Origin of the sequence: Pseudomonas marvdashtae, assembly GCF_014268655.2 — a bacterium.
GTDB classification, from domain to species: Bacteria; Pseudomonadota; Gammaproteobacteria; order Pseudomonadales; family Pseudomonadaceae; genus Aquipseudomonas; species Aquipseudomonas marvdashtae.
On the sequence record NZ_JABWQX020000001.1, the window covers coordinates 2,192,522 to 2,250,192 of the forward strand.

Below are 57,671 nucleotides of genomic sequence, written 5' to 3' on the forward strand. Positions count from 1 at the left end.
GGGCCTGGCTGATGTGTTCGGCCAGACTGGCCAGGCAGGCAATACGCGTTTCGTTGAACCGTTCTTCACGTCCCGGATACTGCACGGCCAGCAAGTCGATATCACCCGGCAGGTGCGCCAGCCACGGACGAAAGAAACTCGCGCTGCCTCCGGCGTGCGGCAGGCACACCAGGCGGGCCCGGGGTTGGTCGCCCTCACGCAGCACGCGCAACCATGCGGACATTTCGCTGTTCATAAGGCCTGCACCTGTTCCGCCAGGGCCTTGCGGTTGACTTTGCCCAGGCGCGTCAGCGGGAACTCACGCAGCACCTGCAAGCGATCCGGCAACTTGTAGGCGGCCAGTCCACGCTCGCGCAGCCAGGCGTTGATCGTGCCCAGTTCGAGCTGTTCCGCGTGGGCCAGCACACAAGCGCAACTGCGCTCGCCCAGCAGCTCATCGGCCAATGCCACCAGCGCCACATCGCGAATCAACGGATGGCCCAGCAGCAGGTTCTCGATCTCTTCCACCGGGATTTTCTCGCCGCCGCGGTTGATCACATCCTTGGTTCGTCCTTCGACGATCAAATGGCCTTCGGGCAAGCGTCGCACCAGGTCGCCGCTGCGGTAGAAACCATCGGCGGTGAAGGCGCGCAGATTCTGTTCGCCGGCGTTGTAGTACCCGCGAATGGTGTAGGGACCGCGCACCAGCAGTTCGCCCACGGCGCCTGGGGCGACCGGCACGTCATCGGCGTCGACGATGCGGATCTCGTCATCGACGGTGAGCGGCAGGCCCTGGGTTTCGAAGATGCGCGCTTGCGGGTCATCCAGCGGGGTGAAGCACAGCAACCCTTCGGCCATGCCGTAGACCTGTTGCAGGCCACAGCCCAGTGCCGGGCCTATACGCGCGGCGATCTCGGCCTTGAGCCGCGCGCCACCGACCTGCAACCATTGCAGGCTGCTCAGGTCATGGTCGGACCATTGCGCCATTTCCAGCCACAGCAGCACCAGCGGCGGGATCAGCGCGGTATGGGTGATGCGTTCGCGCTCGATCAGTTCGAAGGTGGTGTCCGGACTGGGCTCGGGTGCCAGCACGAGGGTAGCGCCGACACTGAACACCCCGAGCGCGCCGGGTGAGGCCAAGGGGAAGTTATGGGCCACGGGCAACGCCGCCAGGTAGCGGGTGTGGCTCTCGAAGCCGCATGCGCGGGCCGCCAGGCGCGCATTGCAGGCGTAATCGTCATGGGTGCGCGGGATGAGTTTTGGCAGGCCGGTGGTGCCGCCGGACAGCAGCAGCACGGCGACTTCCCGTGAGTCTGGCGCGGGCAGCGGACGAGGGGCAGCAACGCAGTCGCCCAGGTCGACGAACTCCTCGGCCGCACCGATCACAAAGACCTGTTGCAGGCTCGGCGCCTGTTCACGCAGGACGCGCGCCAGCGGCCGATAATCGAAGCCCAGGTGTCGATCCACAATCACGTAGGCCACGGCCTGGCTCAGTTGGGCCAGGTGGCGCAGCTCATGTTCGCGATGGGCCGGCAGGGCGAACACCGGAATCACACCCAGGCGCAGCAGGGCGAAGGTCAGGCTGAAAAACTCGGCGATGTTCGGCAGTTGCACCAGCACCCGCTGGCCGGCGCGCAGGCCCCGGTCGGCAAGGCCGGCGGCCAGGCGGTCGGCCTGCAGGTCGAGTTCGGCGTAACTCCAACGCCGCTGACCGTCCACCAGCGCCTCTTTGTGCGGCGTGCGCTGCGCCTGCTCGCGCAACAGTTGGCCCAACGGCACGCCTTGCCAATAGCCGTGTTCGCGATAGCGGCGGATAAAGTCCTCGGGCCAGTCGGTGCATCCATCAAGCATGGCAATCTCCTTGAGCAGTCGGGCAACCCAGCAAACGGGCGCCGTGCAGAATCAGCGGGTGCGCCAGGCCGGCGATTCGCACTGCCTGTACGCCGGTGTATTCGGCCGGCTGGATACGCAGCAACGGGTCGTCGCCGGTCAGCAGGCTGAGGGCGGTGTGATCGGCGGGGTGCACGCCCAGGTGGATCGCCGCCAGGCCCGTTGCGCCGTTGGGGTGAATCATTCGGAGCGGATGCTGGGCCGGCTCATAGGGCGTGACGAGGAAGGGCAGGCGGTCGTGGCGCGGGTAGACGAAACGAAAGCGCGTCTGGCTGCCATCCGCGCAGGTACGCCGCCAGTTCACCGTGCGGCCCATGGCCACGCCGCAGCCCGTAAGCCCCTTGAGGCGCGGCGCCAGCGCCGGGGTCTCGCACAGCAGCGCGAGGTCGCAGAAACCTTCGCCCTGGGCGGCCCAGCGCAACATCCGGCGCCCGGCGCCACGGCCGGCCAGGCAGTCGATGGGCCACTTGAAGAGCCAGGCGTGACGCGGTGTGGTGAGCAACTCGATGATCGGCCCCTGGCTGAACCAGATGTGCGCGTGTTGCGCGCGGGCCTCGGCGGTGGCGTAGGTCACTTCGAAACCGGCGGCGCGGAAATTCGCCACGGCCTGGCGCAAGTCGCGCACCCACAGCAACACATGGCTGCAGGTGGAGGAGGATCGGGCAGTGTTCAAAACGGCAGCGCTCCGAGCAGTTGGGCGGTGTCGTCACCGCGAGGGGGTTGCACGGCGTCGGCAAGGGCCTGGAGATCGGCCAGCGGTAGCGCGCGGGGCACGGGCGGCTCAATCAAGGCGGGCATGCCGATCAGGTTGTTCATTTCGCGCCAGGCCATGGCCACTTCGGTGGCCCAGACGCCACTGCGCAGGCGTCGCGACGGTTCATCGATGTCGCGGCATAACGCGTCCAGGGCGACGCTGACCGCGTCGGGCCAGACCTGGTTGAACACCTGCCGGTAGCTCTTGGGCACCTGCGGATCGAGCAGCACCATCGTCGGCCCGGCCAGCCGTTCGCTGCCGGGGCCGGCCATGATCAGGCGGTCGGTGCTGTCCCTTGAGGCATGCAGGCGCGGGTTCCACAGCACCGGGCCGTGGGTGTCGGCCAGGTTCAGCACCCCGGCTTCACAGCCGACTTCGAGGCGATGCAGCAAGAACGAGTGGTTGTCCGGGTCCTTGGGGTGCACCTGGTTCTGCACTCGCAAGCCGATGGGTACGCCATTGAAACGGGCATCAAGCCGCGTGAAGGGTTGCCCCTCGAACGCAGGAGCGGGTGTCGCGAACGTCCAGGGCCGCAGACCACCGGCCAGGCGTCCGAGAATATCCAGCAGGGGGTAGGCCACTTGACTGTTGCAGGCGGCCTCGATGTACGCCAACCCCTGGTGATCGCGCAGGTAAGCGGCCACGGCGAGAAAGCGCCGGATCGCCAGGATATTCGGGTACAGCGTATTCACCGCATAGGCGGCCTGGCCCTGGCGTGCGGCCTGCATGCACGCGGCGATTTCGCGGTGATGCACCGGGTGCTCCTGCAAGACATGGATGCCACGGCGCAGAAACTGTTGGGCCAGGTCACCGCCGACGCCCCCGGTTGCGCCGGAGCGCACCACCACGCAGGCAATATCGACATCATCCGGCACCTGTTCGACGGTCTCGTACAGCGGCACACCATAGTGGTCGGCGCAGGCTTTTGAGTAGGCGTTGCCGCGAGACAGGATGCCCACCAGTTGGTAGCGATCATGGGCGCGGGCCAGGGCTTGCAGGTAGATGCGACCGAATGCGGTGCCGGCCACGATCACGCGTTTACGCGCAGGGGCGCTGTTCATGGACAAGTCTCCGGGAGGCGAGCCCACTGGGCCAGCGTGTGGTCATCGGGCAATTGGTCGAGTAGCTCAAGATCCAAGGCGGCCTCTTCGAGGTGCGCGGCCAGTGCCGCGCGGCTCAGGCGCTGGGCGGGTACCTGGGCGACGAAGACGCGATGGCCCAGGCGCGCCAGTGGGTGCCCGGCGGCGGGCAGGCTGCGGTTGCCCTGGAACCCGGTCCTGGACAGCGCGGTTTGCCACTGCGCGAGGTTGAGGAAGGTGGCGCTGCTGAGTTGACGTTCATCATCGGCCTGGTTGAGCATGAAGGCCTGGGAGGCCATCACCCAGAACTCCTCCTGCGTGGGTTCGCTGAACACCAGCCAGCCGCCCGGCTTGAGCAAGGCGAGCAGGGTCGCCAGGGAGCGCTCGGTGTCGCGCGCGGCATTGAGCACGCCACCGGCGATGATCAGGTCCCAGTCCTGGCTGCGATAACCCTGGGCCAGGGCCGGGCGGTCGATATCGAACACGCCGTGGCGAACCCACGGCCAGTCTTGCAGGCGCTCGGCAGCCTGGTCGCTGAAATAGCGCGACACGTCGGTGCACAAGTAATCCACCGAAGCGTCGGCCAAGGCCGGCAACACCGCTTGGGTGGTCGACCCAGTGCCGGACCCGACTTCGAGCACGCGCAAAGTTGCATCAGCTGGCTGGCGCGCAGCCCAGGCGCCGACCCAGTGGGCGACGGCGCGATGCTGGTACTGCGCCGCCAGGCTTTCGCGGTACAACGCCGCCGCGCGTTCGGTGCGTCCTTCGGGAAACAACAGGTGCACGGCCGCACAGTCGCCGCGCATCAGCGCCGGCAATTGACGTGCATTCTCCCGAGCATATTCGAGGGTGCCGCTGCCACCGGTGTTGCGCGCCCAGTCCAGGGTCAGTTGCGTCCAGATGTCCTCCAGAGCGGCGTCACTCCAGTCACGGGCGGCAAGGGTGGGATGCAGTTGGGTGCCTGCGCGGCGCAACAGGCCTTGCCCTTGCAACACATCCAGCCAGCGTGCGATCAGCGCTCGGTGACCCGGCGCGATGCCGCCATGTTCCAGTGCTTGGGCGACATCGTTCAGCGGTGCGGGCAGCAGGCCGCAATGCTCCAGGCCGTTGAGCATCGACAACAACGCGGCGTGGCCCAACCGATCGTTGAGTCGTACCGCTTCGACGAGCCGTTCGGTGGAAAACTGTTGGTCGAGGGCGGCTTCAGTTTCATCCAGGTAATCCTCGACCCATGCGGCCTCGCAAGGGTGAGGCACGGCGAACAAGGTCTGGCCGTGCAGCGCGACGCTGCTCACGTCGGGATGCCCAAGGGCACGTTCGCGCCAGCGTTGATGTTCGAGCTTGACGCTGGCCAGGTCACACCATTCACCGAGGGCATCCGTAAACCCCAGGACCCTGCAATCGAGCTGCGCCGCCGCCCGCTCGGCGAGTTGCCAGTCGCCCGGTTGCGCCGTGACGAATAGCACCTGTTCCAGATAGCTAAGGTCGGTCAACGGCAGGGCGGGGAAGTCCAACAGCCGTTCCAGTTGCTCGGCGTTCATCACCACCACGGCGGGGCGCTGGCGTTCGATGACCGCCAACAGACGTGCCGGGGAGCGTTGATGAGTGCCCAGGTCAGTCAGGGCGGGCAAATGCCATGGAAACGCGCCCACCGGCAGATCAGTCAGCAGGATGTCTACGTGCAGCGTCATCAAGAAACTCCTACGGCGTGAAACAAACGTTGCCCGGCGGCCGCCAGCGGGTCGGTGGCCGCGGGCCAAACTTCGAGCAACTGGAAACCCTGGGCCTGCAAGGCTTGGCGCCATGCATCGGGCGCGATGAAGACTTCATCAGTCTCACGCAGCGGCGCACCGGCGGGCGGTGACAGCAGCAGGTGCATGAAGGTCAACATGGCCGGGTTGTCGGCGATGGATTCGCTGAACAAAAGGCTTGCGCCGTCTCGCAGGCAGGCACGAATCTGCCCGAGGCTGCGGGACAGATCGCGGGCGTTGTGCAGCACATTGCCGGCGATCACCAGGTCCTGGCTGCGGGCCTCGATGCCTTGCTCGGCGAAGTCCCGGTCCAGGTCGAGCAAACCGACGTGCATGCCCGGTTCCAGGCGAAACTCACGCTGGGCCGCCCCGGTGAAAAGCGAACTGATGTCGGTAAAGCGATAGTCCTTTTCGCGTGCTTGCAACGCTGCCAGCACGGCGCGAGTGGTGCAGGCGGCACCACCGCCCAACTCCAACACCCGCAGCACATCGCCGAGGGCACGGACTTCGCTTGCCCGTGCGGCGAGGGCTTGATTCATCGCTGCGGTGAAGTGGTTGCGCTGGTAGGCCCCGAGCACCGCGACGGGGTCGCCCGATTGCACCAGCAACGGCGCCAGGGCGAGTTGATCGCGCAACAGGTCAGGCAAGCATTCGATGACCTGGCGGTGCAAGGTGGCCATGCTGCCCGGGAAGCCCAGTTCGGCGTACAGCCCGGGCAGGTTTTCCACGGCGGCCTTGGGTGGCGTGCCCTGCCAGGCGAGGCGTCCGGCGTCTTCGCGCAGCGCACCGGCGCGGGTCAGCGCCGCCAGCCAGCGCCGCACGATCCAGGCATGGCGGGGGGCCGTGCCCAAGGCCTGGCTGATTTGCCCGGCGCTGCGCCAGGCCTGCAATGGCAAGGCCTGGGTGTGCAGCAACACCTGGGCCATCACGCCCTGGCTCACGTGTTCAAGTTCATTCAGGGCATTGTTCATAGGCAACCTTCTTCGACGCTGTGCAGGTGATCGAGCGGGCCATGCAGCAGGTTCAGCGCCCGGATCGCCGAGGTGCGTTGCAGGCGTTCAAGGCTGGCGGCGGGTGGCAACGCCTGGGCGGCGTAATGACAGCCGGCGGCGATTTCCCCGTTCGCCACGCTGACCACCGTGGCCGCGGCCATTGCCCCGGTCAGCGCCGCATTGCCCGCGCCGCTGAGCACCAGGCTGCGGATGCGCGCCTGGCCCTCCCACAGCCCGTCGAGTTGCAGCAGCAACGTGACAAAGGGGGCCTGGCCGCTGAGGTCCAGCCGGCTGGCCTCGCACAACCGCCGCACCGCTTCGGCGCGCGGCAGGCTGTGGGCCAGGTCCAGCGCCTTGAGCACATGGCCGTCGGTGATCACGTTGAACCATTGGCCGACCTCCAGGCGCAGGTCCCAGGCCAGGCTTTCACCTTCCTGGTTCAAATAGGGCAGCAGGTGAACCTGGCCGGGGAAACACGGCAGCAGCACGTCTTGGCTGCGGCGTAGCGCTCGGCTGCACCGGCCGTTGCGCCAGGCCGCCAAGGGTTCGTTGGTGCCATTCACCGCGCCTTGCAGGAAGTCATCGGCGGCCACGGCCGTGAAGTGGTCACGCAGGCCGAAATAGCTGGTCAGTCCGAGGACCTGGGTGAAGGCCTGCTCGGCCAGCCAACGGGGCAGCAAGCCGGTAAGCCCCGGTTGCAGGCCGGCACCGAGGACGGCGCAACGGTTGCGCCACTGGTGTGGCTCAAGTGTCATCTCGCCGGCCGCATCCACGTAATGCGCATCGGTTTGCAGCGCCGCCCGTGCAGCACGGTCGGCCAATCGCCAGGAGGGTCCGGCGCAGTTGAGCAGCACCTCGCAGCCATGGGCGAACCCGGCCAGGGCAGCGGCATCATTGAAGTCCACTACGCTCATTTGCAGGCGCGCGTCGGGCCATTGCTGCTGGAGCGATGCCAGGCAGCGGGCACCGTTGCGTGGGTCACGCCCGCCCAGGCGCAGCGCGTTCACGCCCAGGCTCAACAGCGCCCGAGCGCTGGCCAGACCGACATCGCCACTGGCACCCAGCACCCCGATCAGCATGGCTGGGCCTGCGCATTCAGGCGCCAGCCACCGGCGCGCTGGCGATCACGCCAGAACCCGGCGTAACGTCCGTCGAGGGCCAGCAGTTGCGGGTGAGTGCCGGCTTCCACGAGGCGGCCCTGGTCCAGCACCAGAATCTGGTCGGCGGCCATGATGGTCGGCAGGCGATGGGCAATGACCAGCACCGTCGAACTTTGCTTCAAGCTACGAATCGCCGCTTGTACAAAGGCTTCGTTGTGCGGATCCAGTGCGGCAGTGGCTTCATCCAACAGCACGATCGGCGCGCGTTTGAGCAACGCCCGAGCCAGGGACACCCGCTGGCGTTCGCCACCGGACAGCGCCGCGCCGCCTTCGCCCACCGGAGTGAGCCAGCCCTGGGGCAGGCGCGCGACAATTTCATCGACGCCGGCGAGGCTCGCGGCCTCAGCCACCTGCTGCGCACTGGCGTCCGGCTTGCCGACGCGGATATTGGCTTCGAGGCTGTCGTCGAACAGGTAGACGTCCTGCATCACCAGCGACAGTTGCGCCATCAAGGCCTCGTTGGACAGTTCGCGCACATCGACGCCGCCGACCTTGACGCTGCCTTCGGTCACATCGAAAAACCGCATGAGCAGGCGCGTGACGGTGGTCTTTCCCGAGCCCGAGGCGCCGACAATTGCCGTCATCGAATGAGCCGGTGCGTGGAATGTCAGGTCGCGCAGCACCGTCGGGCCACTGGCGTAGGCGAAGTTGACGTGTTCGAAGGCAAAGCTGCCGGGGTCGCTCAACGGCTGACTGGCTTGGGGCTGCGGCAATGGCGGCTCGCGCAGGATGCCGACCAGTTGGTCCAGGTCGTTGCCGGCCATGCGCAACAGCCCGCTGCGTGCCGCCGCCTCGGCCAATGGCCCGACAAACCGTGCCGCCAAGGCGAGCAGGGCGACCAGTTGAATCGCGTCGATGTCGCCTCGGGTCGCCAGGGCGATGCCCACGCCCACCAGCAGGGCGAAGGCCAATTGCACGGTCAGGCCGCCGGCCAGCAATTTCGGAAAAGTCTGGGACACCATCGAGCCGCCGGCCTGTTTCTGCGCCAGATTGGCCGCCTGCAACGGCGCGTATCCCTCTTGGGTGCGGCCAAAGGCCCGCAGCACTTGCTGGTAGCGGGCGAACTCCACCACGCGATTACCGGCGAGGGTTGCGGCGGCTTCGACCCGGGCATCGTTGTGGCCGATGGCATCGGCTGACCATCGATGGCTGAAATAGATCAGCGGTGCGCACAGCATGGCGGTCAGGCCCAGGCGCCAGTCGAAGATGAACAAGGTCAGCGCGACCGTGGCCGGCACCACCACCCCGGACACCACCGGTCCCAGGTAATGCGCAAACAAGCCGGTAACCATCAGCGTGCCGCTGGTGGCGCTGCGCGACAGGCGCCCGACTTTCTCCGAGTTGAACCAGCCCAGGGGCAGGCTGGCCAGATGTTGCCCGAGGCGATCATGCAAGGTGGTCAGCACCACCAGCGCGAGTGCAAAGCCCTTCATCGCCTGCTGGTAATGGGCGATGCAGGCCAGCGCGGCCATCGCCGCGAGGCCGGCCAGCCACGCCATCGCCGTGGACAGATCACCGGCAAACAACGCGTGAAGGATCGGCACCAGCAGCGCGACGGCCAGGCCTTGCAACACGGCGCTGGTCACCAGCCACGCGAGGTATCGGTAGAGGCGTGCGGCATGCGCCGGCCCCAGTAACGTGACAAGACTGCGGATCACAGGGACATCTCCAACTCGGGGACGGAGTGCTTGGCGCCGGCGCGCCACAGCTGGGCATAGGCGCCGTTGGCCTGCAGCAGGGATTGGTGACGACCGCTTTCAAGCACGCGGCCTTGATCGAGGACGACGATCTGGTCCACGCCGCTGATACTCGCCAGGCGGTGCGCGATCACCAGCACTGTGCGACCCCGGGCCAGGGCCGACAGGGCGTCCTGGATCAGCGCTTCGGATTCGGGGTCGGCGTGGGAGGTGGCCTCGTCGAGGATCAGCACCGGCGTGTCGGCCAACAGCGTGCGGGCGATGGACAGGCGTTGCGCTTCACCGCCGGAGAACATCGCATCCTCGCCGATCACCGACTGATAACCCCGGGGCAGGGCCTGGATGCGCGGGTGAATCTGCGCCGAGCGGGCTGCCATTTCCATCTCTGCGTCGCTGGCCTCGGGGCGGCCCAGGCGCAGGTTATCGGCCACGGTCCCATGCACCAGTTGCGCGTCCTGCAAGACGAAACCGACCTGCCGGTACAGCTCGCGTGGATCGATCTCCCGCACATCGACGCCACCGATCCGCACGCATCCTGCGTTGACGTCGTGAAAGCGTGGTACCAGTTTGGCCAGGGTCGATTTGCCCGCGCCGGAGGCTCCGACCAGGGCGGTCACGCTGCCGGCCGGGCAGTGCAGATCGACGCCGTTGAGGATCGGGTGCTCGGGGTCGTAGCCGAACTGCACCTGTTCAAAGGTGATGTCGCTGCCCTGGGGCTGCTTGGCGACTTTCGGCGCGGGCAGCTCTTCGACCTTGAGCAGCGCTTCGATGCGGTCGGCCGCCGCCAGGGCGGTGCGTTGCGCGGTCAGGCTCTGATTGATCACCAACAGCGACTGGGGAATCACCACTGCCACCAAGGTCTCGGCGAACAATTGCAGCGGCGTGATCCAGCCCTCGGCCAGCAACAGGCTGCCCACTCCCAGGCTCACCAGCAGAATCACCGGGACACTCAAGGCCATCGAGGAAAACGCCTCCAGGCGCAGCAGCGGTTTGACCCAGCCGGCGTATTGCTCGCTGAACTGACTGACCGCCTGTTGATAGCTGCGATGGGCCTGGCCCACCTGGCCGAACGCCTTGACCACGGCGATGCCGTGGACAAACTCGACAATGGCGGCGCTGACCCGGCTCATGCTCCTGTCCAGCAACTGCATCTTGGCGCCGAAGCCGCGCATCATCAGGGCATAGGCCAGCGCATACACCGGCAAGGTCAGCACCGCCAGCAGCGCCAGGCGCCAGTTCAGCGTGGCCAGCCACACCAGCCCCGCCAGGGGCGTGACGATGGCCGCGGTGAGTTCCACCGCATGGTGGGCGACCAGGTGATGCAGGTCTTCCAGATCGTCCTGCACCACTTTGCGCACCGCCCCCGAAGTGGTGTCGGTGTACCAGCCCAAAGGCACGCGCCCCAACTTGCGCACCATGGCTTCGCGCAGGCTGGCCTGCAGGCGATGGTCCGCCAGGTGGGTCAACCACAGGGCCACGCCGTTCGCCATCCAACCCAGGCTCAACGCGATCACCACCAGCGCCGCCCAGCGCCACAAGGTTTGAGGGTCGACGCTGCCAGCCAGCAGCAACCGGCCCAGCTCGGTCAGGCCGATGAAGGGCACCAGATTGACCAGTGCGCCGACCGCGGCAAACGCCACGCCGATGCGAATCAGCCGGTTGACCGGACGTTTCAGGGTATCCAAAGCGCTCGTCATGAGTTTTTCCGTAGCGCGTCCAGCAGATGCGCGGTGACGGTGTGGACATGAGGCGGTTCGATCACGCTGAAGTGATTGCCGGGCACGTCGATCAACTCGAAGCGTCCCAGGCACGCGTCCTCCCAGAACGGTGCCGCCAGGTGGCCGACGCCGCCGGTGATGCCGAACGATTGCTGCTCCAGGCAGCGCAGGTAGGTCATGTTGCCGAGGAACGGCGGCGGGTCGAACCGTGCCGCGCGCATGCTGTGGCGGCACACGCGAAACAGCGTCGGCACCAGTTCCGGGCCGATGGGCACCCCGGCCTGGCCCGATGCCAGGCGCGCGTACTCGGCCAGGCGTTCTTCCTGGCTGCGCGCCGATTGTTGCTGTACCGCCAGCGCCAGGGCTTCCAGGCCCGGGTCGCCGCTCAACGCAGCCATGGCCCCGGCCGGCACGCGGCGATTGTCGCGGGCCATCAGCAGATCGATGGCGCGGTACACGTCATAGTCTTCGATGTGCGCGCCGAACACGGTCTTCACCGGATCCAGGTTCAGGTTGGGCACGAAGATCGCCTCGTAGGCCAGCTCCTCGTCGGTGTCGATGAACATCGGAATGCTGTCGATCAGACTCAAGTCCACCACATCCATGCCGCGTTCGAGCAGGCGCCGGGCGACCTCGGTGGCGAGCAGCCCGCCGAGGCAGTAACCGATCAACTGGAAGCGCTGGTGACCGTCGGCAATCAAGCGTTCGGCGTAGTCCTGGGCCACGCTTTCGATCAGGCGCTTGGGTTCCAGCGCCAGGTAGCGCTCAGTGTCGGCCACGGCAAAGCCGATCACCGGCCCGGCTTGTTGTTCGGCCAGGGCGCGACCCAGGTGTTGGAAGTAATCCAGCGTGCCAAGGGCGGCATGGAACATCACCCGTACCGGTCCGGCTTCGCCACCGCCAAACGGCACCACCAACGCATTGCTGCTGGATGAACGCTGGGCTTCGCCGCCAGCAGCAGTGGCGGCTGGCGCGCTTTCGCCGTGGTTGAGCAGGCGCGCCAGGGCGGCGACATTCGGCTCGTTGAGCATCTGCCGCAGCAGTGTGTCGTAACTCAAGCCTTGGGCCTGGGGCAGCTGTTCACGCAGTTGACCGGCGACCCGGGCGAGGATCAGTGAGTCCGCGCCTTTTTCATAGAAACTGTCGTTGACGCCAATCTGCGTCAAGCCCAAGGCCTCGGCCCACAGCCGGCAAAGCTCGGCGGTAAGCGGATCGCTCGGTGTCGCCTGGTCATTGGACACCTGGGCATCAACGGCGGGACGCAGGCCGGCCAGGGTCTTGCGGTCGATCTTGCCGTTGGCGGTCAATGGCATGTGATCAAGCACTTGCAGGTGCGCCGGCAGCATGTAATCGGGCAAGCGCTGGGCCAGGGCGCGGCGCAGGCTGTCGACATCCAGGCGCCGGTAGCCGGCCTTGAAACGGGCGGCGAACACCTGCATGCCGAGGGCGGCCAGCGGGTGTCCGGCCTGGGGCAGGGTGGGCAGGCATTCTCCACCGAACGCCTGGATCCGCGCCTGCCAAGTCTGCGCGTCGTGCAAACCGCTACGGCCCAGGTCGTGGTCGCCGTTGACCGGGGTCATCATGAAGCCCTGGGTCAGCAGGATCGGCGGCCATTCGCCGGTGGGTTCGCTGAACACCAACCAGCCACCGGGGCTGAGCAATTCAGTGATCCGGGCGAGCGCTTGGTCGACGTCCTTGACGCTGTTGAGCATGCCCGCGCAGAGCACGACATCGGCGCTGTTGCTGGCGAGCCCTTGGGGTCGGATATCCTGGTCGATGTCGAGCACGCCGTAACGCACCCAGGCGTGCTCGGCAAAACGTTGCTTGGCCGCCGGCAAGAAAAAAGCGGTCATGTCGGTGAACAGGTAATCAACGTCCAGGCCATCGAGCAGGCCGATCACGGGCGCGCTGGTGGCCCCGGTGCCGGCGCCGACTTCCAGGATGCGCAGCGGCCCGTCGCCGTCATGGTGCGTGGCGAGGCGATTGATCAGGGCCGCGATGCTGTGATTGTTGTAGCGCGAGACGGCGTCCCCGCCGTACAGCTGCAACGCCAGGTCCTGTTGGCCTTGGGGAAACAGCAGGTCGAAGGGGTTGACCTCACCCTTGAGCAGTTGCGGCAATTGCCAGACATGGTTGAGCTGGTAGTCGAACAGCGCCTGGCTGCACAGCCCCGAGGCGACCGCCTGTTCTACCCGGCCCCAGGCCAGCGCCGGCTCGGGTGCCGGTTTCGCCAGTCGATAGCGCGATTGTTCCAGTTGTAGCAGGCCCGCCTCGCACAGCGAGCCCAGCCAGCGCCGCACCAGCCAGTGATGGCGTGGCTGTGCCTGCAAGGCGTTGAGAATCGCCGGGGCATCGGGTTCGGCCAGCTCGCCGCTGAACAATCCGGCCTTGAGCATGACTTCCAGCATCGAGCTCAGCGCCGCAACCTTGAGGTCTGTCTGATAATCGCGAACGTATCGTGCGTCGAAGGTGCCGACCTGGTTGTCGGCATAACGATTGATCGTCGTCAGCAACGACGCGTCTGGCAGCGGTTCCGGTGCAGTCTGCGCAGCGGTGACGAAAGCCATCAGGCTCCGCTCGCCGGATGCGTCACCGGTGACCAGACTGATGGCGCTGTCCACGCCAGGGGTGGCGAGTAATGCCGCGTCGATCTCGCCCAGTTCAACGCGGTGCCCGCGGATTTTCACTTGACCGTCTTCACGACCGAGGAACTCCAGCTCGCCGCCCGGCAGGTAGCGTCCACGGTCGCCGGTGCGATACAGGCGCTGGCCGTCAACGGGATGGGCGAAGAACCGCGCCTCGCTCAGCGCCCGGTCGCCGAGGTAACCCTGGGCCAGGCCGACACCGGTGATGTACAGGTCGCCAGGCACCCAGGTCGGCGCGTCGCGCCATTGCCTGTCGAGCACGCGAAAGCCCTGGTTGGCCAAGGGCAGGCCATAGGGAATGCTTCGCCATGTCGGGTCAATCGCGCCGATCGGGTGCAGGTTGGACCAGATCGAGGCTTCGGTCGCGCCACCGAGGCCCACCAGGGCCAGTTCGGGCAGGAGCTGCTTGAGCTGCGGCGGCAGGTTCAGCGGGATCCAGTCACCGGACAACAACGCCAGGCGCAGGCTGTCCAGCGGCCGCGGTTCGGCATGCAAGTAATGAGCGAGCATGTGCAGTTGCGCAGGCACCGAGTTCCACAGCGTCACTTGGTGACGCTGTATCAGTTCGGCCCAGTGCGACGGGTCGGCGCCACGGGCCGGGTCGGTCAGCACCAGTGCGCCACCCACGGCGAGGGGACCGAAGAGGTCGTATACCGACAGGTCGAAACTCAGTTGTGCCAAGCCGAGCACGCGGTCCTTTGCATTGACCCGAAATCGCCGGTTGATGTCTTGCACGGTATTGAGGGCGGCGCGATGGCTGATCATTACGCCTTTGGGATCGCCCGTGGAGCCGGAGGTGAAGATCACGTAGGCGAGGTCATCGGCGCTGCCGTCGACCGCTGTGAAGTCGGCTGGAGCCGGTGCCAGTTGATCCACCGCGTGCCAGCGCAGACCATCGGCCAGCGGCGCATTGGGCAAGGCGTGAGACTGGCCGAGCACATGGCGCACCTGGGCGCTGCGCAGCACGCGGTCGCGGCGGGCGGCCGGGGCATTGCTGTCGAGTGGCAGGTAGGCGGCCCCGGCAAGCAATACACCGTAGGCCGCCACGACCTGGTCGAGGCCTTTGGGCATGAGGATCGCCACCGGTTCCTCGACGGTGCAACCGGCCTGGCACAGGGTGGCGGCGACGGCCAGGGCGCGTTCGACGAGTGCGGCGTAGGTCAGGCTGCCGTTGGCGTCGATCACCGCCAGAGCCTGCGGATGTGCAGCGACCATGGCCAGCAGGCCATCGTGCAAACGGCCGGTGGGTACGGGTGCGGCAGTGGCATTCGCCGCCAGGCGCTCACGCTGTTGCCAGGCCGGCAGGGCCACGTGCATCGGTTGCTCCCAGGCGGCCGGGTCCAAGGCCAATCGCTGCAGTTGGGCCAGGAACGCCTGCTGCATGTCATCGATCAACCCGTCGGGGAACACGCCTTGGCGCACGTCCCAATGGATGTGCAAACCATGGCGGTCATCCATTACCTGGCAATCGAGCGTGACTTGCGGGGTCTGGGTAATGCCGTGGCCTACCCGACGCTGACTCGCCGCCGGTGGTTCGATTGCCAAGCCGATGGCGCTGGTGAACACCACCGGCATGGCCGCGGCTTCACGGCCACGACGGCGGCCGATTTCACGCATCACTTCGATGCCGGAAAACAGCCGGTGCTCCAGGTCGGCAAACAGCTGGCTGCCCAATTGCCGGGCCTGCTGGGTGAAGTCCTGGTCTTGAGGATCGTTGACCTGGAGCAGGCTGACGGAGGTGAAGTCCCCCACCAATCGATCCACCTGCGGGTGCAGCGGCAAGCGGTTGAGCAGCGTCAGATTGAGGCTGAAAACGGGTTGCTGGCTCCAGCGTTGCAGGGTGCCGACATAGCTGGCGAGCACCGCAATGGACGGGGTCAGGCCGCGTTCGCTGGCGGCTTTTTTCAAGGCGTTCCAGTGTGGCTGGTCGAGCTGCGCGGAATGTCGCTGGAAGCGCGCAACGGCCGTGTCTTCACCACTCAGGGGAGCGGGCAGTTGCGGTGCGGCGGGCAAGTCGTCGACGCGCGCCAGCCAATATTCGCGGTCGCGTTGATGGCGGCTGCCTTCGAGCAGGCCACGCTCGGCCAGCAGGTAGTCGCGGAAGGTGATCTCCAGGGGCGGCAGGGCGGCTTGGGGATCGTCCAGCAGCTGTTCCAACTCGTTGAACAGCAACTGTGCGCTGGCCCAGTCGGCAATCAGCGAGTCCATGGAAAAATGCAGGGTATCGCCATTGTCGCTGCGGCTCATGCGCAGTTCGAACAGCGGCCATTGATCAGTGGGGTAGAGCTTCTGCTCCATGGCTTGGCGGATCTGCTGCACGCTGTGCTGACGCTGTTCGACCGTGGCGTCGCGCAGGTCTGTGACGGCCACGGAATAAGGGCTTACTTCGCCGAGGACACGTTGCGAGCCCTCGCTGGCAATCACCGCGCGCAACATGTCGTGGCGCTCGATCAGACGGTTCCAGGCGTGTTCTACCTGCTGCGGATCGAGCGCCGGCCAGCTCAGTTCCAGGTAACCGTGGCAGGCCACGTTGCCGTAGCCAAACGAAGATTGGCGGCCCAAGAGGTAGGCGTTCTGCACATCGGTGAGCGGGAAGGGTGCGTGGTGGTTCACCGGGTCAGCCTGGACCAATGGCCGTTCCTGTACTTCGAGCAGGTGCAGGATCTGTTCTTTGTGCTCGCGCAGTTGTGCCAGGCGCTCGGCATTGAGCAGGCCTTGGGGCGCGCGGAATTTCAATTGTCCGTCCTGGGGCCAGAGTTCGACGCCCAGGGACTTGAGTTCACTTAGCAGTTTGGCGGCGGGCATGGGTACAGCTCCTGGAGAAAAGAGGGGTTGTGCGGGCATCAGATGACGCCCTCTTCAACGGTGGCCGAGTTGGGCTGGCGCTCAAGGATCTGCGCCACCTCCGTCAAGGTGGCGGCGCCGAACAACTGGCCCATGGGCAGTTCAACGCCCAGGCGGGTACGCAGCATTTCGAGAAAACGCGTGGCCAGGAGGCTGTCGCCACCGAGTCGGAAAAAGTTGTCGTGGCGCGACACGCTCGGCACGTTGAGCAATTGCTGCCAGAGTTCGGCGATCACCTGTTCGTCCGGGCGCAGCGGTTGCTCGTCGACCACCGGGCGCGTTTGGGCGGCGTCGGCCAGGGAGGCCAGCAGCGCCCGGCGGTCGACCTTGCCGTTGTTGCTCAGAGGCAAGCGTTCCAGCACCAGGATCTGCTCCGGGCGCATGTACCCCGGCAGGCATTGCTCCAAGTGTCGCGCCAAGGCCTGCGCGTCGGTGCTGGCGGTGACGGCGGCCATCAGCCGGTTATCCGCGACCAGTGCCACCGCTGTGCTTACGCAGGGGTGGCGGGCGAGGGCGGCTTCGATTTCGCCCAGCTCGATGCGATGGCCGCCAATCTTCACCTGGCTGTCAGCGCGGCCGAGAAACTCCAACAAGCCGTCGGGGTGGTAGCGACCCAGGTCGCCGGTGCGGTACCAGCCATCGACGAAGCGCTCGGCGTTCAACTGTGGCGCGTGACGATAGCCGCGGGCGACGCCGGCCCCACCAATCCACAGCTCTCCGGTGACCCAATCCGGACAGTCGCGGCCCAGGGCATCGACCACCCGGTAGGCCTGGTTCGCCAGCGGCACGCCGTAGGGGATCGAGCGCCAACCCGGCAAGGGTTGTTGCACTTGGAAATGGTTCGACCAGATCGCCGCTTCGGTGGCGCCGCCCAGGGCGATAAAGCGGCAGCCGGGGGCCTGTTGCCGCAGGCGTTGCGGCAGGTCGAGGCCAATCCAGTCACCCGACAGCAGCGCCACTTTCAGGCCCAGTGGCTGGTGGTCGTGGGCGTTGGCTTCGAGCAGCATGTCGAGCAGGGCCGGCACGCTGTTCCACAGGGTCACGCCATGCCGTTGCAACGCCTTGAGCCAGGCCCGCGCATCGCGGCGCTGATCCTCTTCGATCAACACCAGCGCACCGCCCACCGACAGCAGGCCGAACAAGTCGTATACCGAAAGATCGAAGTCCAGCGCTGACAGCGCCAGTGTGCGGTCGCTGGCCTCGATGCCATGGCAGCGGTTGATCTCGGCCACGGTGTTCATTGCCGCGCGGTGGGTGATCTCCACGCCCTTGGGCTGGCCAGTGGAACCGGAGGTGTAGATCACGTAGGCCAGTTCTGCGGCCGGGACGGCGAGCGGCGCCGACAGCGGCTCAGCTTCCAGCGCGTGAAGCGGATCGAGGTGTTTGACGCTCGACAGCTGCGGGTCGTGCCCGGCAAGCATCAGGCTCACGCCGGCCTGTTGCAGGATGCGTTGGCGGCGCTGCAACGGTTGGTCGACACCCACCGGCAGGTACGCGGCACCCGCGGCCAGAATGCCCAGCACGCTGGCGATCTGTTGGGGGCCCTTGGCCAGGGACACGGCCACCAAGTCGCCCGGCACCACGCCTGCGTCCACCAGGCTGCGCGCAATGCGCAGCGCCCGGTCGGCGAGTTCGCCATAGCTCAGCGTGCCGTGCTCGCCCCACAACAGCGCCGGGCGTTGTGGCGCTTGGCGTGCCTGTTCGAAGAAGCCCTCATGCAAGGTCGGATCACCCGGCACGCTCGGGCCTGGGGCATTGAGCTGGGCGCGCAACTGCGCCTGGGATTGGGGCAGCAGGTCGGGCGGTGGGTTGTCCCAGGTGTACTCGGCCAGCCAGTTCAAGCTGTACAAATAGGCGTCGAACATCGCTTCGACAAGACCTTCGGGAAACAGGCCGACCACGTAGTCCCAGTTCAAGGCTATACCGCCGTTGGCTTCGACCACCTGATGGTCGAGCCAGACCTGTGGCGTTTGGGTCAGGCCGAAGACTTGCCGGGCAAACGGCCCGTCCTCCGGCGCGGCGGTGCCGTTCGGTACCCCGAGGGCGCTGGTGAACACCACGGGCATGCTCACCTGCTGCTCGCCATTGCCCCGAGCCAATTGCCGCAGCAGGCTGACCGAGCCGAGGCAACGGTGTTCCAGCGCCTCGCCCAGGGTTCGCTGGGTACGCCGGGCGCGGTCGACCCAGCGCTCGCCAGGCACCGGTACATAGCCCAACAGCGTCAGGGAGGTGAAGTCGCCCATGACCTCATCGATCTGGCGATGCAGCGCACGACGATCGAACAGTGTGAGGTTGAGGCTGAGGTCGGGGCGGGCACTCCAGCGGCCGAGGGTTTCGGCAAACGCGCAGAGCAGTACCGCCGACGCGGTGAGGCCGTGTTGTTGGGCCTTGGCCAGGATCGACCCCCAGGCTTGAGCGTCGATTTGCCCTTGCAGGCGCTCGAAGCGCGGTTGACCCAGACTGGCGGGGGTCACCGCCAGCGGCAGTTGCGGATGGGGTGGCAACTCGGGCAGGCGCTCCTGCCAGAAGTGTTGCGCGGCTTGCAGTTCGGCCGCGTCCACCGCGGATTGCAGTTGATAATCGCGAAACGACAGTTCCAGTGGCTGCAGCGTCAATCCGGGCTCCCGGTACAGGGCATCCAATTCTGCGTAGAAGCGCAGGATGCTCAGGGCATCGAGGATCAGGTTATCCAGGCTGATGGCCAACCGGGTGTGCCGACCATGAGTCACTGCCTGCACATCGAACAGCGGCCATTGGCCCGGATCGAACACGCGATGGGCACAGTGTTCGCGCAAGTCGTCGAGGCTGGCGTAACCCTGGCCGATCTTGAATGAGGGCAGCTGTTGCACGGGCAGGATGCGGGCCTGGCCGCATTGATCGAACACGGCGCGGAGCATTTCGTGGCGCTCGATCAAGCGCTCCAGCGCGTTCTGCAGGCGCGGCAGGTCGAGATCCTCGACGTCGTATTCGCGATAGAAGTGGCAGCTCACGCCGCCCAGTGCCAGGCTCGGATCGCGGCCCAGCCAATAGGCTTGCTGGACCTCGGTCATGGGGAAAGGCGCGTGGCGTTGCGGCAGGTCGGGCACAATCGTGCGCTGCGCTTGAGCCTGGGTCTTTCGATGCAAATCGGCACAAAAGTGTGCGAGCACCGGTTTGACAAACACCTGGGCGATGCGCGCGCCCCCCAGCCCCTGTTCGGTGAGCAGGCGCACCAGGCGGGTGGCGCTCAGGGAGTCACCGCCCAGGGCGAAAAAATTATCTTCACGGCAGACTTCACCACAGCCCAGCAACTGCTGCCAGGCACGCGCCACCTGCGTTTCGATCGCGCCGCAGGGGGGCGACAGGTTGGCCGGTACGCGGGTGTTGTTCTCGGCCAGCCAGGCGCTCAACGCTTGACGATCCACCTTGCCGTTGCCGGTCAAGGGCAACTGCGCGCAGCCCAGGATCGTGCCGGGAATCATGTAGCCCGGAAGGCGCTCGGCGAGATGCCGGGAGAGGCCCGGCGGGTCAAACCGGGTGGGCGCTTCGGGGCCGTCCGTCAGACGCACCACCGCCGCCAGTTGCTGGCCGGCCAGCAGCGCCATCGCCTGCTCGATGCCGGGCCAGGCGAGCAGGGCGATTTCGACTTCCCCGGCTTCGATGCGGTAGCCGTGCAGCTTGAGTTGGAAATCGCTGCGCCCGAGGAATTCGACGTTGCCGTCGGGGTGATAGCGCGCATTGTCGCCGGTGCGGTACCAGCGCAGGCCTTGATAGTCGACAAAGCGTTCAGCAGTGCGCACCCGGTCGCCGCGATAACCCTCGGCCACACCGGCGCCGCCGATCCACAATTCACCGGCGACCCAGTCCGGGCAGTCGTGGCCGTGCGGGTCGACGATGCGCAGGCGGACGTTATCCAATGGCGTGCCATAGGGCAGGCAGTGCCAGGGCAGCGGCTGGCCGGGCAGCACTTCGAACAGGGTCGAGTGAATGGCGGTTTCGGTGGCGCCGCCCAAGGCCATGAAGCGGCAGCCGGGGGCTTGGGCCCACAGCCGTGGCGCCAGGTCCGGAGCGACTTTGTCGCCGCCCAGCAACACCGCGCGCAGGGGCAGGCTGGCGCCGGCGGGGGCGCAACCGAGCAGCATGTCGAGCAACGCCGGCACGCAGTTGAGCACGCTGGCGCGATGCTGCAGGGCCAGTTCACGCCAGCGTCCGGCATCACGTTGCGCCTCGGGCTCGATACCGATCACCGCCGCCCCCGTCGACAGCGCGGCAAACAGGTCGAACACTGACAGGTCGAACTCCAGCGCCGACAGCGCGAGGATTCGGTCGTCGCTGTTCAGGTGCAAGCGCCGTTGCAGGTCTTGCAGGGTATTGGCGGCGGCCTGATGGCTGATTTCCACGCCCTTGGGCTCACCTGTGGAGCCGGAGGTATAGAGGATATACGCCAGGTCGCTGATCGCGCCGGGCCGCGGAGCGTCCAGCGTTGTGCGGGTGGCGGGCAGTTCGGTGAGCAATAAGCGAGCACCCGACGACTCACGGATTTTCTGGCAACGCGCCGTGGGCTGATCGACGTTGATGGGCAGGTACGTGGCGCTGGACGCCAGGATGCCCAGCACCGCGATCACCTGCTCGGGCCCCTTGGGCAGTTGCAAGGCCACCACATCGCCGCGCCGGACGCCTTGGCCTTCCAGGTAGGCCGCCACCCGCAGGGCGCGCTCGGCCAGCTCGCCGTAGTGGATGACGAGGTGATTGCCATGCAACAACGCGGGCAGTTCGGGCGTCAGGCGCGCCTGGGCAAAAAACGCTTCGTGCAGGCGCTGTACCGGCAGGGGCGTGGCCTGGCCTTGAACGCGGTTGCGGACCTCAATTTGGCTGGCGGGGATCAGCGCTGGCGGCGGCAGGTCCCAAGCCGGAGATTCAAAGCACAGGCGCTGCAACAGGCCGGTATAGGCTTCGAACAAACCGTCCAGCACCCCTTCGGCGAACAGCCCTTCACGGGCGTCGAGATTGACCAGGATGCCGCCATCCAGCTCGGTGACCTGGGCGTCGAGCCACACCTGCGGGCCCTGGGAAATGATCCAGGCCGGTTCGCCGAAACACGCCTGCACGCCTTCGGCGAACAATTCCCCCAGCCCCAGGGCGCTGGTGTACACCACCGGCGCCAGCACTTGCTCACCCCGTTGCCGGGACAGCTCGCGCAGCACCTCCAGGCCGGAAAACGCGCTGTGCGCCGCATCGCCGTGGAAGCGTCGTTGCAGGGCCGTGGCGCGAGCGGCAAAAGTGCCAGCGACGTGACCGTCCCAAGCCAGCAGGATCGATGAGGTGAAATCGCCGACCAGGCGGTCGACATCGGCATGCAGTGGCGTGCGGTTGAACAGCGGCAAATTGATCAGCAGTTCGGGCGTCTCGCACCAGGCACCGAGGGTTTCGCAGAACACCGCCGCCAGGGCCATCGCCGGCGTGAGCCCATGTTCCCGGGCGTGGCGCTCGAAGGCCTGGCGCTGGGATGGCGGCAGCCAATGGTGACGGCGCCGCACCTGGCGATCGTCGCCCTGGGTCTTGACGGGCAGGCGCGGGGCACCGGGCAACCGGTCCAGACGCTGCAACCAGTAGTCGCGGGCCTGTTGATGAAGGGTACGTTGCTCGAGGCTGGCCTGTTCACGGCGCAGGTCAGCCAGGTAACGGGCGAAGCTGTAGTGCAGCGCGGCCAGGGGCTGTTGGTGATACAGCTGCACCAGGTCGCCGAGCAGGATGCGCAGGCTCAAGGCATCGGCGGCGAGCATGTCCAGATTTAAGTGCAGGCGCGTCCCGTCGGGCAGCAGCGACAACTGGATATCCAGTACCTGACCGTGTTCAACGGCCAATTGGCGGTGGGATAGCTCCGCGCGCAACGCCTCCAGTTGTTGTTGCTGTTGATCGACGCTGGCCTGGCGCAAGTCATGCACTTTCAATCCTGGCCAAGGGCTCTGCGCGAGAACCCGCTGGCGGCCGTCGTCGAGAAACTGCGCGCGCAACATCGGGTGCCGCACCAGCAGCGCCCGAACGGCGGCTTCCAAGCGGACCGGGTCAACGTCGCGGCCATCGAATTCGTTATAGAAGTGCGCGGCCACACCGCCCAACTGCTGGCCGGGGGCGCGCCCGATCCAATAAGCGTGTTGCATCGGCGCCAGTTCGAAAGGCTGCCCTTCGTCCATCTGCACAGTGGGCGCGGCGGGGGCGGTGGTCGCCACATCGAGCAGTGCCAGCCAGGCTGACAGGCGCGGGTCGGCGATCAGCTCGGCGAAGCGCGCGGCCAGGCCTTGGCGGCGCCATTGGCCGGCGAGGCGAATCAGAGTGACGGAGTCCAGCCCCCATTCGATCAGGTTCGCCTCCAGGGGAATCTGCTCGGCGGGCAGCTCGAGGGCTTGGGAAAGGGACTGGCGCAGCAGTGTTGCGGTTGAGGTGCTGGGAGTGGCCATGGCTCAACGTCTTCTCATTACTAGGGCCCGGACCGGGGTTGGCCCAGGCGCTGGGTTGCTTGGGGGAAGATGCTAGTCATTCTCATTTTGGCAACTACCCGGATCGAATCGTTTTTGCCCCGCATCCGCGTCTCGCTCACCGGTTGCAGTGGCGTGGCGGCTGCGCGCAATGCGGGTCGGTCGCAGGATGCGGTTGGAAAATGACTTGAATCGGGTAGAGCCCGGCCCATGGCCTTGATTACCGTCGCTCGCCGCCCTCATGCAGGGCCTGTGTCCCTCTGATCTGGAGTTGTAGATGTCTGTCGATTCGGGTTTACAAGTGCGCGGCCTGCGCAAGCGCTACAGCAACGGCGTCGAAGCGCTGCGCGGCGTGGACCTGAGCGTCGGGCCCGGCATGTATGGTTTGCTGGGACCGAACGGCGCGGGCAAAAGCAGCCTGATGCGGACCCTGGCGACCCTGCAGCAGCCAGACGCCGGCAGCATTCACCTGGACGGGGTGGATGTGCTGGTCGATGCCGATCATTTGCGCCGTCGCTTGGGCTATCTGCCGCAACAACTCGGCGCGTATCCAGGCGTGAGCGCACGGGACTTGCTCGATCGTTTTGCCTGGCTCAAGGGGCGAACCGACAGTCGCCAGCGCCGCGAGGAAATCGAGGGCCTGCTGGACAAGGTCAACCTCCAGCAGGCTGCCCACCGGGCGCTCGCCACTTATTCGGGCGGCATGCTGCGCCGGTTCGGCATCGCCATGGCGCTGGTGGGCTCGCCACGCCTGTTGATCGTCGATGAACCCACGGCGGGCCTCGATCCGGCCGAGCGCAATCGTTTCCATCGGGTGCTCGCCGATGTCGCCGCCGAATCGATCGTGTTGCTTTCGACCCACATCGTCGAAGACGTCGAGAACCTTTGCAGCCGACTGGCGGTGCTGGCGGGTGGGCAGATTATTGTCGAAGGGAGTCCGGCACAGTTGTTGGGCGCCGAGCAGGGCCGATTGTGGGAAGCGTCCTTCGACCGTGGCGAGTCGCTGCCCGACGCCTTGCATGTGGCCGCCAGCCCGCAGGGCAGCCGTGTCATCGTCCATGGCGAGCGTCCTGCCGACCCACGCTTCGTGCCCCATGCGCCGCGCCTGGAAGACATCTATTACCTGGCCCTGGCCCAGGCGGGTGAGGCGCTCGACGCATGAATACTTTTGCTCTGCTGATGCGCGAGGCCTGGGTTGAAGTGCGCGCCGGGCTGCGCAGCGGCATTCCGTTGCTGGTGTTCCTCGGCCTGACCGGCTATCTGCTGATGGCCCTGGCCAACGCCGACTATGTGCAGAAAATGGGCGCCAGCGATATCGCCCGCAATGCGCCGAGCCTGATTTACCTGATGTCGTGCGGCTGTATGTTCTTCCTGTTTTTTGCCTGGGCCTGGGTGTTTGCCCAACCGGCCCTGAGGGACCGCAAGGCGCAGTTGGAAGAAGTCCTGCTGGCCTTGCCGCTGTCGTTGCCGGCGTTGCTGTGGGGACGTTTTATCGGCGCGGCGTTGGTGGGTGGCTTGCTCGCCAGTTCATTGATCGTCGGCTTTCTGGTCAGCCCGGTGCTGGGCTGGCTCGACTGGGTGCCGGCAGCGAGCATCGGCGCGCCAAGCTGGTCGGCGCTGGGGTTTGCCTGGGTCGCCTTGCTGTTGCCGGTGAGCACCGGGATCGGTGCGTTGTATTACCTGCTGGCCTTGCGCAGCCGAGGCCTGGCCGCACCGTTTGGCTTGGCGACGGTGCTGATGCTGTTATGGATGTTCGCGGTGGTGGTGCTCAAGGGCGGGCACATCAATCCATTGCTGGCCGCCAGTCTTGATCCTTCGCTGTTTACGTTTGCCCAGGCCCAGGTGGAAACCTGGACCGCTGCGCAGAAATCCCAATCGCTACTGGCACTGACCCCAGGGTTCTGGCTGAACCGGGCGTTGTGGTGTGGGGTGCCCTTGTTGCTGTTGGCCGTGGTCCTGGCTCGAACCAGCCGCCAGGGCTTGATGGGCCGACGCGGTGGCGCCGTATTGGCGGAGCCGCCGATGCTGTTGACCCGCCATGTGCGCTTGCCCGGCCCGTTAGCCGCCAGCCGATGGTCGCGTGCCCTGTGGTGCGAGGCTCGCTGGCAGGTGCGGCAGTTGTTTGCCCGACGCGTTTGGTGGGTCGCCCTTGGGTTGCTGCTGGCCATGGGGATACTCAGTGGGTTCGTCCATATTGTCTGGCATGCGCGCGGGCCGATGGTGCCGCGACCGGATCTGATCTTGCCGTTGCTGTCGAGCTCGTCGTTCCTGGTGATCGCCTTTATTGTCGCGGCGCTGGTGGGGCTGGTATGTCGGCGCGATGACGTCGAAGGCCTCGGCGCGATGTTGCAAGCGACCCCGGCGCCGGCGTGGCTGCGTTTGTTGGGGCGGGTGGCCTGCGTGCTGGCGGCGACGCTGGCCTTGGCACTGGTGCCGGGCATTGCCAGCCTGGTGATCAGCGCGCTGGCCGTCCCGGATAACCTGGCGCCGGGCTTTGTGCTGATCTATCAGGCGCTGGTGTTCGCGCCGCCGCTGCTGGAACTGGCGATGCTGACGGTGCTGGTGCATGCCTTGATCCGTCGCTCCGGCCTGGCTTACGCGACATCCATGCTGCTGACGTTTTTCCTGGTGCTCAACCATGAGTTGGGGCTGGTCAGTTATCCCGCCTATGCCATGGCGATTCCGGCACACGTGGCGTTGTCGCAACTCACGGGCTGGAGGCCCTGGCTGCCTTATCTCGCCACGTTGACCAGCTGGAAACTGGCCGGCTGCCTGGTGATGGTCGCGGTGGCGGCGTTGGCCTTGCCCCGTGGTCCGGAGCGGCGCCGCCTGATCGATGTGCGCCACAGCCTGCGGGGCTTGCCCGTTGTGCTGCTGGTGTTGGGGGCCGTGGGTTTGCTCGGCAGCGGCGCGCTGTTGCATCGGCATCTGGTGGAGCAGGGCGAATACCGGTCGGTGGCCGAGGAACGGGCCGAGCGCGCCGAATGGGAACAGCGTTGGCTGGCCGGGGCGGGCGCCTGGCAGGTAGCGGACGGCCGCTTGCACTTGCGCGTCGACAGCGTTGCGCGACGTGTTGAAGGTGAGTGGACGCTGGGATCCGTGATCGCCGCCAATGGGCGCCTGGACGCAGGACTGCCGTCGGGTTTGCACGTCACGACGGTAAGCGTCATGGGCCGACCGGTCCTTTTTGAACAGGCCGCCGGCCATTTGCGCGTGCCTTTGGCGGAGTGCGCGGCGAGCGGCTGCAACGTGCAACTGAACTGGACGGTGGAGGCTGCCGGCTGGCCTTCCGAGGGTGACGCATTCTGGCTGGGGCCGGGAGGAGTGTGGCTGCAAGCGCGCCGCGTGATGCCACGTCTGGGCCTGGACAGCGAACGCTTGCTGCGTGCGCCGGTACAACGTGCCGAAGCCGGTCTGCCGCCTGAAGTGCCGAGTTTGCCGACAGGGTCCGCAGTCGCGGTAGACGCGGTGGCTCCGGCGGGGGCGTGGAAATGGCTGATCGAGGTGGATGGCCAGGCGATCAAGGGTCACAGCGCAGGGCCGCTGGACTTCGCCTATCACACGGGCGCTACGCAAGACCTCGACGGTGTGCAAGTGCTCGCCGATGCCGGCCGTCAGCAAACCGCCCGTGAAGTACATGAAGACCTGGAAGCCATGTCCGCTTGTGTAACTCGGCGCCTGGGCAGTCGCCCGCCCGTCGAGTCCTTGAGCCAGTGGCCGACCGGCATGGGTGCCAGCCAGTTGAGCCAGAACCATCTTTTGCTGAGCCAGACGCCGGATTGGGACGTAGCGCCGGCGGGCGTCGGACGCTGGACGCGTCGCGCACATATCGCCGAACTGCTTGCGCGCCGAATGCTGATCGACGCCAGCGACCTGCGGCAAGCCCCGGGCTACCTCCTGCTGAGCCAGGGCGTGGCGGGCGCGATCGGGCTGCTGTGTGTCGGTGACGTCGACGGCGCTGACGCCCGCTCGGCGTTGGTGAAGTTGATGGGCGACGACTTGACCCGCGCCTTGGGCAATGACGGCGAGCCCATCGGCACCTTGGCCAATGCCCGCGAACAGAGCTGGGTCGCCACGTATGCGCCGCTGGCCAGCCTGGATTGGGTGGCCGTGCAGAGCGCCGGACAACTGACGGCGATGACCGCAAATATCCGAAACGGCCAGGGATGGCCTGCCGCGATCCAGCACCTGCTGGGCGCGCCTTCCGATCAGGCAGTTACCGCGGCGCTCAAGCGCTGGGGGCCTGCGCAATGAATTCGAACCATCCCTTTTGCCCGGAGTTTTCCATGTCAGCACCGCTGTCTATCCAACCGCTACGCCGTCCGTTGGGCTGGCGTGAGAATGTCCTGACCCAAACCCTGGCGCTGGCCTTGTCCAGCCAGATATGTACGGCCTATGCCGCCGACTATAAGCCTGCCGCCAGCTCGGAGGTCATCGAGTTGGCCCCGCTGACGGTCAGTGCCCGGTTGAACGAGGAGAGCGCCAAGGATATTCCCTTCGGGCTCTCTGTAATCGACGGGCGAACCCTCGAAACCCGGCGCTTGCGCAGCCTGGAAGACGCATTGCGGACCACGCCGGGCGTGGATGTGAACTCCTGGGGCGGCGCCAACGATGCCAATGTGCGCATCCGTGGTGTCGGTTCGCTGAACCAGATGAGCATGGACGACGGCTCGGTGGTACTGAATGTGGATGGCGTGCCAATGTCGGTGCGCAACGCGGCGATGGCAACGCTCGATGTGGAACAAGTGGAGGTGCTCAAGGGGCCTCAGGGCACGCTGTTCGGGCGTAATAGCGAGGCGGGCGCGATCAACGTCACCACGCGCAAACCGACCCGCGAACTGGAAGGTTATGTGCGCGGCGAAGTCGGCAACCAGGGCCAGTTCATGACCGAAGGCGCGGTTGGCGGGCCATTGACCGAATCCCTCGCGGGACGCATTGCTGTGCGCCGCAGCGGCTTTGATAACTGGGTCGACGACCAGCAGGACGGCGACCCGTTGACCAAGCCTCGTGACCTGGCCTTTCGCGGCAGTCTGCTGTGGGACAACGACCAGGGTACGACCGGCCTGCTGATCGCCGAGCGCCAGCGCGCCGATCATTATGCCGGCCTGGAAATGCTGCGCCCGTTTGGCAATCGCCCCAGCCTGGACTACACGCCCGGTACGTTCGATGACAACCAGAAGACCAACGAGCGTTATTCTTTCGAGCTCAATCATGACCTGGCGCAGGCACGGATCACCTCGATCAGCGCCTACACCAGCACCGATTTCAATGCGGTAAAAGGCTACGACCGCAACATCACCGAGGCGCTCTACGGCTCACCGTTCGAATACCTGATCGAAGATACCGCCAAGGAGCGCGTGTGGAGCCAAGATCTGCGCCTGGGTTCGCTGGCGGACGCCGATGTGTTCTGGGTGACCGGGGTAAACCTGTCACGCTCCGAGCGCAGCTTCGATTCCGAAGATTTCACCAACGGCGCCCGGCAGATGCGCGATTTCACCACCAACAGTTATGCGCTGTACGGTGAGATGACCTATCCGATCGCCGAAGACTGGAAACTCACCACCGGCCTGCGCCACACCTGGGACCGCAAGACCTACGGTGCCGACTATTCCAGCGGAGGCATTAGCACCGGTGACGACCGCCGCTTGCAGGATAACTACAGCACCGGGCGCGTGGCGTTGAGCTACGCGCTCACGCCTCAGACGAACCTGTATGCGGTGCTGTCGCGGGGCTATAAATCAGCGGGCTTCAACGACTATGCGACATCGGTCAGGGACAGCGAACCCTACAAGGCAGCCAAGGTGAACTCCGCCGAAGTCGGTTTCAAGCATGAAAGTGTCGAGGGGGCCTGGAGTCTGGAAGGAGCATTGTTCATGACCCGCGTACAGGACGACCACCTGCTGGGGTATGACTTCAACACCCTGGCGGTCAGCGCCGTGAACGCCGATACCCGCAGCAAAGGTGCCGAGCTGTCGAGCACCTGGCATGTCACCGATGAGCTGACCCTGGGCAGTGCCGTGAGCTACACCAACGCGGTGGTGACCTCCGATGCTCCGGGCGTTTCTGGCGGCGATGTCGCCGCGGGAAATCGTGTACCGGATGTGCCGCTGTGGAGCGGTAATTTCAGCGTCACCTGGCAAAGGGACCTGGGGGAGTTTATGGGCTTGCCCGCTCCGCGCCTGAACACGTTGCTCAATTATCGCGTGCAGAAAAATCGCCCGGCGGATCCGCAGAATCATTATGACCTCAAGGGCTACGCCAAGCTGGACCTGCACGTGGGCCTGGAGAGTGGCGGTTCGGAAGTCTATCTGTGGGGCGACAACCTGCTCGATGCGCGATACGACTTGTATGGATCGTACTCCACCGATCAGGTGATCACCGGCATGCCGGGCCGAGGGCGCTCGGCCGGCGTCGGGTATAGCTATTCGTTCTGAGTGCTCTTTGATGATCGTCATGTCGTAAAGGGCAGGTTAGAACTGGTAGGTGTAGCCGACCCCCAAGGTGCGCCGCCGCGCCGGCGCACCGTAGGCCACCGGGTCACTGTAGAAGCCGTAGGTGTCGTAGGTCTGGTTCAGCAGGTTGTCGGCGAAGGCATAGACTTCGCCAAAGCGGCTTTCCAGACCTGCGCGCAGGTCGAGTTTCTCGTAGTTGTCCAGGTTGAAATGGTTCTGCGGATCGGCGGCGCGTTCGCCCACCAGGCGGTAATTGAGGCTGGTGTTCAGGGTGGTTTCGCCCAGGCTGGCGAAGGTGCCCAACGGGTGCCGCCAACCGATGTTGAGGTTGCCGCTCCAGCGCGGCACATCCGGGGTACGGTTGCCCGCCGCGACATCACCGGCCTGGATGCCGTGCACGGCGCTGGTGATCTTGGCGTCGAGGTAGGTGACGCTGGCCGCGACAGTCAGGTCATGGTCGAAGTGCCAGGTGCCTTCCAGTTCGGCGCCGCGGGTGCGGGTATCGGCATTGAACGCGTTGGTGGCGAAGGTTGTGGCGTTGTAGCCCAACAGGTGGTCGTCGTGCACGCGGGTGTAGAACAGCGCACCGTTCAGGCTGCCACGGCGATCTTCGGTTTCACTTTTGAAGCCCAGTTCGGCGGCTCGGCTGACAGCGGCCTTGTAGGGCTCGCTGTCGCTGACCTGCGCCGCATAGTCATTGAAACCGCCGGATTTATAGCCTCGCGCCAATTGCACGTAGACGTTGGTTTGCGGGGTGAGCGCATAGCTCAGGGCTACGCGGCCAGTGCCGTAGTGGTCGGTCAGCTTGCGTGAATCGTCCACGGCGCTGGCGCCAGCGAAGTATTGGCCGTCGTAGGTCTTGCGATCCCAGGAATGGCGATAGCCGGTGGTGAGCTTCAGGCGCTCGGTGAGCGGGAAGGTGATTTCGCCGTAGCCGGCGTACGTGGTGGTGGTGAAGTCGCGAAACCTGGCATCGGCGGTGCCATAGGTATTGCGCGGCGTGTCGTAGCTGCGCTCGTTGCGGCTGGCGGCAAGGCCGGCGATCCAGAACGTGTCGGCGTCGGGCAGCGAGCTCAAGTGCAGGTCCTGGCTCCAGCTGCGCTCGAAAGATTTGTCCACCGCCCAGTACTCGCTGGGCGTGCCATACAGGGCGCCCATCAGTTTGCTGTCGTAGGCGACCAGGCCTTCGAAATCGGCGGTGGAGGTGGCGGTTGTCGACGTCAGGCGACTGTTGGCGAAGTCATGATCGACCTTGACGGTGTAGCGCTCGGTGGTCTTGTAATTGTCATCGAACAGACCGGGCGACAGGTCCAGGCTGGGGTCGCTGCCATAAGGACGCAGCACCAACGAGTTGGTGGCGCGTTCGGTTTTCTGGCGTTCGGCGCTGAACAGCACATGGGTGTCATCGTCGAGGTCCCAGAGCAGGCTGGCGCGATAAGCCTCGTTGCGTGGCTTGGTGATGGGATCGTTGGTCCGGTCGTTGTCGATCCAACTCTCATAGCCGGCACGGCGCACCGCCAGGCGACCACTGAGGCTGTCGCTGATCGGTCCGCCGATGGCCCCTTCGCTGAGGAACTGGCCCTCCTGACCCACCTCGCCGCGTACATAACCTTCCGGTTCGCGGGTCGGCTGGCGGGTGGTGATGTTCACCGCGCCCGCCTGGCCAATCGCACCGGACATCGTGCCCTGGGGCCCCTTGAGCACCTCGATGCGATCGATATCCAGGGTGCCGAAGCCGAGGCTGCGCGAGGCGACCGGAACACCGTCGATGTTGAATGCCACCGAGCTGTCATCCATCGACATCTGGTACAGCGAGCCGACACCTCGGATCAGCACGTTGAAGTCATTCGGGCCGCCGGAAGAATTGACGTTGACCCCGGACGCATTGCGCAGGGCGCTTTCCAGCGTGTCGAGCCGCTGGGTACGCAGTTGCTCGCCACTGATCACGCTGAGGCTGATGGGCAGGTTTCGCGGGTCTTCCTGCTCCATGCGCGCGGTCACCGTCGAGACGGGTAGTTCAAAGAACTCGTCAGTGGCGGCGAGTACCGGACTGGCCAGTGTCCAAGTTAACATTATTGTTATAGTATTACACTTGTAGCAAGATCCACGGATAGCCGTCGTGTTGCGTCGTGCAGACATTGTAGGTCCTTAAGCGAGGATTCTGATCAATGCGCGTTACGTTGCCTGCAACGGATTGGCGCAGCTTGGGAAACGCGCCAGATGCTAATAATTATCAATTGCATAGATCTACCCCAATGTGATCTGATTCGAGCCGTATCCGGTCAACCAGGAGATTCACGATGTCAGTCGTTCAAGGAGGCGCAGGAGAGCCGATGCCGGTCTCGCGAATCATCACGGGAGAATATGGAAGTGGTCTCGGACCTGGGGCGCACTGTCGGGTCACGCGCATGAACCTGCAGGACGGCCTCGACATCGTGCGTTGGCAAAGCAAATTCGAGCAACCGATCGAATTACCTTTGCAGGACGACAGCGAATGTATTCATTTCAGTTTCACCAACCTGCTCAAGGGCAAGGCCGCCTGCAGCTTTCGAGAGGGGCGCCGGCAACGTCGCTACGTGATCGACGAAGGCGCCGGCTGCATCAGCTACGGCCATCGTCGCCACGGCCTCTATCACCAGCATGGGGAGATCGACAACATCACGGTGATGATCCGTCCCGAGGTGTTGGCTCAGTGGGAGTTGAAGCTCGATCCGCTGCTGAACAAGGCCCTGGCTTGCGATCATTGTTTTCTTGAAGGGCACCGCAGTGGCGAAATGAGCGCGACCGCGCATCTGTTATGCACGGCAATGGACCAGGGCCCTGGCTCACCGACAAGCCAACCCCGAAGCGGCCTTTGGTTGTATGGTCAAAGCGTAACCCTGGTCAGCCTTTTCCTGGAGGCGCGCCACAATGTCGATTGCACCTGCCGTGTCAGCCACATTGATCGCCAACGCTTGCTTCGGGCGCGTGAACGCCTGCTCGCCGATCTTGGCAAGGCGCCAAGTCTTTCAGAACTCGCTCGCGAGTCCGGGATGAGCCAGCCAAAGCTCACGCGCGGGTTTCGCCAATTGTTCTTGAACAGCGTCTACGGCGTCTTCCAGCAAGCGCGGATGATCCAGGCCCGAAGTCGATTGTTGCACGGAGAAGAGTCGGTGATGAGAATCGCGTCGGACCTTGGCTACGCCAATGCCAGCCATTTCGCCACGGCTTTCCGCAAACAGTTCGGGATCAATCCCTCGCTTCTCAAACATGGCGGCAGAGGCAAGTTATCGATCTCGGCAAAGTAGCCATGACCACCACGCCAACTGACCTCTGTGCTTAGACGAGACGCAAACAGCACCGTCCTTCAGCTCGGGCGTGATTCCATTGAGTAGGCTATGGTTCAAGCGGGCGCGTGTCATAACGTGCGTGAATAGCAAAACAAAATAAGGATAGGTTATGCACTCATCCGCTATTTTTCGTGCGTCTGCGGCTTCGCCTGGTCGTTCGCTGCTTCTCTCGCTCGGTCTGCTCGCTGCGGGTATCACCCCGGGCGCATGGGCTGAGGACTATCCCCACGCTCAGGAACCGATTGGCACCGTGGAGCAGATCTATGACGGCGCCATGCTCCCCGATCTGGCGGTCAGTACCTACCGCAACATCGACCGGCTGTTTCCCACCCACAGGATTAAAGCCGGCGATCACCCGTATGCGCTGCCGAAATCAGACAAACAGTTGCCCAACGTTCGCTTCACTGTCGGGGACAAAAAGTACGACCTGTATGACTTCGTCGCACTGGACAGCATCACGGCGATGCTCGTGCTCAAGGACGGCAAGGTCGTGTTCGAGACCTACCAGCGAGGCAACACCGAGAAAACTCGGTGGATGTCGATGTCGATAGCCAAGTCCATCACCTCGACGCTGGCGGCTGCAGCGATCAAAGACGGCCTTATCAAGGGCCTTGATGCGCAAGTGGTGGATTACGTCCCGCAGCTTAAGGGCAGCGCCTACGAAGGCGTGACCGTGCGCGACGTGCTGATGATGTCTTCGGGCGTGAAGTGGAACGAGACCTACACCGATCCGGCGTCCGATCGTCGCGCGCTACTCAAAGCGCAGATAGCGCAGAAACCGGGTTCGGCAATGGCCTTGATGGCGAGTTTGCCGCGAGCGGCCGAGCCCGGCACGGCCAACACTTACAGCACTGGCGAAACGCAGGTACTCGGAGAGATCGTCCGTGGCGCTGTGAAAATGCCGCTGGCCGATTATCTATCGCAGAAGATCTGGCAGCCGTTCGGTATGGAGAGTGACGCCCGGTGGTGGCTCGATTCGCCTGGCGGCGTGGAAATCGGTGGCAGCGGTATCAGCGCCACGCTGCGCGATTATGGACGCTTCGGGCTGTTTTTCATGAACGGCGGCAAGATCAATGGCACGTCGATTCTGCCTGAAGGCTGGGTCAAGGAGGCGACGCTGCCGACCACCCTCAAAGGCGGCAAGTCGCTGGACTACGGTTACATGTGGTGGACGGCGTGGACCGAGCCGTCGGTGAAAGACGGTGCCTACGCGGCGGTCGGTATCCAGGGCCAGAACATCTACATCAACCCGGCCAATAACGTGGTAATTGTCACCTTCGGGGCCCAGCCCAAGCCGGTTGATAAAGAGCCGATCGACCCGATGGTATTCTTCGATGCCGTGGTGGCTGCGTTGAAGTAGATTCGCGCGTTGGATGAATACGGCGGTCGACACGAGGCGAGGGGCGGTGATGGGGCATGGCTAAATGATCTGTCCTGAGGTCATTGCACTGGAAGTTCAGCCATGGAAAACCCCCCGATCCGGCCTCCCATAATGGCAATATAAACATCGCGGAAACGGTCGTTGCGCGAAGCCGGCAGGTACGAGTGGGTACCGCCCAGTACCGCAATCGCGACTAATACCGCAGGCCTGACTGACGACTCAATCCAGGCGTCTTGCCCGTGATGCGCTTGAATGCACGACTGAAAGCAGCCTGGGAGGTGTAGCCCAAGCGCTGCGCCACTTCTTCAATCGGCAGTCTTTCGAGCGTCAACCACTGGCTCGCCAGCCGCATCCGCAATTGCGTGACGTAACGCAGCGGGGCCATCCCAATCGTCATCTGGAAACGGTCCGCGAAGACTGAGCGCGAGGTATTGCATTGCTCCGCCAGCTGCGCAACGGTCCAGTCGCGTCCCGGTTGTTGATGGAGCGCGAGAAGCGCATTTGCCAAGCGTGGATCGCGCAATGCGGCGACCAGGCCAGAGGCATTACCGCAGGCGCACTCCACCCAACCGCGAACGACCATGGCGGCCACCACGTCGGCCAGTCGCGCGAGGATGCCGGCGAAGCCGACACGTGCGGCGCTGACCTCGCGCTCCATGGTGGTCAGGATAGGCACCAGTCCGGGGTAACGCTGGCCGCCGGCATCAATCAACATCAGGCCCGGCATCAGGCTGCCCAGGCCATGGATACTGCCCAATTCAAACTCCATGCAACCACTGAACAAAATGGTGGCAGGCGTTGGGCTGGCATCGGTTCCGGTATCCACCGCGCTGACGGTTTCACCGAGGGGCGCGCCGTCCAAACGGTCGATGTCCTGAACAGCCGCGTCCGTATGGGAAAGCAACTGATGGGCCGCACCATGGGAGATGAATACGGCGTTACCGGCAGACAGCGCATACGTTGTCCCGTCTTCCATCCGCAGCACCGCATCGCCGACCGCCAGGAAGTGGAACCAGGCATGCCCAGGTTTGGCAGCGAAGCCCAGGCCGAAGGCTGGACCGGCTTGGATACGCCGGTACTCGACGCCACGCAGGCGCATGCCGCGCAACAACTCGTTGATGAGTTCCGAGGAGAGAGCAAACTGATCTGTCGGCATCGTTAGGTGTTTCAGTCAAAAAATAGAGGTTTTCGATCATAGATCATCCAGATCCTCGCGCCTAGACTGCGGGTCGCCATTCAGATTGGAGATCCGTGCAATGACTGACCTTGTGTGTAATGCCGTACCCGATAGCCGTCCCGGCGCCGGGCTGGATGTAGAGCCTGCAACGCCCGCGTGGATGGCCGTGTTCTCGTTGGCAATGGGCGTGTTCGGATTGCTGACCGCAGAGTACCTTCCGGCGAGCCTGTTGACGCCGATGGCCACCGATATGGGTGTGTCCGAAGCGCTGGCTGGCCAGGCGGTAACGGTGACAGCAGTGGTGGCGCTGTTCGCTGGCCTGTTGGTGCCAGGCCTGACCCGCAGTGTCGACCGCCGCTGGGTGCTGCTGGGTTTTTCCACGTTGATGATCGCCTCCAATCTTTTGGTCGCCGTTTCCTCCAGTTTCGCGGTGCTTTTGTTAATGCGTGTCTTGCTGGGGATCGCCCTTGGCGGGTTCTGGAGCATGGCGGCAGCGGTGGCGATGCGCTTGGTACCCGGTGCGTTGTTGCCCCGAGCGCTCTCGATTATTTTCAGCGGCATTGCTATCGGGACGGTGGTTGCGGTCCCGCTGGGCAGCTACCTGGGCGGACTATACGGCTGGCGCAGCGCATTCTTTGCCGCGGCGGCGGTAGGGGTGGTGACCCTGGCTTTCCAGTCGCTCACCCTGCCGCGCCTTGCGCCGCGCAGGCCGGCACGCCTGCGCACCGTCCTCGAGGTGTTGCAGCGTCCAGGCATCGCCATGGGTATGTTCGGCTGTGTGCTGGTGCACAGCGGCCACTTTGCGATGTTCACTTATATTCGACCGTTCCTCGAAGGTACGACCGGCATCGGCCCGCAAGGGCTGTCGCTGATGCTGCTGGGGTTTGGCACATGGCGGTGAAACAGGCGTTTCCTACACCTATGTCGCCGAGATCGCCCCAAGCAAACACCGTGGCCTATGGTCCAGTTCGGTCTACGTCGGGGTGACGCTCGGGGTGATGGCGGCGACGGCGGTGGCAGCGATGCTGACCTGGCTGCTGGGCGCGCAGGCCATGAGTGACTACGGCTGGCGGATCGGCTTCGCCATCGGTGGAGTGCTCGGGGTCTATGCGCTGTTTTTGCGCCGCGGCGCGCAGGAGTCTCACGTGTTCGTAGAGCAGCAGGGCCAGGCTCGACCGTCGCGCAAATTGTCCAGGGGCGAGATGCTGCGCGTCGCGCGCAACATCGTCATGCTCGCAGCGGCCGCCAATGTCACCTACTACGCGTGGGTCACGTTCGGCGCTTCGACGGCAATCGCCCAGGGCATGGACGCCACGGGTGCCTACGTGGCCAGCCTCATCGCGCAAGTCCTCTGTGTGTGCTGGTTGCCGATCTGTGGAATGTTGTCCGATCGTGTAGGTCGCAAGCCCATGGTCGTAGCCTGGGGCTTGGGCGTGATCGTGCTGACCTATCCCATCTCGATAATGGTGACCACTGAGCCCTACACGCTCTTCCTGGCCCAGGTCCTGGGGCTAGGCGCCTGGTCTCTGATCGCGGCGATATTTCCCGCAGTGCTGTCCGAGCAGGTGCCAACCCAGGCGCGGGCGCAAGGCGTTGGGTTGGTATCGTCGGTGTCGGTGGCGATCTTTGGCGGTACCGCTCCGTATCTACACAGCTATCTTGACGGCGCCGACCTTGGCTATCTGTATGTCTGCTATGTCATGGGGTTGGGTCTGGTCACCGTCCTGGCAGGTTTTCTTATCGACGAAACGGCGGGCATCGATCTTGCGCACATCCAGGCACCCGGTGCTCGACTGGCGGCTGGCTCACGGTCTTCGTTGGCCTCTCAGGACTAAATCAGTTGGCTGGTCGATCCGCAGCATCAGCCGACCCAAGGAGTGCAATTCAATGAACTCAACAGACCTTGAAAAAACCACTGCACGCGGTGAGCGACCGGGCACCGGCGTGACGGTCAGCCAGACTTCGGGGCCACGTCAGGCCGCGCGCGAGACCTGGGTCGAAGTGCCTTCCGAGTCGGGCTCGGCGGCCGCTTGGTGCTACTCGGATCGCCGCTCCTACAGCCCGGCCGATTCGGTGTGCCTGTATCTGTCTTCGAATCGCCCGCAAGTGAGACTCAGGATCTATCGTGATGGAGCCATCGCTCGCACGTTGCATGAAACCGACAGCCTTGACGCTCGATTCCATCCGGTGCCCGAACGTGCCTATGAGCAGGGGTGCCAATGGCCGGTATTCTGGCATTGGTCAATCCCGGCTGATGCCGAGCCGGGTGGCTATGTAGTGGAAGTACGCGATAGCGCTGAAAGCGTGCTCGGGCATCACCTGTTCATCGTCAAGACGGCGCACAAGCGCGCCGATGCCTTGGTGCTTGTCGCAGCCACATCGACCTGGGCCGCTTATAACGACTGGGGCGGCGCTAATCACTACTTCGGTCTCCACCCCGGGACGCCGCGCGGCCGCGCGCCGTTGCTGTCGGCACAACGCCCTTGGGCGCGGGGGCAAGTCTGGCTGCCCGAGGATGCGCCACGTTCTGTCAACGCGACCCGGCAACGCAAGCCCGGGCCGGCGCGTTACGAGTTCATCGAATGGGCCTCCCTTAACGGCTACGCCAAGTACTACGCGCTGGCGGGGTGGGCCTCCTACGAAAGACCGTTTGTGGTTTGGGCCGAACAGCAAGGCTACACGGTCGACATCCTGACCCAGGACGATTTGCATCACGACCCGCATGCGCTTGAGGGCTACCGCTGCGCGGTCTTTGCAGGGCACGACGAGTACTGGACGCGGGAAATGCGCGACCATGTCGATTTCTTTGTCGAGGAGGGCGGCAAGGTCGCGCGCTTCGCTGGCAATTTCATGTGGCAGGTCCGCTTGGAGGATGAGGGGCAACGGCAGGTCGCCTACAAGTACGATGCCGGCGCGCTTGATCCGGTCGCGGCGACCGACCCTCGTCGGCAAACCGGCGCCTGGGAAGATCCGCGGGTGGATCACCCCGGGGCGAGGACGTTTGGGGTCAATGCATTGCGGGGGATATACGGCGGCTTTGGAGGAATGGCTCCGCGCAATCCTCGCGGGTATACAGTCTTCAGGCCTCAGCACTGGGCCTTCATGGGCACGGGCCTGGGCTACGCGGATATGTTCGGAGACGAAGCCAACATCTTTGGCTATGAGGTGGATGGCCTGGAGTACACGTTTGTTAACGGTCTCCCAGAACCGCTCGGCACAGACGGTGCGCCCTGCGGATTGCAAATCCTCGCGATGGGCTGGGCGACCAATGCCGAACACGGCCGATCCGAGGATGCCTATTCATTCATGCTCGGCGATGGCGATGCGCGGTTCCGTGCTTCCATCCTGGCGCCCAACCTTAGCGAGGCCAGTATCGATTTGCATAGTCGCGGGGCCGGCATGGTGGTGCACTTCCATAAAGGTCGAGGTGAGGTCTTTACCGCCGCCACGTGCGAATGGGTACACGGGCTTATGCAGGCAGACATCTACACCGAGATGATCACAAAAAACGTGCTCGATCGTTTCTTGCGCAGTCCGTAGGCCGTCAAAGCACGCTCTCGCAACTCTTGAGAATTTTCGATAAAGACGTCCTGCCCACACTGGCTGGCCGGTTCGGCGAAGTAGCCCCTTGGTTCTCGTTTTTATCAGGTCATTTGGAACGCTTTTTCCGGCACGGCCACTCAAGCGTAAGGATGTCGCCGCTCATACCGGAGGCATTTGCATTCTTCTATCTATCGATCACTAAGAGAACAGTGCCATGGATACGCTTAATGTAGGTGCAAGCCGCGAGCTGACTCGTGTACCTGATGAGATACAGCAGGAAACAACGCAACAGACCTCTCGCTCGCCGAGCCTCAGTTCTACAGGGGCAGCGATGAGAACGCGGCTTGAAAACCATTTCGAGGCTCACCTTGAAACAGAGGCTGGTTCCGATCAACCCGCTGTCTCTTCCTCAAGCGCTCGCAACGCGGAGCTGAACGCGATTCGCGATGACCGCGCTCAACGGTTAGAGGCAGGGGGCTATAACGTCCATGACATGGAGAAGGCGGAAAAAAACGCAGCCAGGGCCGACAGATTGTTTGCGTCAATAAAGTCAGGGATGGGGGGGACGCCCTTTGCGGCGCTGACCGAGGCAGGTAATTTCAAGCCATCCATCCTCCAGGTAGCAGGCAAGCATGGCAATACAGTACGCCAAGCGGCGATAGAGAACGCTATGTCATGCTTGTATGCCGGTATGGCGGATGCTGCCGGTAACAAGACGATCGCGGGCCTCAAGCCTGGTTATTACCTTAAACCCGAGAGCGATACGCTGCACCCGTCGCTTCAAGCATCAGTGGCGGAAAAGCTGCTGGCGCTGGATAAAGGTCCACTGCGCAATGCTTTCGACGAAGCCAATAAATGGCTTACCGGGTTTGCCGTACGAAATACAGCAATGTACGCGTCAACGCTTGCCATGACGGCGGCTGGCAAAGAGAACCTGGATGCAATCCTGCAACCGGCCCTACGGCCGGTCACGGCTATCATCGTGGGTATAGCAATTGAGCATTACAATGTCAGCCGCGATCGCACGAACCATTTAGCTGACCCTGCAATGCTCTATGGTCGTCGGGATGCTGTACCGCAAGGGCAGCCCCATAAGCCTATTGATCAAGATACCGAATGGCTGGATGACTTCGAGACTTTAAAGGATCTCAATGCCACTGCCCTGGTCAAGATGGTCTCCGCGCGGCTGGGTGAAGGCGCGGCTACGGCTCTGAATGCGGTCATCAGCGGCGATGCCTTGAAAGAGATAGTGGATCCGGTCAGTGTGGTAGGAAATGGTCTGCTGATTGGCGGTTTCTCTGCAATGGGCGCGGCTACAACCGCCACAGCCAACCTGGCGAAGTCCCATGAGTTGGGAAAAATGGCCGCTACGGCAGCCTCGGAGGCTGTAAAAAACGTATTGGGTACCGTGGCGTTCGGGCTGTGGGCAGCGGGCGCCTCGTTAGGTGGATCAGTGCCGAAAAAAGCCATTGCTGCTGTCGATGCCCATGTACCAAAAGCCGTAGAAGGGACCGCAGATGCAGCTGGCAGGGTGGCAGTCAAGGGAGGTGAGTTGGCAGTCAAGACATCGCTCACCGGCGCCAGGTTAGCCAAAGAGACAGCTGTTTCAGCGACCCACCACACAAAAAATGCAGCTCAAGCGACAGGGGATGGGATCATTAGCGTTGCTAGCGCCATTGGTTCCTCCTCCCAATCGGCTTGGGACAAAAGCGTTGGAGCCCTGAGGCAACGCGCCGCGGCCACCTCCCAAAGCCAAGCCGTTCAGGGTCAGAGCACCCCCATGCAGCCGCTCGCGGCCACGCAGGCGCAACCATCGTCCTCAGCGCCCGCGCGTCCGCCTGCCCAGGATGATGGCGATATTGTGTAGCAGCTTTCCTCGCCGCTCATTTTAGTCTTTCCTTAATGTCCAGGGATCGGACATTGGCAGCGCGTTCAAGGGCCACGACGCCGTAATGCAGTACAACTTGAAAGAGAGGACGTCATTGAAAAGTATGTGGCTGGCGACGATCGTTGCTTGCGTCACCAGTGTGAGCTTTTGGCTGGCGGCGTCATGGTCGTCCGGAGTGAATGAGCCTTGGGACGCGCAATGTTATTGGACTGTTCTATATCCTGCGTCCCTGGCGCTGACATTGACGCTGGGTCTGCTGTTTCAACAGCGCGGATGGGTGGCAGGTCCCATCGTAATGTTCGGGCAGATTCCGTGTGTGATGATGGCATCTGGCGCGGGGCCGCTACTGGCAGTCGGTATTTTGTATTGCGCTTTGCTTTCGATCCCGGCAGTGATGCTGTCTTGGGGCGCGCGCGCCATCTATCGGCGGCTCGCCGCTAGCTGATGCAGACCGACGCGGTGGGCACGCGGCGCGCAATTGCCGAGACGAACACATGCATCCCTTGTCTCGATGCTGCTGGGGAACGACCCGCTGTGCTTGTAAGTCTACCTGTATCTGCTGATTGGTAAGGTACAGCGCAATGGATAAGACAATCACGGTGGATCAATTGGCCACCACTGACCTGAGATCATTCAACGAAATATGGCTCGGCGGGACTCATACCCAGCTCTGCCTATGGCGTGGCGCCCAAGTCTTCACCCACGAAATGATGAGCGAGGGCACCCACGACCAGAATGTTCGAAGCCTGTGCTTGCAGTGGGTCAACCTTGACGATCAGGCCGCCGTGGCCAGCGTTGAGCGGATCGCTCGCGAACGGCTGAAAGAGATGGGGAAGGAGGGCGAGTTTTATCCGGCTGAGGAGGCGGACACCCATCAATAGTCGCTGCCTCTTATGAAGCCGTTGGAATGGTGCCGCCATCAATGACAAATTCGCTGCCCGTGATGGATGCCGCGCGAGGCGAAGCCAGGAAGGCAATGAGGTTCGCCACTTCCACAGGTTTCGAGGGCCGGCCGAGTGGAATACCGCCTAACGCGTTCATGATCATCTGTTTGCCACCTTCATAGTCGGTACCTGCTTCTTTCGCCAGGCGCTCGGCCAAGGCGACCGACGCCTCGGTTTCAACCCATCCCGGCGATACCCGGACGACACGTACTCCTTTTGGCGAGACCTCTTTCGACAGGCTTTTGCTGTAAGTCGAAAGCGCAGCCTTGGCAGCCGCGTAAGCGGTGGTTGCTTCGGGCAGCGGCAGTCGGTTCTGAATGGAGGTCACGTGAATGATGACGCCCTCGTTTCGTTCGAGCATGCCTGGCACCAAGGCGCGATCGATACGTACGGCTGGAAGCAGGTTCAGATCGAGCTCGCGTTGCCAGTGGTCCTCATCCAGTGCAGCAAAGCCACCACCCGGTGCCGATGACCCACCCAGTACGTGGATGATGACGTCGACGTCTCCTAATATTCGCTTGGTCGCGGCCACCAACGTCTCACAACCCTCCCGGGTGGATAAATCAGCCGGAACGAACAAGTCTGGCGGCATCTCGATGTTTGCCTGGCGAGCCGAGGTCAGGACTTTTGCGCCTTCGTCGAGCAGCAGCTCAACCACCGCTTTGCCGACGCCCTTGGTGCCGCCGGTAACCAGAATGCGCTTGCCTTTCAAATCAAGATTCATGGCGTAATCTCCTCTCTGATGATGAATTGATGACACCCGGCGATCTTGCCCCTGACGGGATAGTTTGCTCAACTGGCATAAACGTAATGGCTAATCCCGATAAGCAGGACAATCAAATGCCGGATCTTCGTGTAGGGCTTAACGAGTTGGAGGCGGTGACGGCCGTGGCGCGTCGGGCCTCGTTTCGACAAGCCGCTATCGACTTGAGTGTTTCGACGACTGCGTTGAGCAATACCATCGCCAAGGTGGAGTCGAACCTTGAAACGCGGCTGTTCAATCGCACGACACGCAGCGTGTCGCTCACCGAGGCCGGCAGGATGTACATGGAGCAAGTCGGGCCGGCGCTACAGGATGTTCGCGCGGCACTCGAGGCGGTGCGCTCGCACAATGTCGGACCTTCGGGAATCTTGCGCATCAATGCATTTGCAAGTGCCGCTCGTACGACCCTGATGCCGCTGATCCTGGAGTTTTCGCGGCGTTACCCGAAGGTGCACATCGATCTGGTTACCGAAGGGCGTCTGGTGGATATCGTTGCTGACGGCTTCGACCTCGGCGTGCGGTCGGCCAATCTGGTACCCAGCGATATGATTGTCGTCCCGCTGGGCCGGCCGCAACGTTACGCCATCGTGGGCTCGCCAGCGTACTTTGAGGTGCACGGCCAGCCTCGCACTCCAGCCGATCTACTCACTCATCAGTGCTTACGGATCCGCCTACCCAACGGAGCCATTTATCCGTGGCATCTGGAACGCGACGGGGAGGTCATCAGGTTGGATGTGAATGGGCAATTCACGCTGGACGAGCCTGGCCTTGCCAAGGCGGTCGTTGGGGCAGCCGTGGCTCTGGGTTTTTTCATGGAACAGGACGTTCAAGTCGAAATCGAGAACGGAGAGTTTGAACGGGTGCTGGAGGATTGGACGCCGGCGCGAGACAACTTGTGTTTGTATTACCCGAACCGGCGCAACCCTTCGGCAGCGCTCAAGGCGTTTACCGACTTGGCCCGTGCCAATCTGGTTGGCAACGAGAGCCTTCGGGCGCCTGCATGAAGCTCATAGGTTGTAAGTGGCTCGTATAGCCTCCACGGCCCGCTCGCCGATCACCACGCACGGGGCCATCGTATTGCCGCTCGTGACATGGGGCATGATGGAGGCATCGGCAATGCGTAGGCCCTGGATTCCGTAGACGCGCAGTTGACCATCAACCACGGACATCGCGTCCTGGCCCATTTTTGCCGTACCGCATTGGTGCCAGTAGGTAACGGCAGCGTTGCGTGCGTAGTGTTCGAGCGATTGGGTGTTCAGTTTTCCAGGCAGGCTTTCATTTTTTACCAAGCCCTTGAAGGGGGCCTGCGCGCCCAGTTCCTGGACAAAACGGATGTTTTCCAGCGCGTTGCGCCGATCGGTGGGATGCGACAGCGTGTTGGGTTGAATGATGGGGGCATCAGTCACATTCGGGCCGCTGAGCGTGACCTGTCCGCGACTTTCCGGGTGGGCAAGGCCGGCGAACATTGTCCAGCCATGTGCAGGAACGCCGAGTGACGCGGTCTCTGCGCTGGGCACTGGAAACTCGACCTGGCAGTGGAACATGTCGGGGAGATGCAAAGCACTCTCGCTGCTCCAGTAGAGGGTTGCCTCCGAGCCGCCATAACCCACCGGTTGTGGTGTCGTGTATTCGAAAATAACCGCAAAGGACACGTGATCTTGATGATTGGCGCCAACGCCGGGGAGATGCTGGACGACTGGAATGCCATGGCGCTGCAATTCTTCCTCCGGCCCCACTCCGGATTGCATCAGGACCTTAGGCGTGTTGATCGCCCCCAGGGAAAGAACGACTTCGTGATTGGCGTAAAAGCACTCGGTCTGCCCATTGTTTATGGTTTCCACGCCGATGACGCGTTGGTCCTTGAATAGCACGCGACTGACCAGCGTATCAGTCAGGACCGTGAGGTTGGGCTGGCCACAGCGTGGAGCGACGTAGGCGCGGTAGATGGAATTACGCCGGCCATCCTTGACGATGAGATCGTTCAGCGCCGCACCTCCGCGGCCTTCCATCATGGCGCCGTTCGGGTTGTCAAAAACAGGTATACCCATTCCGGCGGCCGCACTGATCATGGCGTTCGCAATCGGTTGGGCGTTTCGCACTGGTGCGACATGAACCGGTCCGCCCTTGCCGCGACGGACTGAGTCGCAGATGCCCCAATAGTCTTCCACGCGTTGATAGATCTTCAGGACCGATGCGTAGCTCCACGCAGGATCTCCACTGTGCGCGGCGAAATCTTCCCAGTCGTTTTTATGGCCGCGGGCCCACAACATGACATTGACGCTGGACCCGCCGCCCAACCCACGGCCCATATTCAGCGGGATTTTCCTGTCGTTGAGATGAGGGTTTGCGGCACCCACGAAGTTCCAATCGCGCTCGGTGCCAAGGTTCAGGGGCCAGTTCCCCGGCTCCAGCACGTGAGGGTGGTCATCGCTGCCTCCGGCCTCGATGAGCAATACCTCGACCTCCGGATTCTCGGCCAGCCGTCCGGCCACGACGGAACCGGCGGTTCCCGCGCCACAGACGATAAAATCGAACGGGTGCTTTTTCAGCTCGCAATTCATAGGCATGGATGGGTTTCCTTGGACGGTGTGGTATTGCATCGCCTGATGCGATGACTGCTGCGAGGGAAGTGTGTTGCATCCCAGCTTCCGGCCAACCTGTCCTGAAACTGGTGGCAATCCATTGGGGCGCAGCAGCACTTCCTTCGATCTCAGCGCAGAAGGGGACTGGAACTACTGGCTCTTCTGAACCGCCTGGATGATGACTTTTGCGACATCTGCCGGGCGAGATTGTTGTGGCACGTGGCTGGCATCGATTTCAGTGACCTTGGCACCGATCTTCTTGGCAAAAGCGCGTTGCAGATCAGGCTGGATCATCCGGTCCTCCTTGGCCACGACGTACCAGGTTGGCTTGCCTTTCCAGGCGGCGGCGCTGGTTTTGTCATCGAAGGCCGAGGCTCGGATCGGCCCTTGCGTCGCCGCCATTACCGCGGTTTGCTCTGGGGAAAGATCCTGGGCAAAACCGGTGGCCATGCCCTCGGCGGTCATGTACAGGAAACCATTTTTGTCGGCGGCGATGTCTTTCACGCCGGACGGGGCAGGGTAGTCCTTGCCCAGGTCTTTGCTGGCTTGACCGGCATCCGGAGCGAACGCGGCGACGTACACCAGGCTGCGTACTTTCTTGTCGGTGCCAGCCTCGCTGATGACGGTGCCGCCCCAGGAGTGGCCGACCAATACGACGTCATTCTCCTGGTTGTTCAGCACACGCTGTGTGGCGGCGACATCGTCCGCCAGCGAGGTCAACGGATTTTGTACTACGGTGACCTTGATACCTTCCGCCTGCAGCAGCGGGACGACCTTGCCCCAGTCGGATCCGTCGGCGAAAGCGCCATGGACGATGACGACAGAAGGTTGCTGCGCCGCGGCATGGACCGCGCCGCCGAATAATGAACAGGTCATGGCGAGTGAGAGGGCAAGGGCCTTGGGTTTGAACATGATGCGATCTCCTGTATGGGGTGAGCGCAGTTTCAGCGATACTCGGCGGCTGAGGTATCGGTCATTTATCCGAGGCCATCAACAATGTTCAATCGGATGCCCGGAGGAAACGACATGTCGGCAGGTGACTGTATCGAATTGGAAGACGCCATCCTGGCGTTGTCCATGGTGGGCGACCTGAGCATGGGTCAGCCGTTCGATCAGTCGCGCCGCACCGCCCGATTGGTGCAAATGCTCGCGCAAGCGTGCAATGGCGCTGGCGAGCACACCGAGATCGGACGCCAGGTGGCCTTGTTGCGCTGGTCAGGGTGCACCGCCAATGCGCAGGGTTTCACCCAGCTGCTGGGCGATGATGTCGAGGGCCGCAACGCGATGCTGACGCATACCCTCAGTGCAGCGGGCCAGCGAGCGATGCGCAGGTCCACGCCGCTGGCGCAGATTCATTGCGAGGTGTCCGGTGATATCGCGCATACATTGGGCTTGAGGACCGAAGTCGAACACGGGCTGCGTCACGTGTTTGAGCAATACGACGGCGAAGGAAGGCCGTCAGGCCTGCGTCATCCACGGGTGCCGGAGGTGGTTTATCAAGTGTTGCTCGCCGGTGATCTGGAAATCCTGTCCCGCAGTCACGGCCTGGAAGTGGCGTTGCAGTGGATCGCCAGCAAGCGTGATCGACGCTATCCAGCAGCGCTCGCCGCCGAAATGCTGCAACACGCCGAAGACTGGCTCGCTCAATTGCGCACGCCAGATGTGGCTGCTTCGCGGCAAACCGCACCATCGGTGCCATTGACCCTTATCGGCGATGTGATCGATCTCAAGTTGCCGTGGCTGTCGGGGTATTCGCGACGTTCTTCGGAGCTGGTCCAGGAGGCCGCCAGGCTTTCGGGGTTGTCAGAGGCATCAGTAGACAACCTCGGCCAAGCGGCGCTGATCCATGGACTTGGCCGCGCAGCGGTGCCCAATCGAGTCTGGAATACCCCGGGTGCGTTATTGGAAGGCGATCTTGAGCAGGTGCGGTTGGTGCCTTACTGGACATCGCGAGCCTGTAGCCAGATATCGGCGTTGGCCGTGTCGGGCCAGATAGCGGCCCACGCCTACGAGCGACTGGACGGCAGTGGTTACTTTCGCAGCCTCAACGGTGACGCACTGCAAAGCGAACATCGCTTGCTGGCCGCCGCCCTGGCTTGGCAAGCGTTACTGAGCGAGCGACCGTGGCGGCCGTCCTTGAGTCAGGATGATGCCGCCCGCTTGTTGCTGGACGAGGCGGACCAGGGACGCTTTGACCGACGAGCCTGCCAGGCGGTCATCGCGGCGGCGCGCGGGGACACGGTAATGGCTGCCTGCAGGCCAAGCGGTGGCCTGCTTTCCGAGCGTGAAACCGAAATTCTACGGTGCATCAGCACAGGAGGAAGCAACAAGGAAGTGGCGCGTCAGTTGGGCATCAGTCCGAGCACGGTCCGCACCCACGTGGAAAACGTGTTCCGTAAACTTCAATGTACCACCCGTGCCGCGGCGACCCTCAAAGCCCTGACGCTAGGGTTGATTTAAGGTCAGGTCGAATAAGTTGTGATCAATCATTTGACCTCGGCGGGTGATTTTAGCTGCGTATCAAATACGAGCAGGCCCCGCAAAGTGGACTAGCGGTGGCTGATACTGGCGGGGCTCAACGCTTGGCCCTGTCGCCCGTGTTGAGTGCATCTATTTAACCAAGGTAATCGGGATGCTGGAGAGCTGGGTCACTTTAGCCGCAACAGAGCCTAAAAAGATCCCTTCCAAGACACCGTTGCCTTGGGACCCCAAGAAGATGCTGTCACAGCCTAACGATTGGGAACAGGCTACGATTCTGCTTGCGGCGTCGCCCTGTAACGCATGGAAAGTGAATGCGATGCCTTCATTTTTCAGCAAATCAATCGCTCTGCGTGAAGCCAGGGTACTTTTTTCAAGGTAGTAACGGTCCAGCTCATCACGACTCATTCCTTGTGCGACGCGAGCCGATAAGAGCGTCTGCACATTCACCAGATGAACTTCTACGTTGCCTGCGAGCAATCCGCCGTCCAGGATCAGCCCGATCAGGTAGCGCACGGCGCGTTCCGAATGTTCTGAACCATCGGCAGCAATCAGTACTTTATGCATTTTTTAGAGCTCCTGAATGACGGGGGTGAGGCTGAACTGCTTTTCTGATTAACGTCCCGCAGCCTTATCGCAGGGATCTTGCGCTTCGTCGCGGTACAGCGAACTGCGGTGGAAACTGAACAGGCGTAGTCGAATCTGTTTTTCAATCTCGATGATCACAAAGAGTGCCAGACCAATCCCGATGATGAGCAGACCATCGAGCAACGGTACCGACTGGGTATCAAACACCTTTTGCAACGGCGGCGCATAGGTGATGGCGAACTGCGCGAAAGTCACCGCAGCGACTGTCAGCCACACGACCGGGGTGCCTCGAACGGCCTCCCAGGTCAGGGACGTGCCGTAGAGATTACGTATGAAAAACAGGTGAAAGATTCCCATCACGACCAGGGTATTGACCGCCAGAGTGCGAGCCAGCTCCACGGGGTAACCGCGATCGAGCGCATAGGCAAAGATGCCGTAGACGCCGCAAAGGAAAAGAATCGAAACAAGCACCATATGCCAGATCAGGGCGCCGCTGATCAGCGGCTCATGCCTGGCACGCGGAGGCCTGCGCATGGTGTTTTCTTCGGTTGGCTCGAAAGCCAGTGCGATACCGAGGGTTATCGCGGTGATCAGGTTGATCCATAGAATCTGGATGGCCGTCACGGGTAACGTAAGGCCGAACAACAGCGCGACGATGATCGTCATGGTTTCGCCTGCGTTGGTCGGCAATGTCCAGCTCAACACTTTCTTGATGTTGTCATAGACGGTCCGGCCTTCGCGAACCGCGGCAACGATGGAGGCGAAGTTGTCATCGGCCAGGACTAGATCCGCGGCTTCCTTTGCCGCTTCACTGCCTTTATTGCCCATGGCGATGCCGGCGTCTGCACGCTTGAGTGCTGGTGCGTCGTTGACACCGTCGCCGGTCATTGCCACGGTCATGCCGTTCGACTGCAGCAACATCACCAGCCTGAGTTTATGTTCGGGGCTGGTGCGGGCAAAAATATTCACGTCTTTCAACGTTTCTTTCAGCACGGCGTCGTCCATGGCGTCCAAGTCGAGGCCGGTCAGGACCCGGTTGGGGTTCTGCAAGCCGATCTGTTGCCCGATCGCGGCGGCGGTGCCAGGGTGATCACCCGTGATCATTTTGACCCCGATACCCGCCGCCTGGCATTGCTTGACCGCCTCCACGGTTTCCGGGCGAGGCGGATCGATCATGCCCACCATGCCAAGCAAGGTCAGCGAACCCTGCACATCGGAGAACTCCAACAGCGCCTGTTCGGGTGCCACCGCCCGGGTTGCGAACGCCAACACCCTCTGGCCGTTGCGGCTGATGGCATTCGCCTGGTCAAGCCAATAGTGGGTATCGAGCCGGCCCGTTGCGGCTGTATCGATGCGTTGTTGCGTGCACATCGACAGCACCTGCTCAGGCGCGCCCTTGACGTAAATCGTAGCGTGTCGCTCATGGTTGTGATGCAACGTTGCCATGAAGCGGTGCTTGGCATCGAACGGAATCGCATCGGTGCGTGCCCAGGTGCGTCGCTCTTCGTCGCGGTCGATTCCAGCCTTGGCGGCAAATACCAGCAGCGCGCCCTCCATCGGGTCGCCTTCAACGATCCATGTGCTTTGGTGTTGTCTTAATGCTGCATCGTTGCACAGGGCTGCCGCTCGCCCGAGCTCGGCCAAGGTCGAATGATTGGCGGTGTCGATCAACTGATTCTCGAGATTGACGTTCCCAGCGGGTTGATAGCCCGCGCCATCTACCGTGAATGTGAGGTCACTGATGACGACCGACGCCACCATCATCTCGTTGCGGGTCAGGGTGCCGGTTTTGTCCGTGCAGATGACGGAGACCGAGCCCAGGGTCTCGATGGCGGGCAGGCGCCGGACGATGGCGTTGCGTCGGGCCATTGCTCGCACCCCGACGGCCAGGGTAATGGTGAGGACCGCGGGCAACCCTTCGGGAATGGCAGCGACCGACATGCCCACCACGACCATGAACATTTCGGTGAACGCGTAATGCACGACGAAATGTCCATAAACCAGCAACAAACCGGCGACAGCCAGAATCAATAAGGTCAGCCAGCGGGCAACGACGTTCATTTGCTGGACCAGTGGCGTGGTCAATGTCTCCACACCTGACAGCAGATGACTGATTCGCCCGATCTCGGCTAAAGGACCGGTGGCCACCACGACGCCGGTGGCTTGTCCGCAGGTGACCAGCGTGCCGCTGAACGCCATGCACGCCCGATCACCCAGGGCCGCTTCACTTCCCGCCGGTTCGGTGTGTTTTTCTACGGGAGCGGACTCTCCGGTCAGCAGGGCTTCCTGGATCTGCAGCCTGTTTGCGTGCAGCAGGCGCAGGTCCGCTGGGACTTTGTCGCCGGCTTCCAGCAGAACGATATCGCCCGGCACCAGCGCCTCGCCCGCGACACTCAAGCGTTCGCCGCCGCGAATCACTGCTGCCCGCGGTGCCAGCATCTGGCGGATGGCGTCCATGGCTTGTTCAGCCTTGCCTTCCTGGATATAGCCAATAAGGGCGTTTGCCAGCACTACCGCGAGAATCACTACCGTATCCCAGAGGTGCTGCAGCAGGGCGGTGATGGCCGCCGATCCCAGAAGCACATAAATCAAGATGTTGTGGAACTGCAGCGCAAAGCGTAGCCACGTCGGGCGCCGGGGTGACTCGGGGAGACAGTTGGGGCCGGCCTGGGCCAGTCGGGTCTGGACATCGGCAACGCTCAACCCGACTTGCTCACTGACCCCCAGGCGTTTGAGAACCTGTTCCGCCGGCAGGTTGTACCAGGCCTGCGGACGGAGTGGGGTGGTTGATGGGGTGTCAGTGGGCTTCATCGAGCAATTTTTCCCATGGAACCTGAAGCCTTGAATCGCCCAGGCGGTTAGCGACCAGTGCGCGATTAGTCGATCTGTTGCGGCGCAATCACCCATAAGCTGCACGGCATTTTGTACAACAGGCCCTCAACCGTGCTGCCGATCAGCTTGTCCAGACCGCTGTAGCGCACCCGGCCCATGACAATGACGTCGATATCATGGGAGGCCGCGTAGTTGACTAGAACCTTGGTTGGGTCGCCCATGATCATTCGCCGTTGTTGCGGTGCGATCCCGTTGCGTTCGACCAATGCGTCAAAGGCTGCGCCTTGGGATTCGTAGAGTTGTCGGGCCAGTGTCGAGGAGAAAAAGGTCGAACCGTTGCCAAAACCGTATTCGGCGGCGGTGATGGAGGAAAGGTCGTAGGCGTAGATGACTTCAAGTTCCGCATCGCAGCTGGCAGCCAGCTTGTTGGCTTCGGCCAGGATCCGGTCGTTGAGGCCTTCGTAGCGACCGTCGCGGTGAAAAGGGTCTATAGCGGCCACGATCTTGCGCGGGCGCGCATGGGCCACTTTGTTGACGAAGTGCAGCGGCACCTCGCATTCGCGCAGCAGGCGCACGTCCAGGGGGGTAAACATGAGGCGCGAGATCCAGGATTCAGGATCCACCGTCTTGATCAGTGCTTCCATCGGCGCTTCTTTGAGATGGACCAGGATTTCCTGCAGGGGGCGCTCCACCCACGCCACTTCCGTCGTGACCTCTATACCGAGCTTGCGCAGGGGCCTGGCTTTCTCCTCCAGCCAGTCCCGGTGGCGTTCAACGTAGCCCAGACGCATCTGCTCCAACGCCTGCTCGTTGACCAGGCTGGCCGTGGCGAGGCCTTCCAGGTAGTCAAAAGCGACAATGTGCAGCGCGGTGCCTTCGGCCTTGGCCAGTGCGGCCGCCCGGTCGAACGCCGGATTGTGTTCCATCAGCGGCGAGACGACTAGCATCAAGCGTGATTGAGTAGACATGGCAAACCTCCCGGACTAGGACTTACTGGGCACCGGGCGACCTTTTCCCGGCATGTGTCTGTCGGGATGATGATCGCCATCGGCGTTGGTCAATTGATCTACATCAAGCACCCTTCCATCACCTTCATGAAAAGCCTGCGTTCTTGGTCAATAGCGCTATGTTGGGTCAGGATTGCTCCCCCCGAGCTCCATGGGCCGCCCCGGAGCCAACCTCGTCCCCCTATGACCGTTTGACCTTGAACCTGCCCAACTCCCGCTGCATGAGCGCGGCCCGCTCCGACAGATCCTTGGCCGCCACCGCGCACTCCAGCGAGTTTGATTGATTTTTCTGCGTCACTTCGTCGATTTGCTCAAGCCCGATGCTCGCTTGCTGCAATCCGGAGGCCTGTTCGCTGGAGGCCTGGTAGATCAGCGACACCAAGTTGGACACTGCGCCAGTTCCATTGACGATATTTTTCAACGATTCGGCGGTGCGGCTAGCGATGACCATGCCGCGCTGCGTCTTGCTCGAGGAGTCGGAAATCAGCGCGGCGGTTTGCTGGGCGGCCTCGGCACTGCGCGCCGCCAGGCTGCGGACTTCGTCCGCCACGACGGCAAACCCCCGTCCCAGCTCACCCGCTCGAGCGGCCTCGATGGCGGCGTTCAAGGCCAGCAAGTTGGTTTGCGCGGCGATGTTGTCGATGGTGGTGATGATCGCCGTGATGTCTTTGCCCGAGTCGTCAATCTCGGCCATGGCGGCTATCAACTCGCCCATCAATTGATCGCTTTCTCCCGCATCGGCCCGTGATGCCTGGGATTGCTCATCCGCTTTCTTGGCGTTGGCGGCGTTGTCTCGGGTTTGAGCGGCCATTTGGGTCATGACCGCGCTGATTTCGGTAATGGACGACGCGGAGTTCGCCGCGCCGTCAGACAGCGACTGGCTGAGATCGGTGACCTGTCCTGAGCTGCCGGTGATCTGGGTTGCGCTGGACTGTACCTGTGAGATCAGTTGGTTGAGGTTACTGACCATTTTTTCCAGCGATTTGCCCAGGGTATCGTGGGGCGAGGACAACCGGACCTCCAGATCCAGGTCACCTTCGGAAATGCGCTCGGCGACTCGTACTTGCCGTTGCAGGCTTTCGGACATGTCGTTCAACGCCGCGGACAATTGTCCCACCTCATCTTCGGTTTCCTGCACCAGACGCCGCGAGAAGTCCCCCAGGCTGATGTTGGCCGCCAAGGCAGCGGCATCGCGGATTGGGCCGACAATTTTCGCGGCAGCGAACCACAACGCGACCAAGGCCAGTAGTGAGATGCCCAGACCGACAGAGACCTGCCAGATGCTGTTGTTGATACTGCGGGCCTGCAGCTCTTGCTCCAGGGCGATGGCCTGGCTCATGACCACGGCCTTGGGCAAACGAATCAGCACTGCCCAGGGTTTGCCGGTACGGCCAAGCTCAATGGGCATCAAGACTTCGATTTGTTGGGTTTGCGCATTGAGCAAGCCGTTACCGCGCCCGCTCTGGATGGTGCTCAGCACCGTTTCCCAAGACTCAGGCAACAACGCCTTGATGGGTTGGCCAATCAAGTCAGTGCGCTGACTGTCCGCCACTACCAAGCCCTGGTTGCTGAGGATCGATACCGAGCCTTTGCCGCCGTAAAGGTCGGCGGACATTTGCTCGCTGAGTTTCTGGATAAAGGCAATATCGAAGTCGGCCCCGACCACGCCCTGGAATTTGCCGTTGGCGACGATAGGGACCGACAGGGTGGTCAGCCAGACATTTTTTCCCTGGACCACGTAGGGAATGGGGTCTAGCACGCTTTCTTTCAGAGTGTCACGGGGGCCGCTGTACCAACCGCCTTTAGGCACGCCGTTGGGGTGGCGGTCCGAGGAGTCATACTCAACCAGCGGTTGCACCGCTATGTGGCCACCCGCGCTACGGGTCCAATAGGGCGTAAAGCGGCCCGTCGACGGATTGCTCCCATCCTGGGTCGCGCGAAACGCAAGGTCCTGCCCGTCCAGTGCATCTGGTTCCCAGCAGGAATAGGTCCCGTTGAAATCAGGGTTATCCTTGAGCACCCCGAGCAGTACGGTGTTGATCTGCTCTCGGCCCATCACCAGAGGGCTTTGCGAGGCTTTGCTCGCGGCAAAAGTGTTGGCCATGGTACGCGCAGCGTCCAGGGCATTTTGCAATTTGGCTTGGATGGCATTGGCGCGGGACTCCGCCAGGTTCTGGATCTCCCGGATAGTTGCGCGCTCAACCAAGGCAGAGACCTCGGCCGCTACGTATTGCTCGTTGGACTTGGCGGAAAAGAGCCCGTAGAGCACCAGGCTGAATGATGAAACAAACAGGCAGATGCCCGCTGTCATGCAGATTCTTACTTGCAGCGATTTGAGTTTCATAAAGCCTCCCAGCCCGATCTTTGGGCGCGCCGAGGATTACGGCGACAACCCTTGTGTTTTGCACGGTTCGGCCAATAACGTTGGGTTGCTTCGAACCCGATATGTCCAGTGCAAATGGCTGAGCTGGAGGATGTAGCGACGTTATTTTTCTGGCTCTGGCGGGAGGTCCTTTCCACGTTCTTTGATTTTGATTCGAACTGCAGGAGCGACCCGGTGAATATCCGGGCATCTATGAACGGGCGGATCAGGCACGTAGGAGTGGATTGTTGATGGCGCAACGGCATCAATAAATTGTACTTTGGTATCTTTTTCGTACAGGTTTTAGCGGCGTTATCCGCTGCCTTGTCTTTCCAATAGGTCCCTGCACCCCCATCGGCAATTAAGTGAACTTTTACCCCGCGGATTTTTCCACTGCTCAGACGTTGTGCGAAGGCATGGCGCTCGGATGTATGTGCGAAATAACATCACTCGGCAGAGCCTTCGATGAAAGTAGACACGTCACCCTCCAAGACCTCTTTGCGTCGCGCTGTCACGGGGCCGATGCTGTTTCTATTCATACTTGGCGATGTACTGGGCGCTGGCGTTTACGCGCTTGCGGGTACCATCGCCGGAGAGGTCGGCGGCGCGATCTGGGTGCCGTTGTTGATCGCGTTGTTCTTCGCAATGCTGACGGCAGGTTCGTATGCCGAACTGGTCTCGAAATATCCTCACGCGGGCGCAGCGTCCGTGTTTGCCGAAAAGGCTTTCAAGTCACCGCTGATATCTTTCCTGGTGGGTTTTTGCATGCTCGCCGCGGCGGTCACAAGTGCTGCTGGCCTCTCACTGGCCTTCGCAGGGGATTACCTTGCAGCGTTCATTGAAGTATCGCCCCACGTTGCGGCTCTGGTCTTCTTGTTGGCGATTGCGCTTTTGAATGCGCGAGGAATCAAGGAATCCCTGGGGGCGAATCTGGTGATGACCGTGATCGAGCTGTCCGGGTTGATATTGGTCATCGTCGCTGCGGGTTATTTTTTCAGCTCTGGCGAAGCCGAACTGGGGAGGTCGCTGGAATTCAAGCCTGGGGTCAGTCCAATGCTCGCCGTGTTGGGAGCTGCGTTGCTCGCATTCTATTCGTTCGTGGGTTTTGAGACTTCCGCCAATCTCGCGGAAGAGATCAAGGATGTTCGCAAGGTATACCCACGGGCCTTGTTTGCCGCGCTGATGACAGCGGGCGTCGTTTACATGGCCGTTGGGATCGCCGCTTCTTCAGTATTGGCGACGGAGAAACTGCTCGCCACCTCAGCCCCGTTACTCGAGGTGGTTCGGGCCTCCGGGCTTGACATCTCGCCTCGTCTATTCGCGTTTATCGCCCTCATCGCGGTTGCCAATGGGGCGCTGCTCACCATGATCATGGCCAGTCGACTCACTTATGGAATGGCCAATCTAGGGCTATTGCCAGATGTCTTGGGAAGGGTGCTGCCACATAGGCGCACTCCATGGGCGGCCATTATCGCAACGACGCTCGTAGCTATCGCACTGACGCTGACGGGGACTCTGGCGACGTTGGCGCAAACCGTGGTCCTGCTTTTGTTGTTCGTTTTCCTCAGCACCAACATGGCCGTGTTGGTGTTACGCAAGGACAAGGTTGGGCAGGAGCATTTTCGAATTCCCACCTGGGTACCCTTGCTGGCTATCGTGTCTTGTCTCGTATTGCTGAGTCAGCAAGACTTGGGCACTTGGCTACGAGGCGCGGCACTTATCCTGGTGGGGATGCTGCTGTATGTCTTTGCTCGAATGACCGCGCCTGTTGCCGTAAAACCGAACTAGCCGGGAAGGCGTTGCAGAGCGCGCGTGCTTGGCCACAGCAGCGCGGCCAGGCCGATGGCATAGACCACCGCAAACAGCACGTAGGCGATACGGGTGGAAAACAGCTGGGGCGTTTCTGTCGGCAATGGCGATACACCGAGCCCGAACAGGATAAGGAAGGTGATTAGCCCACCGCCGAATATCTTGCCAGTGGCGTTGCCGATGGCGGCTTTGCCGGCAAACAGCAGGCTTACCAGCAACAGGACCAGCGCCACCAGCCACAGGGTCGGGCGAAGTTCAAACAGCGTGAAGGCCACGGACGCCGCCACCCCGCCTAGCAGGTTGACCAACACCAAGCCGAGGGCGGTGCGGCTGCTCATGCCCAGGGAGAACTGGCTAAGCAGCGAGGCCACCGTAATGGGCACGACTATCGCCGTGGCCAGCCGTGGGTCGCTCAGGCACAGCGCAACCATCGCCAGCAGGATCGCCGCGCTGGCCAAGGCCTGGCGAATCACCAGCGTCAGCTCGTGCGGCTGGGCGAGTGCCTGGTCGGCATATTCACCTGCAGGGTCAGGTAGCAGCGCATGGGTGCCCCAGGTCAGCAGCAAACCCAGGCCGACCGCCTTCACCAGCACTAGTACGATAGATTCGCCCAGGTCGGGCTGCACGATATCGAGCATCGGCACCACAATCGCAATGACCAGCATCAGCGCCGGTCCCGCGCCGCCCAGTTGTTGGCCTTGGGCGATAAAACAGGCGAAATAAAACAGCCACAACAGCGGCAGCAGCACCCAAGGCCGCTCACCGAGCAAGCCGGTGACAAATACCAGCAGGGCGCCGGTCAGCATACTTACCAGCAACGTCGTCAACCCTTGGGACAGCGCTGGCGCGCGGCGGCTGGCCAAGAGGAACTGGATGGCGAACAAGGGCGCGAGAAACGGCAAGATATCGCCCAGGACCAGACCCGTGCACAAGCCCACGGTCACTGCCAGGGCGACGCGCAGTCCCTGGCGTTTGATCCGCAGCCGCTCCTGGGCAGCTTGCCCTTCAGTTGACATAGTTCAGCCAGGCGCCCAAGCGTGTCATGAATGCCCCCAGCGCGTTAGTCATGGGATTGTCGTCGGTATAGATCACCACGCTCACCTGTGAGCCGTAACGCGGGCCAACCGGGTGTGGTTCCTCCACGATCAGGCGTACCGGAAAGCGCTGAGGGTCACGCACCCAACCACTCTGGTTGCGCACCGAGGGCAGGGCCGAGTTGCTGCTGCCCTGTTGCGCGACACCCCAGCCGACGCTTTCAACCCGGCCTTTGAACACGCGGCCCGGCAATACATCGAAGACCAGCTCCGCCGGGTCGTCGGCCTGCACATGCTCCAGGCTGTTTTCCTTGAAGGCGGCAGACACCCATACGGTGCCTCTGTCGATGAAGGTCAGTGCCGGTTGGCCGGCGCTGACGACCTGGCCCACGGCGAGCTGGAGATGGGTGATCACGCCATCGGCGGGTGCGATGACTTCGGTACGCACCAAGTCGAGTCGGGCTTTTTCCAGCGAGGCCAGGGCTTGCTTGAATTGCGGGTTGTCGTTGCCTTTGGGCCCGAGTTGCTGGCGCGCCCG

Annotated in this window: 35 protein-coding genes and 2 pseudogenes (2 of these 37 running past the window's edge); 14 read left to right on the top strand and 23 right to left on the bottom strand. The window is 63.0% G+C overall.

Going from position 1 to position 57,671, the window contains the following annotated elements:
• The 11 genes in view from HU742_RS10100 to HU742_RS10150 are tightly spaced (at most 38 nt apart) and all read right to left on the bottom strand, a layout consistent with a single transcriptional unit that may run on beyond the window.
• Positions 1-235: the beginning of a thioesterase II family protein gene (locus HU742_RS10100; RefSeq protein ID WP_186642389.1), read on the bottom strand. The gene continues 524 nt to the left of window position 1, outside the view; the window shows 235 of its 759 coding nt (coding positions 1-235); the start codon lies at positions 233-235; the stop codon falls past the left edge of the window.
• Positions 232-1,830, bottom strand: a complete 1,599-nt coding sequence (locus tag HU742_RS10105; RefSeq protein WP_186642390.1) for a (2,3-dihydroxybenzoyl)adenylate synthase — start codon at positions 1,828-1,830, stop codon at positions 232-234. The genes HU742_RS10100 and HU742_RS10105 overlap by 4 nt, the downstream gene beginning before the upstream one ends.
• On the bottom strand, positions 1,823-2,542 hold the full coding sequence (locus HU742_RS10110) for a VOC family protein (RefSeq protein ID WP_186642391.1): 720 nt from the start codon (positions 2,540-2,542) through the stop codon (positions 1,823-1,825). The genes HU742_RS10105 and HU742_RS10110 overlap by 8 nt, the downstream gene beginning before the upstream one ends.
• Positions 2,539-3,684, bottom strand: coding sequence for a Gfo/Idh/MocA family oxidoreductase (locus HU742_RS10115; RefSeq protein WP_186642392.1), 1,146 nt, complete (start codon positions 3,682-3,684; stop codon positions 2,539-2,541). The genes HU742_RS10110 and HU742_RS10115 overlap by 4 nt, the downstream gene beginning before the upstream one ends.
• A complete protein-coding gene (locus HU742_RS10120) occupies positions 3,681-5,393 on the bottom strand; it encodes a methyltransferase (RefSeq protein ID WP_225923554.1) in 1,713 nt (570 codons plus the stop codon). The genes HU742_RS10115 and HU742_RS10120 overlap by 4 nt, the downstream gene beginning before the upstream one ends.
• On the bottom strand, positions 5,393-6,424 hold the full coding sequence (locus HU742_RS10125) for a class I SAM-dependent methyltransferase (RefSeq protein WP_186642393.1): 1,032 nt from the start codon (positions 6,422-6,424) through the stop codon (positions 5,393-5,395). Before HU742_RS10125 ends, HU742_RS10120 begins: the two co-directional genes overlap by 1 nt.
• On the bottom strand, positions 6,421-7,524 hold the full coding sequence (locus tag HU742_RS10130; RefSeq protein ID WP_186642394.1) for a saccharopine dehydrogenase NADP-binding domain-containing protein: 1,104 nt from the start codon (positions 7,522-7,524) through the stop codon (positions 6,421-6,423). Before HU742_RS10130 ends, HU742_RS10125 begins: the two co-directional genes overlap by 4 nt.
• Positions 7,518-9,263 carry an ABC transporter ATP-binding protein gene (locus HU742_RS10135; protein ID WP_186642395.1) on the bottom strand — a complete coding sequence of 582 codons (1,746 nt, stop codon included), beginning with the start codon at positions 9,261-9,263 and terminating at the stop codon, positions 7,518-7,520. The genes HU742_RS10130 and HU742_RS10135 overlap by 7 nt, the downstream gene beginning before the upstream one ends.
• Positions 9,260-10,999, bottom strand: coding sequence for an ABC transporter ATP-binding protein (locus HU742_RS10140; RefSeq protein WP_186642396.1), 1,740 nt, complete (start codon positions 10,997-10,999; stop codon positions 9,260-9,262). Before HU742_RS10140 ends, HU742_RS10135 begins: the two co-directional genes overlap by 4 nt.
• Positions 10,996-16,470 carry a non-ribosomal peptide synthetase gene (locus tag HU742_RS10145; protein WP_186642397.1) on the bottom strand — a complete coding sequence of 1,825 codons (5,475 nt, stop codon included), beginning with the start codon at positions 16,468-16,470 and terminating at the stop codon, positions 10,996-10,998. Before HU742_RS10145 ends, HU742_RS10140 begins: the two co-directional genes overlap by 4 nt.
• 38 nt (positions 16,471-16,508) lie before the next feature.
• Positions 16,509-22,946 carry a non-ribosomal peptide synthetase gene (locus HU742_RS10150; RefSeq protein WP_186642398.1) on the bottom strand — a complete coding sequence of 2,146 codons (6,438 nt, stop codon included), beginning with the start codon at positions 22,944-22,946 and terminating at the stop codon, positions 16,509-16,511.
• 295 nt (positions 22,947-23,241) lie between these two features.
• Between HU742_RS10150 and HU742_RS10155 the strand changes: the two genes are divergently transcribed.
• From HU742_RS10155 to HU742_RS10165, 3 genes are read left to right on the top strand one after another with little or no spacing between them, the layout of a single operon-like run.
• Positions 23,242-24,126 (top strand): ABC transporter ATP-binding protein, encoded by an 885-nt coding sequence (locus HU742_RS10155; RefSeq protein WP_186642399.1) that lies wholly within the window; start codon positions 23,242-23,244, stop codon positions 24,124-24,126.
• Positions 24,123-27,218, top strand: coding sequence for a hypothetical protein (locus HU742_RS10160; RefSeq protein WP_186642400.1), 3,096 nt, complete (start codon positions 24,123-24,125; stop codon positions 27,216-27,218). Before HU742_RS10155 ends, HU742_RS10160 begins: the two co-directional genes overlap by 4 nt.
• 32 nt (positions 27,219-27,250) lie before the next feature.
• Positions 27,251-29,398, top strand: coding sequence for a TonB-dependent receptor (locus HU742_RS10165; RefSeq protein WP_186642401.1), 2,148 nt, complete (start codon positions 27,251-27,253; stop codon positions 29,396-29,398).
• 36 nt (positions 29,399-29,434) lie between these two features.
• On the opposite strand, the gene HU742_RS10170 is transcribed toward HU742_RS10165, so the two are convergent.
• Entirely contained in the window at positions 29,435-31,489 is a 2,055-nt protein-coding gene (locus tag HU742_RS10170) for a TonB-dependent receptor (protein ID WP_186642402.1), read from the bottom strand.
• A 227-nt stretch (positions 31,490-31,716) separates the two neighbouring features.
• On the opposite strand from HU742_RS10170, the gene HU742_RS10175 reads away from it, so the two are divergent.
• Both HU742_RS10175 and HU742_RS10180 read left to right on the top strand, forming a co-directional pair.
• Positions 31,717-32,703, top strand: coding sequence for a helix-turn-helix transcriptional regulator (locus HU742_RS10175; RefSeq protein ID WP_225923555.1), 987 nt, complete (start codon positions 31,717-31,719; stop codon positions 32,701-32,703).
• Between the two features lie 151 nt (positions 32,704-32,854).
• Positions 32,855-34,105 (top strand): serine hydrolase domain-containing protein, encoded by a 1,251-nt coding sequence (locus HU742_RS10180; RefSeq protein WP_186642403.1) that lies wholly within the window; start codon positions 32,855-32,857, stop codon positions 34,103-34,105.
• Positions 34,106-34,319: 214 nt separating this feature from the next.
• Here the strand turns inward: HU742_RS10180 and HU742_RS10185 are convergent, their stop codons facing one another.
• Complete coding sequence (locus HU742_RS10185) at positions 34,320-35,282, bottom strand: AraC family transcriptional regulator (RefSeq protein WP_186631286.1); 963 nt, start codon at positions 35,280-35,282, stop codon at positions 34,320-34,322.
• Positions 35,283-35,382: 100 nt separating this feature from the next.
• On the opposite strand from HU742_RS10185, the pseudogene HU742_RS10190 reads away from it, so the two are divergent.
• The 6 genes and pseudogenes from HU742_RS10190 to HU742_RS10215 all read left to right on the top strand — a co-directional run.
• Positions 35,383-36,192, top strand: a pseudogene (locus HU742_RS10190) (MFS transporter); the annotation flags it as partial.
• A complete protein-coding gene (locus HU742_RS10195; RefSeq protein WP_186642404.1) occupies positions 36,188-37,138 on the top strand; it encodes an MFS transporter in 951 nt (316 codons plus the stop codon). The pseudogene HU742_RS10190 and the gene HU742_RS10195, both read left to right, overlap by 5 nt.
• Before the next feature lie 52 nt (positions 37,139-37,190).
• Positions 37,191-38,843 carry a N,N-dimethylformamidase beta subunit family domain-containing protein gene (locus HU742_RS10200; protein WP_186642405.1) on the top strand — a complete coding sequence of 551 codons (1,653 nt, stop codon included), beginning with the start codon at positions 37,191-37,193 and terminating at the stop codon, positions 38,841-38,843.
• A 217-nt stretch (positions 38,844-39,060) separates the two neighbouring features.
• Positions 39,061-40,713 (top strand): RopAA-2, encoded by a 1,653-nt coding sequence (locus HU742_RS10205; RefSeq protein WP_186642406.1) that lies wholly within the window; start codon positions 39,061-39,063, stop codon positions 40,711-40,713.
• 85 nt (positions 40,714-40,798) lie between these two features.
• Positions 40,799-41,179, top strand: coding sequence for a hypothetical protein (locus HU742_RS10210; RefSeq protein WP_186642407.1), 381 nt, complete (start codon positions 40,799-40,801; stop codon positions 41,177-41,179).
• A gap of 136 nt (positions 41,180-41,315) precedes the next feature.
• Positions 41,316-41,615, top strand: coding sequence for a hypothetical protein (locus HU742_RS10215; protein WP_186631304.1), 300 nt, complete (start codon positions 41,316-41,318; stop codon positions 41,613-41,615).
• Positions 41,616-41,625: 10 nt separating this feature from the next.
• On the opposite strand, the gene HU742_RS10220 is transcribed toward HU742_RS10215, so the two are convergent.
• Positions 41,626-42,402 carry an SDR family oxidoreductase gene (locus HU742_RS10220; RefSeq protein ID WP_186642408.1) on the bottom strand — a complete coding sequence of 259 codons (777 nt, stop codon included), beginning with the start codon at positions 42,400-42,402 and terminating at the stop codon, positions 41,626-41,628.
• Positions 42,403-42,518: 116 nt separating this feature from the next.
• On the opposite strand from HU742_RS10220, the gene HU742_RS10225 reads away from it, so the two are divergent.
• On the top strand, positions 42,519-43,445 hold the full coding sequence (locus HU742_RS10225; RefSeq protein ID WP_186642409.1) for a LysR substrate-binding domain-containing protein: 927 nt from the start codon (positions 42,519-42,521) through the stop codon (positions 43,443-43,445).
• Positions 43,446-43,448: 3 nt separating this feature from the next.
• Here the strand turns inward: HU742_RS10225 and HU742_RS10230 are convergent, their stop codons facing one another.
• Entirely contained in the window at positions 43,449-45,008 is a 1,560-nt protein-coding gene (locus HU742_RS10230; protein WP_225923556.1) for a GMC family oxidoreductase, read from the bottom strand.
• Positions 45,009-45,173: 165 nt separating this feature from the next.
• Complete coding sequence (locus HU742_RS10235; RefSeq protein ID WP_186642410.1) at positions 45,174-45,935, bottom strand: alpha/beta hydrolase; 762 nt, start codon at positions 45,933-45,935, stop codon at positions 45,174-45,176.
• Between the two features lie 114 nt (positions 45,936-46,049).
• Between HU742_RS10235 and HU742_RS10240 the strand changes: the two genes are divergently transcribed.
• Entirely contained in the window at positions 46,050-47,483 is a 1,434-nt protein-coding gene (locus tag HU742_RS10240; protein WP_186631316.1) for an HD domain-containing phosphohydrolase, read from the top strand.
• Positions 47,484-47,633: 150 nt separating this feature from the next.
• Here the strand turns inward: HU742_RS10240 and HU742_RS10245 are convergent, their stop codons facing one another.
• The 5 genes and pseudogenes from HU742_RS10245 to HU742_RS27070 all read right to left on the bottom strand — a co-directional run.
• Positions 47,634-48,068, bottom strand: a complete 435-nt coding sequence (locus HU742_RS10245; RefSeq protein ID WP_186631319.1) for a universal stress protein — start codon at positions 48,066-48,068, stop codon at positions 47,634-47,636.
• Positions 48,069-48,116: 48 nt separating this feature from the next.
• On the bottom strand, positions 48,117-50,900 hold the full coding sequence (locus HU742_RS10250; protein WP_186631322.1) for a cation-transporting P-type ATPase: 2,784 nt from the start codon (positions 50,898-50,900) through the stop codon (positions 48,117-48,119).
• A 65-nt stretch (positions 50,901-50,965) separates the two neighbouring features.
• Complete coding sequence (locus tag HU742_RS10255; protein ID WP_186631325.1) at positions 50,966-51,889, bottom strand: universal stress protein; 924 nt, start codon at positions 51,887-51,889, stop codon at positions 50,966-50,968.
• A gap of 220 nt (positions 51,890-52,109) precedes the next feature.
• On the bottom strand, positions 52,110-53,015 hold the full coding sequence (locus HU742_RS27065; protein WP_437179896.1) for a methyl-accepting chemotaxis protein: 906 nt from the start codon (positions 53,013-53,015) through the stop codon (positions 52,110-52,112).
• Positions 53,010-54,272: pseudogene (locus HU742_RS27070) on the bottom strand (PDC sensor domain-containing protein); the annotation flags it as partial. The pseudogene HU742_RS27070 and the gene HU742_RS27065, both read right to left, overlap by 6 nt.
• A 483-nt stretch (positions 54,273-54,755) precedes the next feature.
• Here HU742_RS27070 and HU742_RS10265 point away from each other — a divergent pair.
• Positions 54,756-56,078, top strand: a complete 1,323-nt coding sequence (locus HU742_RS10265; protein ID WP_225923557.1) for an APC family permease — start codon at positions 54,756-54,758, stop codon at positions 56,076-56,078.
• Here HU742_RS10265 and HU742_RS10270 read toward each other — a convergent pair.
• Positions 56,075-57,115, bottom strand: coding sequence for a DUF2955 domain-containing protein (locus tag HU742_RS10270; protein WP_186642411.1), 1,041 nt, complete (start codon positions 57,113-57,115; stop codon positions 56,075-56,077). The two genes, HU742_RS10265 and HU742_RS10270, sit on opposite strands and share 4 nt — an antisense overlap.
• Positions 57,105-57,671: the 3' portion of an HlyD family secretion protein gene (locus tag HU742_RS10275; RefSeq protein WP_186642412.1), read on the bottom strand. The gene runs 555 nt beyond the window's last position; 567 of the gene's 1,122 nt are visible here — the last part of the coding sequence; the start codon falls outside the window, past its right edge; its stop codon occupies positions 57,105-57,107. Before HU742_RS10275 ends, HU742_RS10270 begins: the two co-directional genes overlap by 11 nt.

What these genes read in the sequence shown, in the direction of transcription:
- HU742_RS10105 (WP_186642390.1), bottom strand. Translation starts at nt 1,830, where the DNA reads ATGCTTGATGGATGCACCGACTGGCCCGAGGACTTTATCCGCCGCTAT.
- HU742_RS10115 (WP_186642392.1), bottom strand. Translation starts at nt 3,684, where the DNA reads ATGAACAGCGCCCCTGCGCGTAAACGCGTGATCGTGGCCGGCACCGCA.
- HU742_RS10120 (WP_225923554.1), bottom strand. Translation starts at nt 5,393, where the DNA reads ATGACGCTGCACGTAGACATCCTGCTGACTGATCTGCCGGTGGGCGCG.
- HU742_RS10125 (WP_186642393.1), bottom strand. Translation starts at nt 6,424, where the DNA reads ATGAACAATGCCCTGAATGAACTTGAACACGTGAGCCAGGGCGTGATG.
- HU742_RS10130 (WP_186642394.1), bottom strand. Translation starts at nt 7,524, where the DNA reads ATGCTGATCGGGGTGCTGGGTGCCAGTGGCGATGTCGGTCTGGCCAGC.
- HU742_RS10140 (WP_186642396.1), bottom strand. Translation starts at nt 10,999, where the DNA reads ATGACGAGCGCTTTGGATACCCTGAAACGTCCGGTCAACCGGCTGATT.
- HU742_RS10145 (WP_186642397.1), bottom strand. Translation starts at nt 16,470, where the DNA reads ATGCCCGCCGCCAAACTGCTAAGTGAACTCAAGTCCCTGGGCGTCGAA.
- HU742_RS10150 (WP_186642398.1), bottom strand. Translation starts at nt 22,946, where the DNA reads ATGGCCACTCCCAGCACCTCAACCGCAACACTGCTGCGCCAGTCCCTT.
- HU742_RS10155 (WP_186642399.1), top strand. Translation starts at nt 23,242, where the DNA reads ATGTCTGTCGATTCGGGTTTACAAGTGCGCGGCCTGCGCAAGCGCTAC.
- HU742_RS10160 (WP_186642400.1), top strand. Translation starts at nt 24,123, where the DNA reads ATGAATACTTTTGCTCTGCTGATGCGCGAGGCCTGGGTTGAAGTGCGC.
- HU742_RS10165 (WP_186642401.1), top strand. Translation starts at nt 27,251, where the DNA reads ATGTCAGCACCGCTGTCTATCCAACCGCTACGCCGTCCGTTGGGCTGG.
- HU742_RS10170 (WP_186642402.1), bottom strand. Translation starts at nt 31,489, where the DNA reads ATGTTAACTTGGACACTGGCCAGTCCGGTACTCGCCGCCACTGACGAG.
- HU742_RS10175 (WP_225923555.1), top strand. Translation starts at nt 31,717, where the DNA reads ATGTCAGTCGTTCAAGGAGGCGCAGGAGAGCCGATGCCGGTCTCGCGA.
- HU742_RS10180 (WP_186642403.1), top strand. Translation starts at nt 32,855, where the DNA reads ATGCACTCATCCGCTATTTTTCGTGCGTCTGCGGCTTCGCCTGGTCGT.
- HU742_RS10185 (WP_186631286.1), bottom strand. Translation starts at nt 35,282, where the DNA reads ATGCCGACAGATCAGTTTGCTCTCTCCTCGGAACTCATCAACGAGTTG.
- HU742_RS10200 (WP_186642405.1), top strand. Translation starts at nt 37,191, where the DNA reads ATGAACTCAACAGACCTTGAAAAAACCACTGCACGCGGTGAGCGACCG.
- HU742_RS10205 (WP_186642406.1), top strand. Translation starts at nt 39,061, where the DNA reads ATGGATACGCTTAATGTAGGTGCAAGCCGCGAGCTGACTCGTGTACCT.
- HU742_RS10210 (WP_186642407.1), top strand. Translation starts at nt 40,799, where the DNA reads ATGCAGTACAACTTGAAAGAGAGGACGTCATTGAAAAGTATGTGGCTG.
- HU742_RS10215 (WP_186631304.1), top strand. Translation starts at nt 41,316, where the DNA reads ATGGATAAGACAATCACGGTGGATCAATTGGCCACCACTGACCTGAGA.
- HU742_RS10220 (WP_186642408.1), bottom strand. Translation starts at nt 42,402, where the DNA reads ATGAATCTTGATTTGAAAGGCAAGCGCATTCTGGTTACCGGCGGCACC.
- HU742_RS10225 (WP_186642409.1), top strand. Translation starts at nt 42,519, where the DNA reads ATGCCGGATCTTCGTGTAGGGCTTAACGAGTTGGAGGCGGTGACGGCC.
- HU742_RS10230 (WP_225923556.1), bottom strand. Translation starts at nt 45,008, where the DNA reads ATGCCTATGAATTGCGAGCTGAAAAAGCACCCGTTCGATTTTATCGTC.
- HU742_RS10235 (WP_186642410.1), bottom strand. Translation starts at nt 45,935, where the DNA reads ATGTTCAAACCCAAGGCCCTTGCCCTCTCACTCGCCATGACCTGTTCA.
- HU742_RS10240 (WP_186631316.1), top strand. Translation starts at nt 46,050, where the DNA reads ATGTCGGCAGGTGACTGTATCGAATTGGAAGACGCCATCCTGGCGTTG.
- HU742_RS10245 (WP_186631319.1), bottom strand. Translation starts at nt 48,068, where the DNA reads ATGCATAAAGTACTGATTGCTGCCGATGGTTCAGAACATTCGGAACGC.
- HU742_RS10250 (WP_186631322.1), bottom strand. Translation starts at nt 50,900, where the DNA reads ATGAAGCCCACTGACACCCCATCAACCACCCCACTCCGTCCGCAGGCC.
- HU742_RS10255 (WP_186631325.1), bottom strand. Translation starts at nt 51,889, where the DNA reads ATGTCTACTCAATCACGCTTGATGCTAGTCGTCTCGCCGCTGATGGAA.
- HU742_RS27065 (WP_437179896.1), bottom strand. Translation starts at nt 53,015, where the DNA reads ATGTCCGAAAGCCTGCAACGGCAAGTACGAGTCGCCGAGCGCATTTCC.
- HU742_RS10265 (WP_225923557.1), top strand. Translation starts at nt 54,756, where the DNA reads ATGAAAGTAGACACGTCACCCTCCAAGACCTCTTTGCGTCGCGCTGTC.
- HU742_RS10270 (WP_186642411.1), bottom strand. Translation starts at nt 57,115, where the DNA reads ATGTCAACTGAAGGGCAAGCTGCCCAGGAGCGGCTGCGGATCAAACGC.